The sequence below is a fragment of the Helcococcus massiliensis genome (assembly GCF_900258485.1).
Classification (GTDB): domain Bacteria; phylum Bacillota; class Clostridia; order Tissierellales; family Peptoniphilaceae; genus Helcococcus; species Helcococcus massiliensis.
Genome location: NZ_OGVE01000003.1, coordinates 1 through 57671, shown reverse-complemented (window position 1 = coordinate 57671; position 57671 = coordinate 1). Strand labels below are relative to the sequence as shown.

Here is a 57671-nt window from a genome sequence, read left to right as displayed (position 1 = left end):
ATGGAACTAGCTAGAGATCTGGCTATAAGGTTTAATAGTAGGTATTCAGAAACATTCACAGTACCTGAATCGATAATTAATGAATCCACAAGGAAAATAATGTCCTTGAGGAATCCTGAAAAGAAAATGTCTAAGTCAGATGAAGATAAAAATGCTTCTATCTTTTTACTTGATCCACTAAATGTAATTAGAAAGAAGATAAAGTCTGCGGTTACCGATTCGTTAAATAATTTTGATTATAACGATGAACAAATTGCCTTGAAAAACTTAATCGACATATATTTGGCTTTCACTGGTGAAGACCTAGACCAAGTTTTAGCTAAATATAAGGGCAAAGGTTATGGAGAATTTAAAGCAGATCTTGCCGATATAGTAGCTAATGATTTAGAGAACTTCCAAAATAAATATAATGAGATAATATCTGATAAAGAAAGGTTAGATCAGATATTGAAAGATGGTGCTGAAAAATCTCAAAGAAAAACTAGAAACTTACTTGACAAAGTTTATAGGAAAGTTGGTTTTTTACAATTATAAATAATATTTTTAAACATATTACAAAAAGGTTAAAATGTATGTCCATTTTAACCTTTTTGTAATTTTTTAATTGCTTTTTAAAGGTCTAGGATGTAAGATTTAAACAATACACAGATTTTTAAGGAGAAGACATGGATTTTAATAAGAAAGTTAAACTGGCAAGTGCTATAGCCTTGGCTACAAGTTTAACCTTTGTAATAGCTGAAGACGCAAATGCAGCATCAACTTATAAATTAAATAACAATGTAAAAGCGTATGTAAATGCTAATGATGCTAAAAATCAAAAAAATTCAAAAACTAGTTATACTAGTGGGCAATATTATATTTATAAAACTTATAATGGGATGATAAATATATCTAAGACACCAAATAAAGCCGGTGCTTGGATAAATCCAAAAGAAAACAACACTCCTGTTGATAAGATAACAGAACAAGTTGTTGTAAACCCAATAGATTATAACAAGCTTAATGAAGGTGATTCATACACTTTAAATAACCAGGTTAAAGTTTATAGAAATGCTAATGATGCTAAAAATGATAAATCATCTGTAGCAAGCTATAAACAAGGCCAATATTATGTTTATAAAAAATATGGCCAAATGCTAAATATAACAAAAACAAAAGGTAAAGCAGGTGCTTGGATAAATCCAGAAGATAATAAAGCAATTATAATAGAAAAAACTGTAGAAAAACCTAAAAACAAAGAAGAAGACAAAAAAGTAAATGTTGAAGTCAAAGAAGGAACAAATACTAAAGTAGCTGTAGACCTATCAAAATTAGCAAGCGAAAATATTATAAGTCTAAATGAAAGTCAAAAAGTATATATAAATACTAGTGATGCAAGTAAAAAAATGAATTCTAGGGGAGAATACTTACCAGGAACTTATTATGTATACAAGGAATACGATGGATTCTATAATATATCAAGAGCCAAGGGTGTACCAGGGGCTTGGTTAGCAAAAGTAGAAAGCGTTGAAACAAATAATGAAAAACCAAGTAAACCTCTTTCAAAACAACAAGCATTCATAAATGATATTGCTGGCCATGCACAAAAATTGGCAGCAGAAAATGATTTATATGCTTCAGTAATGATAGCCCAAGCTATATTAGAATCAGGATATGGAACTTCAAGACTTGGTTCAGCTCCTAATTTCAACTTATTTGGGGTTAAAGGATCATATAATGGACAATCTTCTCTGATATATACTAGAGAGTATAGATCAGATGGGTCAAATTATATGACTACAGCTAAATTTAGAAAGTATCCTAGCTATTATGAGTCATTGTGTGATTATGTGGATGTACTCACAGCAAATAATAATAAATCAAGTTGGAGATACAAATTCTATCTAGGAGCAAGATTCTCAACAACAAATTCATATAAAGATGCAACTGCTCATTTAACAGGTAGATATGCAACAAATCCTCGCTATGGTGCAAGCTTAAATGAATTAATTGAAATGTACAATCTAACAAGATTTGATATGGCAAAATAATATATTAAAAATGTTATCTTTTTTATTAATTGGGTAGAAATACTTTGTAAATATATTAAAATGTATTCAAAGGGAGGAAGACATTTATGACATTTGAATTACCAAAATTACCATATAGTAACGATGCTTTAGAGCCACATTTTGATGCAAAAACCATGGAAATTCACCATGATAGACACCACGCAGCATATGTAAATGGCTTAAATGAAGCTTTAAGTAAACATGAAGACTTACAAGATGAAAGCTTAGAATACCTACTAACAAACTTAGATAAGTTACCAGAAGATATCCAAAAAGCAGTAAGAAACAATGGTGGTGGACACTACAACCACTCTCTATTTTGGGAACTCTTATGCAATGATGGATGTCAAGCCCAAGGTAATCTGAAAGAAGCTATAGAAAAAGAATTTGGATCAGTAGAAGATTTCAAGAAAGAATTTAAAGCAGCTGCAACTGGAAGATTTGGTTCTGGTTGGGCATGGTTGGTAGTAGATGGAGATAAGTTAGAAATTATTTCAACAGCAAACCAAGACACACCTTTAGAATTAGGTAAAGAACCAGTATTCGGAGTTGATGTTTGGGAACATGCTTATTATCTAAAATATCAAAATAAAAGAGCTGACTATGTAGATGCATTTTTCGAAGTTTTAAATTGGGAAAAAGCTGAAGAAAGATACAATGAATTAGTTAAATAGAACATTTTATAAAACTGGTTAGATAGCTTTGACTATTTAATCAGTTTTTGTTATATAATTAAAAAAAATATAAAAATAGGAGTATATATTGGAAGATATAATAGGTATTCTTGAAGATAGGTTTCATGAAAACATGGACCGTCATAAAGAGTTGAAATGGGAAGAAGTATTAAAGTTATTAGATGAGAGTGCTATTAAGAAAATAAAATATATGGAAGAAACTGGTGGTGAACCTGATGTAGTTAGCTACAAATCCAATATATATATTTGGGATTGTTCACTTGCTAGTCCACAAAGAAGGAGTTTATGCTACGATAAGGAAGCTCGCATAAATAGAAAAAAGAATGCTCCACAGTCTAGTGCTTTAGAAGAGGCTGAAAAGCATGGCTTAGATTTATTAACTGAAGACCAGTATCTATATTTGCAATCATTAAGTCTAATTGATGAAAAAACGAGTTCATGGATATTAACAGAAGATTCTGTAAGAGAACAAGGTGGAGCCATATTTGGAAACTCCCATTATGGAAGGGTATTTATTTACCATAATAGTGCGGATTCTTATTATTCGAATAGGGGATTTAGAGCAGGATTCAAATTATTATAGAAGTATCATATAATATATATAGTGTAGATTAAAACAAGGAGGAAAAATGAAAAAACCTAAAGTTTTAAAAAAAGGCGATAAGATAGCAATAGTTTCTTTATCATTAGGAATATTAGGTGAAGACTTTACAAAACACCAAGTTGAAATTGCAGAAAAAAGATTAAAGGAAGACTACGGCTTAGAAGTAGTTTATATGCCAAATTCTAAAAAGGGCATCCAATATTTAGGTGATCATCCAGAAGCAAGGGCAGAAGATCTAAAAGCAGCTTTTAAAGATGATTCAATAGATGCAATCATGACAGCAATAGGTGGAAATGATACCTATAAAACCTACCAGTACCTTTTTGAAGATGAAGAATTTAAACAACTAGTAAAAGAAAATCCAAAGCTATTCACAGGATTTTCCGATACTTCCATGAACCATTTGATGTTTCAAAAACTAGGATTAAATACAGTTTATGGACCTGCATTTTTAGTTGATATTGCGGAGTTAGAAGATGAAATGCTTCCATATACTAAAGAATATTTTGACCTATATTTTGAAAAAAATGATGGTTTTGAAATAAAATCTGCTGATGCTTGGTATCTGGATAGGGATTCCTTTGGTGCAGACCAAGTAGGTGTAAAAAGACCTCGCATGGAAGAAAAACATGGATTTGAAGTCCTTAATAATGGTAAGGGGAAAGTCCAAGGTAAACTATATGGTGGATGCTTAGACACGATTGGTGATGCCTTACTAGACTATGTAGGTAGAGGAGTTGATGCTATAGCAGATAAATATGATCTATTTCCAAGTTTAGAAGAATGGAAAGAAAAAATATTATTTATCGAAACTTCTGGCGAAAAAATGCAACCAGCAAGGTTAAAAGAAATATTAAGTGAAATGAAAAATCGTGGCTGGTTAGAGGCAGCTAAGGCTGTGATTGTTGGCAAACCAGTTGATGAAACATACTACGATGAATATAAAGAAGTTTATAATGAAGTCTTTGAAGATTTAGATACACCTATTTTATATAATGTAAACTTTGGACACTCATATCCAAGGACCATTATACCTTATGGATGTTTGGCGGAAGTAGACTTTGACGAAAAGAGATTATTTATTAAAGAATCAATTTTCCAAGATTAAGAAAAGCAGACTGTATTCCTAAATCACTAAAGTTTATTTAGAAGGTAAAATAATGAAAATTAAATATAAATATATTATGTCTGTGGTTATTGAATCCATATTATTAGCATTTTATATATTATTCCCTGAATTATTTATTAATATATTAGGTTACCAAAATAATGTTATAAATTTATTAGGGATAGTACTTATATGTTATTTACACTTTAATTTAGAGAAAAGTAGAGATATTTATGTGAAAGAAGATTTACGAAATTATAAAAAACTTAATATCATTATTAGCATAATTAGATTTATAATTGGAATCTATGCAGTTTATGTTTTGCAAATAACTTTGTTGAATTCTATCTAAATTAATTTAATACTATTTTATTTATTTTGTGATATTAACACAAAAGGATACTCCAAATTTAATAATGTGGAGTATCCTTTATTTATGTTTATTTTATTTATTTTCTTCTTCTCTAAGTCTTTTCAATTCTTCATCAATCATATTTAGAATAATTGGTCTTTGTTCTGGATCTTCAATTGACCATTCATCTATTGATATGGCAATTTTTGGTCCATAGTTATATTCTTCAAACCAGTCATCATATCTGCTGTGAAGGAGTCTAAAGTAATCCACTTGTTCAGGTGTTTGTTCATAATCACGGCCTCTTTTTTGTATGTGTTCCATGATTTTTTCAAAGCTACCTTGTAAGTAAACTAAAAGATCTGGTGCCTTCTTTGGTAAACCTTCTAATTCTTCCATCATATTATCTAATAGGCTAAGGTAAATATTCATTTCTTCATCTTTGATATTACCTTGTTCATTGTTGATTTTGGTAAACAAGGCATCTTCATATATAGACCTGTCAAGTACATTATTTTGGTGTCTAAAGGCATCTTTAATAGATCTAAATCTAGTATTTAAGAAATGAATTTGTAGGGCAAAACCCCATTTTTCTTTATCTTCATAGAATCTTTCTAAAACAGGATTATCATCAACACTTTCAAAAAATGCTTCACTACCATAAAATTCTGAAATATATCTTGTATATGTTGTTTTTCCTGCACCAATCATTCCTGCTAATACGATCACCTTGTTTTCTCCTTCCATCATAACCTCAATTCATAATTTTATTCACTGTTTTAAATTATACAAGCATATAGAAAAAAGTCAATAGATATCTACAATATATTGTGGGTAAGATTTTATGCTTGTAAATTATATACTAAATGTAGCTACAATAATATTTGTTTTACTATTAATATATGATTAAAGCTGTGATATAATCTTATAAGATACGATTAAATATAAAGATAGAGGAAGTATGAAAAGTTTTTTAGAAATAGTTGATTTATTGAAGTCAAAAGATGTATTGGTAGAATATACTGATCAAGATTTAGAAATAAAAGATATTACTTATGATTCAAGACAAGTAGAGCAAAATACTCTATTTTTTGCCAAGGGCTTACACTTTAAAGAAGAATATTTACAGTCTGCAAAAGATTTAGGTGCCTGTGCCTATATATCAGAAAAAAAATATAAAATAGATTTACCTTATATCATAGTAAAAGATATAAGAAAGGCTATGTATATTGTTGCAGATTATTTCTTTGATTCCCCTGATAAGAAGTTAAAAATGATTGGGGTTACTGGTACTAAGGGGAAGTCAACTACTGTAACTATGGTGAAGGCTATATTAGATAAGTATTTGATTGAAAATAATCAGAAAAAGGCAGGTATCATTTCAACAATACTTACTTATGATGGTGTAGTAGAAAAAGAATCTACAATAACAACGCCAGAATCCATTGAGCTTTATAGGCACTTGTCTAATGCGATAAATTCTGGTATTGAATATATGGTTGTAGAAGTGTCTTCTCAAGCCTTAAAATATGACAGACTAGGTTATATAAAATTTGATATTGGAGCTATATTAAATATAGATAATGACCATATCGGTGAATTAGAACATCCTACTTTAGAAGATTATGTAAATTCAAAACTTAAAATGATTGATATAAGCGAAAAATTAGTTTACTTTAAATCAGGAAATAATGTTGAAAAAATTGAAGCGAAAACGGATGATATAGAGAAAATTTCTTATGATATAAACAATCCAAATGCTGATTTTAACATTACTGATATAAACTATGAAAATTTAATTAATCATTTCAAAATAAATGGAAAAGAATTTTCTATAAATTTATTTGGTGATTTTAATGTAGCAAATGCAACTTGCGCCTATATAATTGCTAAGAATTTTGGATTGAATGATGAAGTTATCAAAGAGACCCTAGAAAAACTAAAAATAGAATCTAGATCAACTTTATTTGTAACTGAAGATAAGAAATTGGTAGTAACTTTAGACTATGCTCATAATAGGATAAGTTTTGAAGAAAACTTCAAATTTTTTAAGAAAAATTATCCAGACTATAAGATTTTTTCTATATTTGGAGCAAGTGGAGGAAAGGGCTTAAATAGAAGAAAAGACTTAGGAGAAGTTGCTTCTAGATATTCTGAAAAAATATATTTAGTTCCGGATGATCCGAATTATGAAAATCCAATTGATATTTCCGAAGATATAGCTAGTTATTTTGAAAAAAAATTAGACTATGAAATATTTGAGAAAAGGGAAGATGGAATTAAAAAGGCTTTTATAGATGCAGTTGATTATACAATACTATTTATAGCTGGTAAAGGATCAGAGCATTATCAATTGAAAAATGGTGGCTATGAAAAAATTAAGTCTGACTATGAAGTTGCCTTAGACGAAATAGATAAGTACAATAATAAATAAAAAATCTGCCTTTTTGGCAGATTTTTATATGTAAAAATATTTTAATTGTGCTTTTCAGCTTGTTCAATTTCCCAATGTAGGACAAAGGTGATACCAACTCTTAAAATCATTATTATTGCTAAGGTTAATAATTCATTCATATTAGTTATTGTAAGAGTTTTAAGGATCTCACCACCTAATAAAAAGTTCAATCCTAGAGAAAATGCATGACCTAACATGATTGCTGTCTTTTGGTTGGCAAAGTTAAGTCTTGTCCTAAAGAAGTTTATTAAACCTCTTAATGATCCTAGTAATATAACTACAAGACCTATAATTTCTAATGCTAAAGCAGCTGTATGGGAAAACTCATGTATAATTACTTCCAAAAATTCTGTCATTTTTACCTCCATATAAACTATATTATAGCATATATGGTCTATATTTTAACAATATTATTATACAACGTTATACTTATTAGAAATTAAGCATTTTCAATAATTTTTGCTATCTCTTTTATAGCTTCTTCAGTATTTCTAACAACCACACCGCCAGCATAATAGATACCACCTAAAACATAGTGGTTCATACCAACAGTAGGTATATCGTACTTGTTAGCTGTAGCTAGCCTTATATCAGAATGGATAGCTACAATCTTTTTGTTTAGCTCTACTGCAAGTCCTAATTCCATAAAAACTCCACCATCCAAAGGATTAGAAACATCTGCAAAGAAGATATCACATTCTTTAACTGCATTCATGTCACCTACAAAAATATCTTCCGGTGTAGGAAGAGATGATTTGTTTTCGTTGAATGGCTGGTCTATAGGGTTGAAAATTTCAAGATTTGGGAAATTTTCTCTTAGTAATTTTCCTTCTAGTTTTCTTTGAGCAACTTCTGCCTCGTTAAATAATGATCCTGCTAAATATAATTTCATATCCACCTCCATATATTTATTTATATACTATCATATTTTAGCTAAAATTATTCTATAAAATCTCTTAAGTCTTTTTTTATTATGGCTAGATTTTTGCTATAATTAGTATATATGTGATTATGAAGATGTTATATACTTAATGAAGAAATTAGAAGGAATTGAAATGAAAAAAGAACTTATAGATTTAGAAGATGTTGAACGATTAGCAAAGAAATTAGCACCACTCTTAAAAGAAGGAGATGTTATATCCTTAAGTGGAGATCTTGGAGCTGGTAAAACAACTTTAGTCCAGTATTTAACTAAAGAATTGGGAGTAGATGATTATGTTACTTCTCCAACCTTTGCCTTGGTAAATATTTATTTTGGAGATTTCACTATAAACCATATGGACCTTTATAGACTTGAACATCCTGATGAACTTTTACAATTAGATTACGAATCATATTTTTACCCAGATGGTATCACTTTTATAGAATGGGCCGAAATGGGCCAAGGATATCTTCCAGAAAATATAGTGGAAATAAATATAGAGAAGGCAGGAGATTCAAGAGTATTTGAATTAATCGAAAACAATGATAGATCTAAAGAAATAGGAGAGGGCTTAAGTGAAAGTTTTAGCGATTGATACATCAACTATGATGTCATCCATAGCAATATTAGATGGAGATACAATTATTGGAGCTTCATCTATAAATTTAAAAGAAAGTCATTCTGAAAAACTAGTATTGCTTATAAAAAGACTTTTGGATGATTTAAAATTAGATATTAAAGACATAGATTTGCTAGCTGTTTCTAAGGGTCCAGGATCTTTTACAGGATTAAGGATTGGGATGACCAGTGTAAAGGCTATAGCCCAAGCTCTTGATAAACCTATAGTGGGAATATCAACCCTAGAAGCGATGGCTTTTTCTATTTTAAATAATGGTCATGTACTAGCCTTGATAGATGCAAGAGGAACTAGATATTTTGCAGGCTTATTTCATTGGGAAGATGGGGATTTAGTAGAAGATATTCAAGAAATAATTGAAGAAGTTGACCTATATGAAAAAATAAAAAATATAGAAAATTTAGTAATAGTTGGTGATGGGACAAAAAAATTAGGTGAAGATATATTAAATCTACCAAAGGTCAAATTAGCCCATCCTGCTCTAAATAATGCTATAGGGAAAAATGTGGCAGTTTTAGCAAAAAGACAATTTGATCTTGGTCATGTTGACAATAGCTTTGATTTAGAGCCTGAATATTTAAGAAGATCACAGGCGGAGATAGATTTTGAAAAGAAAAATTTATAGGGAAATTGAAGAAAAAGATATAGAAAGACTTTTAGAGTTAGAAAAAAACTTTCCTAATCCATGGCCAGAAAGGGCCTTTTTTATAGAACTAGAAGGAGAATTTAATAAAAGTATAGGCCTAGAAGTTGATGATGTTTTAGTAGGCTATATTTTTTATAGCTCTTATCCTGACGAAATAAATATCAATCATTTCGTTGTAGATCCTCAATATAGGAGGATGGGTTATGCAAGTGATATATTGGAATATCTATTTAGTAAATTATTAAAAAAACAATTAGTATATCTTGAAGTTAATACAGAAAATACTCCAGCAATAAATTTATATAAAAAATTCGGATTAGAAATTATATCTACAAGAAAAAATTATTATGGGCAAGGAATAGATGCCTTTATTATGAAAAAAGATAGGAGAGAGGCCTTATGATTACTCTAGGGATCGAGTCTTCATGCGATGAAACAGCTGTTTCAGTAATTGAAGATGGAAGAAAAATATTATCAAATACAGTATTCAGCCAGATAAAGACCCATGCTAAGTATGGTGGTGTTGTACCTGAGATTGCATCAAGAGAGCACTTACAAGCCATAAATTATGTTGTAAGAGAATCTCTGGCAGAGGCTAACATTGATTTTGATGACATAGACCTTATAGCGGTAACAATGGGGCCAGGCCTAGTAGGAGCCCTATTAGTTGGTATGTCCTATGCAAAAGGTTTGGCTTTAGCCTTAGATAAGCCATTAATAGGAGTGAACCACATGGAAGGCCATGTTGCAGCTAATTATTTAGCTCATCCAGATTTAGAACCACCTTTTGCATCTTTAATAGTATCTGGTGGACATACCTACTTAGTTGATGTAACTTCTTATACAGATTACAAGGTTATAGGACAAACTAGAGACGATGCTGCTGGAGAAGCCTTTGACAAGGTTTCTAGAGTATTAGGATTAGGATACCCAGGAGGTCCTGCCATTCAAAAGGCTGCAGAAAAAGGAAACCCACAAGCCATAGATTTTCCTAGAGTTATGTTGGAAAAAGATTCCTATGATTTTTCCTTTTCCGGCTTAAAAACAGCAGTTACCAATTACCTCCACAATCAAAAACAAAAAGATGTGGAAATCGATATTTATGACACTGCAGCTTCATTCCAGGAAGCCGTTTTAGATGTGTTAGTAGAAAAATCAGTAAGACTAGTAAAAGAATTGGGTAGAGATAAATTTGTCTTATCAGGTGGGGTTGCGGCTAATAAACCACTAAGGGAAAGACTGGAAAAAGAAATGTCAGAACTCGGTGTAAAGACCTATTTTCCACCTTTATCCTTGTCTACTGACAATGCAGCCATGATTGCTTGTGCAGGTTACTACAACTATAAAGAATTTGGACCTGGTGATTTAGATATAAATGTATATCCGAATCTAGGTCTAAGGAAAGGATAATATGTCAGACTTATTAAAAGGATTAAATAAAGAACAAAAGGAAGCTGTTTTACATACAGACGGTCCTCTGCTTATTTTAGCAGGAGCAGGATCAGGTAAAACATCTGTCTTAACAAGAAAAATAGCCTATCTTTTAGAAAAGGGAAAAGCTGATGAATTTGATATACTAGCCTTTACCTTTACAAACAAGGCAGCAAATGAAATGAAAGAAAGAGTTGCTGACCTTTTAAATAAAGAAGTAGACCATATGTGGATAGGGACCTTTCATTCCATATGTTCTAGGATTTTAAGGAGAAATATAGAAAAACTAGGCTATAAAAATACTTTCTCGATTTACGATACTACGGATAGTAGGTCTTTAGTGAAAGATATCATGAAAGATTTGAGAATTGATGAAAAATATACACCAATTCGAGAAGTTATAGCAGTTATTTCTGATAATAAAAATAAATTTATTTCTCCTGAAGAAAGTGCTGAAAATGCATTTTATAAAAGACAAAGAAATATAGCAGAAATTTATAAGATTTATGAAAAAAGAAAAAAGATAAATAATGCCCTGGACTTTGATGATTTGATATTGAAGACCATAGAATTATTGGAAAAATATCAGGAAATTAGGGATTTCTATGCCAGAAAATTTAAATATATTTTTGTGGATGAATACCAAGATACCAACCAAGCCCAATATAGGTTGATTAGATTATTTACAAAACAATATAAAAATATTTGTGTTGTTGGGGATAGTGACCAATCCATTTATTCTTGGAGGGGTGCAGATATCAGCAATATCTTAAACTTTGAAGAAGACTATAAGGATGCGAGAGTAATTCTTTTAGAGCAAAATTATAGGTCTACAAATAAGATTCTAGATGCAGCTAATGACTTAATAGCCAACAACCTAGAAAGAAAAGATAAAAACTTATGGACTGCCAATAAAAAAGAATTTCCAATAGTATATAGAAATTCTGCAACTGAATATGATGAGGCAGAGGATTTAGTATTAAAAATTCAGCAAATGGCTAATGCCGGTTATGATTTAAATGACATGGCTATACTTTATAGGACCAATGCCCAGTCTAGAGTTTTAGAAGAAAAACTTATGCAAAACCATATAAACCATAAGATTATTGGCGGCTTAAAATTCTATGATAGGAAGGAAGTTAAAGATATAATTGCCTACCTAGCCTTAATAGCTAATCCAGACGATAATGTAGCCTTAAAAAGAGTTATAAATACTCCTAAAAGAGGCATAGGTGATACCACCTTATCTAAATTGGAATTTTACGCCAACAACAATGGAGAATCAATGTTTGATTCCATATATAGTGATGGGTTAGTAGATAGCCTATCTAAAGCCACTATTGGTAAACTTAGAAGTTTTGCTGATACTATAATGGAATTCATTCAAAACGTTGATAATTACTTGATTACAGACTTGCTTTTAGATGTTTATGAAAAATCTGGCTATAAAAAAATGCTAGAAGATTCAAAAAGAATAGAGGATAAGTCAAAAATAGAAAACTTATCAGCCTTAACTGATGCTGTTCAAGAATTTGAAAGAAGAAATGAAGAAGCAACACTATTTGATTATCTTCAAAATGTAAACTTATTATCTGATGTTGATAAAACAGAAGAAAATGATAGGGCAATTAGTCTTATGACTATCCATTCAGCCAAAGGACTTGAGTATGATGTAGTCTTTTTAACAGGTATGGAAGAAGGTCTTTTCCCATCTCTAAGAACCATGGAAGAAGGTGGGTTAGAAGAGGAAAGAAGATTGGCCTATGTAGCTGTTACTAGGGCTAAGGAAAGACTTTTTGTATCATCTGCTGCAAGTAGGACAGTATTTGGTAAAAGAGCTTATACAAAAAGATCAAGGTTTATAGATGAAATATATGGTCATCTTGATGAAGAAAAAGCCCAATTAAATGATAGTTTTTCATCAGCTAATTCTTACTTTGATCAATTTGATAGTTTTGAAGCAAAAAGAGAAAGAATCAGACAAGAAATTCAAGAGAAAAAGAAAAGATTTGAAGACAACTTACAAATGGATTTCAATATTGGTGACAAGGTTGACCACAAGAAATTTGGCCAAGGTATGGTTATTTCCGTTGAAAGAAAAGATAATGGGGATGAACTTTTAGTTAACTTTGATAAGTCTGGATTGAAAAGATTAAATGCCAAATTAGCCAAATTAAAAAAGTTATAGGTGGAAATTATGGAGAGAATGACAGAATTAATCAATAAAATTAAAGAATTAAACTATCATTACTACACTCTTGATAAGCCTTTAGTTAGTGATAAAGAATATGACGCCTTATACCAAGAGCTTAGAGACTTGGAAAAAGAAACTAATATTATCTTAGATGGTTCTCCAACCCAGGAAGTAGGTGGTCAGATACTCGAAAAGTTCACCAAACACGAACACCTAGGAAGATTATATTCTTTAGACAAGGCCCAATCATATGAAGCCTTATCAGAATGGATGGATAGGGCAGAAAGACTAAGACTAGCCTACAACCAAAGTCATGATGAAAATTTACCTAAACTTGAATATATTGTTGAACTAAAATTTGATGGATTAACTATCAATTTAACTTACAACAATGGAGAGTTGATAAATGCTGCAACCAGGGGTACAGGTACTATTGGCGAAGAAATTTTAGAGCAAGTAAAAACTATAAAAACCATTCCTAGAAAAATTGCTTACCAGGGACTGATAGAAGTATCTGGCGAGGGAATTATGCCGCTTTCAGCCTTGGAAAAATATAACAAGGAAAATATAGACCAGCTTAAAAATGCTAGAAATGCTGCAGCAGGAGCCTTAAGAAACTTAGACCCGGCCATCACTAAAAAGAGAAATCTCGATGCCTATATCTACAATATTGCTTATATGGAAGAAGATATTGTAGACAGCCAAGAAGGGGTTATAGAATTTCTAAAAGAAAATAAGTTCAACACCTATCCCTTTGCAAAAAAGGTAGACAATTATAAGGATTTAATAGGTGTCATAGAAGAGATAGCTGACCTAAGAAAGCATATAGATGTTTTAACTGATGGGGTAGTTATAAAAATCAATGATTTCGCAACTAGGGAAGCCCTAGGTTATACAAACAAGTTTCCAAGATGGGCTATAGCTTACAAGTATGAAGCAGACCAGTATTTGACTCAATTACTTGATGTTGAATGGAATGTTGGAAGGACAGGCAAGGTGACTCCGGTTGCTATCCTAGAACCAGTAGATATAGACGGGGTAACGGTTTCTAGAGCTACCTTAAATAACTATGATGACATAGAAAGAAAAAAGGTAAGGCTAGGTTCTATGGTACTCATAAGAAGATCTAATGATGTAATACCAGAAATACTTACAGCTGTAGAAGATGAGTCCATACAAACAAAAGAGATTGAAAAACCAAAAGTATGTCCATATTGCCATAGTGAATTATTTTATGATACTGTCCACATATATTGCCCAAACTCGCTAAATTGTAAGCCTCAATTAAATGCAAGACTTACACATTTTGCTTCGAGAGAAGCCATGGATATAGAAGGTCTATCTGATAAAACTGTTGACCAGCTAATAAATGTTTTAGATATAAAAGAATTAGATGACCTATATGAATTAAAGGAAGAAGACCTAGCAAAATTGGAAGGTTTCAAAGATAAAAAAATCAGCAACCTTCTAAGAGCTATTGAAAATTCTAAACATGTAAAACTTGAATCTTTTATATATGCTTTGGGGATACCAAATGTAGGTATAAAAACTTCCCAAGACTTGGTTGAGCATTTTGGAAGTCTGGATAAAATAAGAAATGCCAAGGCTGAAGACTTGTTAGAAGTTGAAGATGTTGGGCATATTACTGCTAGGGGCATCATTGATTTCTTTAATGAGTCTCATATAGAAGATGCCTTAGAAAAACTATTATCCAATGGTATAGTATTTGAAGATTCTAATGTAGACAAGTCTGATGAATTAGATGGACTAACAATTGTTGTTACAGGTTCCATAGAGGGTTATAATAGAAAAGAGATAGAAGCCAAGCTCAAAAATATGGGAGCCAAGGTTACATCTGCTGTATCAAAAAACACAGATATATTATTAGCCGGTGAAAAGGCAGGTTCTAAATTAACCAAGGCCCAAGAGCTAGATATAAAAATTTACCAAGACCAAGAACTAATGAAATTTTTAGAAGGATTAGAATAATGGATGCAAAAAGATATTATGAAAGGGCGTTTTTAAATTTGCCCCAAGATGAAAATGAAAAACAAATTCAAATTAAAAAGTTTGAAAGTGTTGTAAATTCAGTGAATAACTTATTAGACCTGCAAGTAGAAGGTGAAGATTATTTTGAAATAACTTCAGAAGTATCATCTCCACTACGTCCTGATGAAGTTAAAGAATCAACAGACAGGGAAGAAATATTTTCAAATACAGATCATAGAGAATATGGCTATTTCAAACTAGATAATATAATGGAAGACTAGGTGACTTATGAATATTAAAGAATTACACAAAAAATATTTAAATAAAGAATTGACTGTAGAAGCTTATATAAAGTCTGTCTTTGAAAATATAAAGACAAATAATTACCATGCTTATATAAGCTTAAATGAAGAAGCAGCTTTAGATAAAGCGAAGAAACTAGATGAAAAACTTAAGGATGTCAAAGAACTAAGTCCTTTATTTGGTGTGCCTGTAGCAATCAAAGACAACATATTAACCAAAGGACTAAAGACAACAGCAGGATCTAAGTCTTTATCGAATTATGTGCCAATATATAATGCTGATTTAATTGAAAAATTAAATCTTAGCGATTATATTTTGATAGGTAAGACAAATATGGATGAGTTTGCAATGGGATCATCTTCTGAGACTTCTTATTACGAAACAACCATAAACCCATATGATCCAAGTTTAACACCAGGAGGTTCTTCTGGTGGATCTGCAGCAGCCGTAGCAGCTGATGAAGCTATAGTCTCTTTAGGTACAGATACAGGTGGATCATCAAGAAACCCAGCTGATTTTTGTCATATAGTTGGCTTTGCCCCTTCCTATGGTGCAATTTCAAGATATGGAGTTATATCTATGTCAAATTCCTTAGATAGGGTAGGAATAATGGCCAAAAAAGTTTCCGATGTTAAAATTCTATTCGACCAAATAAGAGGTAAATCAGAAAATGATTTTACAAGTCTAGACCTAGAAAACACAAGCGAAAATAAAGATAATAAAAAAATAAGACTAGCTAAGTTCAATTTAAGAGATGAATATAAGGTAGATCCGGACATATTGAAGTCTTTTAATGAAAGTATTGAAAAACTTGAAGCAGAATTTGGTCAAATGGAAACAGTAGATGTTGACTATTTAGAATATATCAACTCTGCTTATACAGTCATAATGTCTATAGAAGTTGAAGCTAATATGGCTAGGATAGATGGTCTAAGATATGGAGAATCTGTTTCTGAATATGAAAATACCGATGATTTCTATATCCAAAATAGGACTGAAAACTTTGGTGAAGAAGTAAAGAGAAGATTAGCACTAGGTAACTTCTTTGCTTCAAAAGATAATGACCAAATATATTATAAAAAAGCTATGCAAGTTAGAAATTTAGTTAAGAAACAAATAGATGAATTATTAAATGAATATGATTTAATTCTATCCCCAACTACTACTTTAAAAGCTAAAAAGGTAGGGGAAACTAGTCAAGATGCAAATGCATCCTTTGATTCAGGCTTGTTCAATACAATTACAAACTTATCAAACTTGCCTGCAATTTCTATTCCAATGAAAGATGATCAAATAGGATCCTTACAAATAATTGGAAAAAGAAATGACGATTTAAGATTACTAGATATAGCTGAAGAAATAGAAGGATTATTATAATGAAAACAATAATAGGATTAGAAATTCATGCGGAACTAGCTACAGCTAGCAAAATGTTCTGCTCATGTAAAAATGAATTCGGTGCTGCACCAAACACACTAGTTTGTCCAACATGCTTGGGACATCCTGGTACGCTTCCAAGAATCAATGAAAATGCTATTAAATTAGCTGTAAAAGCTGGTCTAGCCTTTGATTGTGAAATTAGACAAACAATGAAATTTGATAGAAAAAAATATTTTTATCCTGACCTAACTAAGGGCTATCAAATTACCCAACAAGATGAACCTTTTGCAGAACATGGATACCTAGAAATAGAAGCAAATGGTGAACCTAAAAAGGTAAGAATCCAAAGAATCCATGTGGAAGAAGATACCGGTAAATCTACCCATACAGAAGGTGGAAATAGCTTACTTGACTATAATAGGGCTGGTGTGCCACTTATTGAAATTGTTACAGAACCTGACCTATCATCAGCTGAAGAAGCAAAAACTTTCTTAGAAGGCCTAAGAGAAAGATTAAAATATATTGGTTCTTCAGATGTTAAGATGGAAGAGGGTTCTTTAAGATGTGACGTTAACGTCAACGTGGTAGACAACCAAGGCAACAAACATGCTATAGTTGAAGTTAAAAACTTAAACTCATTTAGGGCTGTTGAAAGAGCAATCTTGTATGAAGAAGAAAGACAAAAGAAAGCCTTAGAAAATGGCGAGACTTCAAGCAAAGAAACAAGAAGATGGGATGAAACTTCAGAATCAACAATTTTAATGAGAAAGAAAGACGAAGAAAATGACTATAGGTTTACAGTAGATGCAGACCTACCAAGGTTGAATTTATCTGACGAATTTATAGCTGAAATAAAAGATTCTATTCCAGAATTACCTGGAGACAAGAAGAAGAGATACATGAAAGAATATGGTCTAAATGATTATGATGCAAATGTCTTATCTAAAGATAAGGAAGTGTCACATTATTATGAAGACTTATTAAGCCTCTTCAATGAACCAGAATTAATAGCAAACTGGATTTTAACTGAAACCTTAAGAAGAACTAAGGAACACGAAATAAGTGTTAGTGAAATTAAGCTATCAAATGAGAACTTTATTAAATTATTGAAACTTGTTAAAGATGAAAGAACATCAAATAACTCTGCTAAAAAGATTTTTAGACAAATATTTGAAACAAATGAAGATCCAGAACAAGTGATGAAAGACAAGGGCTTAGAACAAATAAATGACCCTGATTTCTTGATAAAACTTGTAAATGAAGTACTTGATGAAAACCCACAATCAATAGCTGACTTCAAGGATGGTAAGGGTAGAGCCTTAGGATTTTTAGTAGGACAGGTAATGAAAAAATCACAGGGTAAGGCCAAACCACAAGAGGCTAATAAACTTATAGCAGAGGAACTAGAAAAGAGATAATAATGGAAATAATACTTTCAACCTCCAATAAAGATAAAATATATGAAATACAAAATATCCTTGGTGACCAATATTGCTTATTAAGTAAAAAAGACCTGGACATTGAAGATTTTGATGTAGAGGAGACAGGTAGCAGCCTAAAAGAAAACGCCTATATCAAGGCTAAAAGCTTATATGATCGATTTAAAAAGCCTGTCCTAGCAGATGATACAGGGTTATTTGTAGATGCCTTAAATGGCAAACCAGGCATTTATTCTGCAAGATATGCAGGTGAAAATGCAAGCTACGAAGATAATAATGATAAATTATTAAAAGACTTAAGTGATATAAAGGACTTAGATAAAAGGACAGCAAGATTTATTACAGTCCTATGCTTTATTGATGAGAATGGAAAAGACCATTATCTTGAAGGTGAACTTGAAGGCTATATAAGTTTTGAGAGACTTGGTCATGAAAATAAGTTTGGATATAATCCTATATTCATAATAAAGTCATTAGATAAGACCCTAGCCCAAGCTAGTGACCAAGAAAGGTTATCTGTAAACCATAGGAGAAGAGCCTTAGATAAACTAAAAGTTTTATTGGAGGAAATCAAATGAAAATAGCTATTGTTTCTGATACCCATGGAAGATGCGACCAAGTAATAAGCGATTTATTGCTAAGGGATGATATAGAATTACTTATTCATCTAGGTGATATGGTCAGTGATGCTAAATTAATTCATGAAAAAACTGGCCTTCCTATGCATGTAGTTAGGGGGAATAATGATTATTATGATGAAAATACCCCATGGAAAATGCTCATAAGACTTGAAAGTCATAAAATACTATTGACTCATGGTCATCTTGAAAGAGTTGGATGGTCAAATACTAGCTTGATTTATGCCGCCAAAGAAGCAGAGGCTGATATGGTTTTCTATGGACATACCCATGTTTATGACTATAGGGAAGAGGAAGGTATAAAAATCTTAAATCCTGGATCCGCCGGCTATGACCGTGGTGGAGAATATGAATCCTATGTTATCATGGATATCTCAAAAGATAATATAGAGGTTGAAAGAATAAGATTGTGAATGGGAGTAAAAACATCGTAGGCGATGTTTTTACGTTAGCCCCCATATATCAAGCACGAAGTGCGAAGATAGATGGGTTGCTGCCCTTCTGCAGTGGAACAAAAAAGATGTGACCGAATAGGGAGCATTTTTTGTGGAATCGCTAATGAAATGTAGAATAAGAAAGACCTTAGATTAAATTAAATCTAAGGTCTTTTTGCTTTTATTTATTGTGTTTATTTAATCTAGCACCGTTTTTGGTATACCTATATAATTTATCTTTTATATAGTCTGAAGGTATTTCTGTAGCTCTCCACTTCCAGTTTGTGCCTAGAGTGTTTGGCACATTCATCCTTGCATGGTTGTCAAGGTCTAGGATATCTTGTAATTGGAATATAGCCCAGTTTGCTACTGAGTTCATACAAGTTCTAATTATACCCCAGTTATAACCTTCGTAACCTTGTAAGCCACAGTATTCAACTGCTCTTTGTAGGGTAGCAGGGTCTACTGACTTAAACCAACCGGTAATTGTTTCGTTATCATGAGTACCTGGATAAACAACATAATTTGTATCATGGTTGTGAGGTATGTGTTCACTATTCATTTCTTCATTGAAAGCAAACTCTAAAATCTTCATGCCTGGGAATCCGGTTTTTTCTCTAAGATCATAAACTCCCTTAGTCATGAATCCAAGGTCTTCTGCGATGATTGGCATATCACCTAACTCTTCTTTTACAACTCTAAATAAGTCATACTTAGGACCTTCAACCCACCTACCAGGAGCTGCATTTTCGCTACCTGCAGGTATTGACCAATATGAATCAAAACCTCTAAAGTGGTCTATTCTAATCATGTCAAATAACTTGAATGATGCTCTAATTCTTTCTACCCACCATTTATAATTTTCTTTTTTATTTGCTTTCCAATCATAAACTGGATTACCCCATAATTGTCCATCATCTGAAAAATCGTCTGGTGGAACTCCACCAACTTCTTTTGGTGATAGGTCAGGGTTTAGTACAAATAGGTCTGGATTTGCCCAAACATCTGCTGAATCTTCAGCTACATAGATAGGTATATCTCCAATCATTTCAATATTTTTACCATGAGTGTAGTCTTTAAGTGCTTCCCATTGTCTGAAAAATAGGTATTGTAAGAATGCGTGGAATTCTATTTCTTCCTTATGGTCTTTAACGAACTTTTTCATAGCCTTAGGATCTCTAAGTTTGTATTTATCATCCCATTGGATCCAAGATATACCATCATGGTAGTCTTTCAACGCCATAAATTGGGTATAGTCATCTAACCAAAAAGCTTCTTGAGTTTTGAAATGTCCATAATCTTTTGATTCTAAATCAAATTTTTCAAAAGCCTTTCTTAGAACTGGGTATCTTTCATGGTAGATTCTACCGTAATCAACTGAAGAGATGTCTACATTTTCATTCATATGTTTTACATCTTCATATGTCAATAGACCATCATTGATTAGGTAATCTAAATCTATGAAATATGGGTTTCCAGCAAAGGTTGAAAAAGATTGATATGGACTGTCACCATAGCTGGTTGGACCAACAGGTAAAAGTTGCCAATAGCTTTGTCCAGAATCAACAAGAAAATCTACAAATCTTCTAGCGTTTTCGCCTAAACTACCGATTCCATAAGGACCAGGTAGGGAAGATATGTGCATTAGAACACCAGAATACCTATTCTCATTAATTTTCTGGTAATTATATTCTTCTGTCATATTTACTCCTATATAATTTTAGTATTTACAATTACTTGTTTTTCAATTGGTGCAGTATCCAATAATAATTCTACGGATTTTTTTCCGATTTCGGCAGGGTTGATATCTACAATTATTAATGGTAGCTCACTTAGTTCTGCCAAAAGTGTGTTGTTAAATGTAAGTATATCATAAATCTTATTAACTTCCTTAGCTCTTTTTGAAATACCAAAGGCTATGAGGTCATCGGTAGTTGCAATAGCATCATAGTCCTTTTTGAATATTTCATCAGCTATATTATAAGCGTCATCTATATCAAAGTTTACTGAATAGATGTCGTCTTTAGAAAAAGTTAAGTTATTCCTTAACAGTGATTTTTTATATCCTTCCATTCTGTCGATGGTTACAGTCAAATCTTTATTTCCTGTAACTAAAGCTATTTTTTTATTGCCCTTATTTATTAGCTCATCCACAGCCATTTCCATGGCTTCAACATTGTTGTTGTTGACACTTAAAATGTTTTTATTATCATGTCTACCGATGATTACAGTAGGTGTTGAAGTTTCGACTAGATATTGGAGAGTCTGATCTTCCTGGTGTACAGAAAGTTTTATTACTCCATCTATTTTATTAGTTTGTATCAGTTGTTTCACCTTATTGTCTTCTTTTTTTATATTATTTGAAGAGAATACCAAGAGCATATCTTTACCATGTAGGTTTAATTCATAACTAATGGCTTCTAAGGCTTCGATATAGAAAGAGTTTGTAAAGGACTGTTTAGGAGTCCTATCTAGTACCACAGCAATGGTATTGGTGTTTTTAGTAGCCAAGGCCCTTGCTGTGTAGTTAGGTTCATATCCAGTCTTTTTAATAACATCCTGGACTTTTTTTCTCGTGATCTCATTTACATTTTTCTTGCCAGAAACAACTCTAGATACAGTTGATATACTAACACCTGATAAGTAAGCTATATCCTTGATTGTAACTTTGCTATTCATGAGACACCTAATTTATTCTCTTTGTTGTTTCACCATCAAAGAAATGTAGGGCATCTAAATCGAATTCAAAATCATGGATTTCATCAATTTCATATTTATAGTGACCTGGTTGAGAAATGATAACTTCCTTATCATCATCAAGTTTAACATAAAGTACTTGTTCTTTACCAAGCATTTCTATAACGTCAATTCTACCTTTGAAACTATTTTCTTTACTTCCTGCTAATAATCTTTCTGGTCTAATACCTAGATAAACTTTTTTACCTTCATGGGCATTTAATAACTCTTTATCAGCATCCTTTGGTTCGATATCAATTGCTCCATTGTCTGAAACGAATCTTCCATTTTGGTAAACACCATCAAATATATTCATTGTAGGTGAACCAATAAATCTAGCAACAAATAGGTTTGCAGGAGTATTATAAAATTCATTAGGTGTACCAAATTGTTGGATTTCACCACCATCTAAAAGTAAAATTTTATCAGCCATGGTCATAGCTTCAGTTTGGTCGTGAGTAACATATATTGAAGTTGTACCTAATTGTTTGTGAAGTCTAACTAGCTCAACTCTCATGTGTTCTCTAAGTTTAGCATCAAGGTTTGATAGAGGTTCGTCCATCAAGAAAACTCCAGGTTTTCTAACCATAGCACGTCCAAGGGCAACTCTTTGTCTTTGACCACCAGATATATCTGAAGGTTTAGAATATAGGTAGTCTTCTAATTGAAGTACTTCAGCTGCTTCCATAACCTTTTGGTGAATAACTTCCTTTCTTTCCTTTTGCATTTTTAGTGAAAAGGCCATGTTATCATATACAGTTAAGTGAGGATATAAAGCATATGATTGGAATACCATAGCTATATCTCTATCTTTTGGCTGTACCTTGTTCATTAGCTTACCACCAAAGTATAGTTCACCTTCTGTGATTGAGTTAAGACCAGCTATCATACGTAATAGGGTGGACTTACCACAACCTGATGGTCCTAATATAACTAAAAATTCTTGGTCTTCTATTTCTAAATTAATATTTCTAAGTGTGAAATTTTCTCTTCCCTCGTATTTTTTACCGAGGTTTTCCATTGTAACTTTCATCTTTCCTCCTAACCCTTAACTGAACCAGAACTTAAACCAGATACTAATTCTTTTTGTAAGCTTGTAAATAGTATTACAATTGGTAAAGCTGTCAATAAACCACCAGCAGCAAATACTGGTTGGTGCATATTTCTAACATCACTTATCAATGTTTGTAATCCAGTGGCTAAAGTATAATCTTCATTACTTGTTAGCAAGATTGCTGGTAGCATATAGTCCATGAATGGGCCGATGAAGGACCATAAGGCTATAATTGCTAGCATAGGTCTTGCTATAGGCATAATTATCAATTTATAAACTTGGAAGTTTGAACATCCATCTATCTTTGCAGCTTCATCTAGTTCTTTTGAGATTGAGTCAATATATCCCTTTAGAATAAATGTATTACCAGCAATACCACCACCAGCATAAATCATTATCAACATGGCAGTCCTTGAAAAACTTGGAACTATACCAGAGATGATTGTGTGTAGGGCGTAGTAGGCTGTAATACCTGCAAAAGTAGGTATGATTTGAATAAGCATTATTCCCATTAAACTCATCTTTTTACCCTTGAATCTATATCTAGAATAAGCATATCCTGTAAAGGAAACTATTGTAAGAGTCAATAGGGTAGAAATTATAGCTATTATAATGGTATTTTTTGTCCATAATAGGAAGTTTGTTTCTTTAAACAAATATTCAAAGTGTTTTAAGGAAAAGGCAAATTCACTTGAAAGTGATATATATGCACTTTGGTTACCATTAAAACTTGATAAAACCATTATTCCTAGTGGGAATATGATAACTACAGCCCAAACTAAAAGTATTATATAGGATATAGCCAACATAATTTTTCCGGCTGTGTTTAGAGGTTGCTTATCAGATAAATATAAGTCTTTATTTTTATTTTTCTTCTTAAACATCTTAATCCTCCTTAAATGCTTTCATGTCTCTCATACCTAAGAAGGTAACAAACATTAATGTTAAGGATACAATCATAGTTACAGCAGCACCTAAAGCTTGGTAGTTATTTCCTATGGTTAACTTGTAAATATAGGAAATTAAAATATCTGTAGATCCTGCAACGTTACCGTAAGTACTTGGTAAGAATGGTCCACCACCGTTGAATAGGTGAATAATTGAGAAGTTGTTAAAGTTAAATGTATACTGTCCAATTAATAGGGGACCTGTTTGATACAATACAAGAGGTATAGTAATCTTTAGTGTTTGTTGGAAGCCTGTTGCTCCATCAATTTCTGCAGCTTCATATAGGTCTTTAGGTATAGATTGTAAGATACCTGTAGTTAGTAAGAATATATAAGCTGATCCTAACCAACCTTGTAATAGCATCAAGATTGCTCTTGTTTGTATAGTATTATTTTTAATATCTACTGGCATACCAAATATTGTATCTCCAAATACTGATTTTATAAGGCCTGTTAAAGGTCCATTACTTGCGAACATTTGTGAGAAAAACATTATTGTAATAAAGGCAGGTACTGCCCATGGTAGTAGGTAGATAGTTCTAAAGAATCCTTTGAATCTAATTCTTTCTTGGTTAGCAATCAAGGATAAGATAAATCCTATTGCTATAGCTAAAGTTGTTGCGCCAAATGTCCATATTAGTGTCCATAAAACTATTGGCCAGAAAGCCATACCGGCAACACCTTCACCTCTAAATAGGGTAGCGTAGTTGCCTAATCCTATCCATTGGAATTTAGATTGGTGGTTAGGATCATAGTTTGTAAATGACAAGAATACAGTTGTAATAATTGGTACTAAAACTATAAACATAGTTACGATAGCAGCTGGTGAGATTACTAAGTATGGGAAACCATCTGTTGATATACTTTGTTTGGTTTCAAACCATTCTTTTCTTCTTATACCTTTAATAAGCCCTTTTTCAACTGTATTTACATCTTTAAAGGAAATATAAAATATAACAAGAGCGATTACAAGTAACATAATAGCTATGATACCTTCAATTAAGAAGATAACTGACCTATCTAATCTACCGCCACCTTGGGCTAGACTTATAAGTCCTTGTATACCTTCACCTTGGTAGTTTCCATATCCTAGTGCATAAGGAATGGATACTAAATATATAAATAAAGTTCCTATAAAGAAGAAAATAGCTTTCATATATTGCTTATTTAATAATTGTCCTAAACCTGGAATCAATGCAGTTGCATATGAGATAAGTGGCTTAGTTTTATCTACTTCAATAGGAGTTTTTCTTCTTATATCAGATTTGTCAGATTCTAAAACATTTATTCCTGATTTAAAATCCATCTTAATTCTATGTTTGATATTTTTAATATCTTCTTCATAAGCTGTCTTTTTATTGAGGTATGAATATGATTTTATATCATCATCAGCAGCTCTCTTTTTAGCCTTTTTCTCAGTTTTTAATGCAGTTTTAGATATAATTTTTTTCCTAAATTTACTATCTAATTCTTTCAATTCTGCATCAAGTTGTTCTTTTCTAATATTTGTTTTTGCTGCAATTTCTTTATTAGCTTGGTCAATTTCACTTTGGCTAATGTTAGCTAATTGAGCAGATCTTTCTTTTAGTTGCTCATGTAAATCTTTATCGTGAGAAATAATGCCTGGGATATGCATAACTTCTCTTTCGGCTATAAGATGTTCTAATTCTGCATCGTAAGTTAAATCAATATAATCTTTATAGAAACTTTCTTTCTGTACAGCCTTGTAATATGTTTCTTCAAGATCTCTAATTTTTTTATTTTCTATATTAGAAAATTTTTCTTTTGCCTCTTTTTCTATTCTTTCTAAAAAATCTTTTTCTTTATTTTTGAAATCTTCCAATTTTTTTATGTATGGATGAGATTTTTTATCAATATTTTTCTTTTCAGAAGGGGAGGCTTTTAATAAATCTACAATATATTGATTTTTTCTAGGATATGATCTTCCAACGCTATCATATACTAATTTAGAGTAACCCATATTAAACCTTCCTTTTGTTTACTGGTGCTTTTATGACACATATAATTAATAGGATATACAAGATGATTAAAATATAATAAAATACAGAATTTAACCTAAAACTTATTATTGTATTGAACAATCTTAATCCTAAGATTGCAGTAAAAATAAATTTGTAGATTTTTTTAATTCCTAACTTTTTATAAGTAGCAAATGTATATATGCTAATAACAACTGGTTCAAAGATAGATGCTAAAAATGACATTATAATAGTATTTAAATAATCACCTTGGCTTGAACCTGGATTATTTTTTAAAAAAGCATTAAGAAACTCAGTACTTTTAGCAAGCATTAGAGATTCCATCGATGATACTAAAACAATTAGAAATGTGATAATTAGTATTCTTAATAAATATTTTTCTTGTAATTTTTTAATTTCTTGAGTCATAATTTACCTTTACTAATAAATGAAAAGCCAAAACATAAGTTTTGGCTATTCATAAATATATTTACTTATACTATTATTTGATTGATTGCATCATACTTGTAAATGAAGCATTTAATTCTTTGTATGCGGCTTCTGCATCAGCTGGATTTACAGTGTTCCATGATAGTACACCATTTTTCCATGTATCCCATACCTTACCAAATTCTTTGAATAGTGGTCTTGGTTCTGATACCTTGTATGATTCAAATACGTTTGATATTACATCTTTATCAAATTGTGATAAATCTGAATCTGTATAAACTTTTACGTCAATGTTTTCTAAGATCTTACCTGTTGCCTTGTATAGGTCTACAGCGTGATTTGGATTTAGAATTTCTTCAATCATAGCTACAGCTAAAGCTAATTTGTTAGTATCTTCTTCTATTCTTGAGTTAGCTACTAGTGCCCAACCACCTTGCCAGTGTTTTAATGGTTGTCCAGCTACAGTGATGTGATTGATTGGTTTAACTTCCATGTTTTCTGCACCAGCTAATCCTTGGAATTTGCCAGCATCCCATGGTCCAGCAATTAATGCAACACCGTTTCCACCAGTTGTAAACTCTTTATCTACATAACCCCAAGCTGCTTCATCGTCAAATAATGCTGAGTTAGCTTCTCTATGTTTCTTCCAGTAGTTGTAAATTTCACCAAATACTGCTTTTTGTGTATCATTTAAGTCAGCATATGCGCCTGTATATGTTGATTCAAAAGCTGAATCTTTTTTAGCTAATAATTCTAAACCACCAGCTAGGTTAGGTGCTACACCATACCAGGCATCAAATAATGGTAATAAAATTTCTGCTTCATGTTTAGCATTTGCTACTTCTAAAGGTTTTTCTACATCTACGCCAGCTGTTTGAGCGTTAGCCTTGTTTACAAATGTAACTAGAGTTTCAATATTATATGGGAATGCTAAGTAGTCATCTCCATCTTTGAAAAATCCACCTAAACTCTTATCAAAGTCTGAGTATCCACCTAATTTTTCAGCAATTTCTTTTGCTGGTAGGGCAGCTAGGTATTCATTTGTTTTGTAATCTTCAAATCTGTCTGCTGGTAATGCGTATAAATCAGCAACGTCTTTGTTTGTTGTATCTGTGTTTTGGATTACTTCTAAGTGGTCAAAAGCACCTTTGATTGATAGGTTTACTTTTGTACCTGGGTGAGCTTTTTCTACTCTTTCAGCTGCTGCTTGGTAGTAATCTTTCCATCCTTCTTCAGCTTGTACAGTAATTTCTGTACCTTCAGCTATGGAAGCGGTTTCTCCATTTGTTTCTTTGGCTTTTCCGCCATTGTCCTTACCATTTGAACAAGCTACTAGTGATAATACTAAAACTAAAGCTAGTAATAATGATAAAATTCTATTTTTTTTCATGATTCCTCCTATTATTTTTGCAACCCATGAAAACGGTTGCGTTTGAATATAGTATATCCCGGTTCTTGTTTTCTGTCAATAACTTATATTATAAAATTCTTTGTTTCTATAACCTTATAGATACAATTTTTGCTCAAATTATATTTCATATATTTTTAAAATAGCCTATTGTATTGATATTTCAGGAAAACACTGGTCACAATTCGTTAAAAAATATACTAAGAATTTTAATTCAAGCAAGCCTTTCGAAGTATTAAATAAAATTAACAATTGTCCTATAAGCTTTCTATCGAGTTTTTTATGCTTGGTAAATTAGCGTTTATATTGTATTATAGTAATTGAACTTAAATAGTAGGAGTAATGATGGTACTAAAAAGAAAAGACGGTTATAGGATAAAAGTGGATGCATTTTCTAGATTTATACCTTTAATAATGAAGGAAAGAAATGATGCGCTTGTTTACTTAAACCAAGAGATTAGTTTAACTAGTTTAGATGAATACGTAAAAAGGATATATGAAGAGACAGGCATTAGAGTGTCATACATGCATATTATTTATAGTGCTATTGTTAGGACCTATAAAGATATGCCTCATATAAATAGGTTTATTATGTCTGGTAAGCACTATATGAGAAATAATATTGAGATATCAATGGCTGTTAAAAAAAGTTTGAGTGTAGATGCTGAAGAAACATCACTAAAGTTTAAATTTGAAGGGAATGAATCACCTTTAGAAATCAAACAAATGCTTGATGAGCAAATTAACTTAGAAAAAAATCAAGATTCAAATAAGAAAAATTTAACTGACTTATTTGTTAAAACCCTAGAAAATATACCAACATTTTTACTTAAGTTTATAGTTGGGGTTTTGAAAACCATGGACAAGATAAATATAATGCCTAAGAGTGTCATAGATGCTAGTCCATTCCATGCCTCTGCCTTTATAACTAATTTGGGTTCTATAGGTTTAGATGCAGCCCTTCATCATATTTATAATTTTGGTACAGTTGGTGCATTTTTATCAATAGGTAAAAAAGGGAAAAAACTAGTTATGAAAGATGGGGAAGTAGTAGAAGAAAAGATTATGAATATAGGCTTTGTTATAGATGAAAGAATCTGTGATGGATACTACTATGCAAAGGCCATGAGACAATTTTATAAGTATTTACAGAATCCAAATGCCCTTGATAAAGAGGATTAATATGAATTATTTAGAATTGGACCAAGCTATGCTTTATAGTATGGTGAATATGAAGTTAAGAGATTTTTATAGGGACTTGGAGGACTTTTGTTTGAGTGAAAATATTGAAATCTCAGACTTGGAAGAGAGGTTAAATGAATTAGAACTTAGCTATAACAAAGACACTAATCAATTAGAATTCAAATAAAAATATCCCGGTAAAAGGCTATCCATAGTCTCTTACCGGGATATTTATTTAATATTTTATTTAGCTCTTTCTATGATAGGCTCTTTTTCGCCAGCTTTTACCATTTCTTCTTTTAAAATTTGACAAAGTTCATCTCTTATTTCTATATAGTCTTCATCACTTACAATATTATTTAGCTCAAAAGGATCCTTCCTTAAATCGTACATATAGTCATCCTCATAATAGTCACTAGAGGCATGTTCAAAACCATTCTTACCTGGTGCGTGTACTGCATATAAAAAGTCTTTTGTGCGAATAGCCCTTCCAACCCTGCTTTCACTTATTTGTATAAAGGCTAGATTTCTTCTATCTATTTTTGTATCAGATATAAGTTTTGTAAGGTCTTCACCAATCATCTTATCACCTATATCTTTACCGGCTATAGAAAGTATGGTTTTAGCTAAGGATCCAGTGGAAACTACATCATCTATCCTTTTAGCCTTGTTAAAACCTGGTCCATATATAACTAATGGGACATGTGATGCTGAAGAATGGGCTGTTCTCTTATAGTCATCTAATCCATTTAAGTTTTTATCATTGTTTCTTGTTTTAAAATGAGATCCGTGGTCTGAAATAAAGATAATAACAGTAGAATCAAAAAGATCCTCTTCTTTCAATCTCTCAATTATTCTTGCTAAATTATCATCAATACTTCTGATTTGTCCAAGATAATCAGGATATTCTTTGTGGGCATCTGCTTGAGGATATATTTCTGATAATACTTCCAAGTCCTTTGGTAGGACATAGTCCTTAAATCTTTCCTTGGATCCTATAGGCCCCTCATAAGTTTTCCTATCATTTTGATGGTGGGGTTCAATATGAGATATAGTTAAGAAAAATGGTTTTTCTTTATCATATTGGTCAAAAAATTCTAGGGCAAAATCAGTTATCTTATCAACCCTATATCCTTTGAATTCTCTTTTTTGATTATTTTCATCAAATACATAACCATCGTAACCATGAGATGTTGCTTCCAAGACATCTGCAACCCTCCAAAAGCCCTTATAGCCACCTCTAAACTCTAAAGGTACAGCTGTAATTTCATGGTCGTATTCTTGATTACCTTCAAGGTCGCCAGTCGATGCTAGGTGCCATTTGCCTACATAGGCGTTTTCATAGCCCTGGTCTTCCATATAATTAGCCAAGGTTTTTATATCATGAGGAAGCATAATATTATTTCTATAAGTACCTATTGTTGTAGGGTATTGGCCGGATTGAAATATTGACCTTAGAGGACCACAAACTGGTTGGGGAGAATAGGCGTTTTCGAATAAAACACCTTCTTTAGACAGTTTATCTAGGGTAGGTGTCACATTTATTGGGTAGCCATATGCTCCAATAGTATCCCATCTTTGTTGGTCGGTAAAATATAATAAAATATTTTTCTTCATAGTAGACTCCTAAAAGTTTTTTATAAAATTGGGGTTAAGATTAAACCTAGTATAGCTCCTATAACTATTAATTTAATGATGCCTAATTTAGTTTTCTTTAGAACTAATCCAATTAAAAAAGTGACAAGGGCTACATAAGATATAGAATCTAAGCTAAAGGTTCCACCATTGAAAACTGATCCCTTAATCATATCTAAGGTTGCAATGGTGATAAGACCAGCAACTGCAGGTCTTAGGGCTCTTATGATTTTATCCATAAAAGATATTTCTTTATCAGAAAAGTATAATTTTGCTAGAAGCACCATTACTATTAATTGAGGAATAACTACTGCCAAACTAGCAACTATAGATCCTAGGATACCGGCTAATTTAGTACCAACAAAAGTCGCTGCATTTAAGGCTATAGGTCCTGGAGTCATTTGTGACAAGGTAACAACATCAGTCATTTCTCTCATACTTAACCAAGCATGTTGGTTAACCACAATCTCTTGTATAAAAGGTAAAATAGCATAACCACCACCAAAGGCTAAAAAACCAATCTGAAGAAAGCTAATAAAAAGTTTTAAATAAATCATTTTTTACCTCCTTCATATTTTTCTATAAGGCTATAAGTAACAAATCCAAAGATACCTGTTACTAGCATTATTATTCCAGTATTTATATTTATTATGTAAGATGCTACAAAGGCGGAAACCATGATTATAGCTGATATATATACATTATTTTTTAAGGCTTGCCTTATCATATCTATAGAAGTCCAGACTAAAATAGCAGCTATGATCCCACTCATACCTGTCAAGGCCGCTTGGACGTAGTAATTTTCTGAAAAAGCCCTATAAAAATATGAGATTATAGTGATTATGACAAGGGAAGGGATGGCTGAAGATAAAGTTGCTAATATAGATCCAATTATTCCATGCATCCTATATCCTGCTAAAATGGCACAATTTATAGCCATAGATCCAGGCCCGGAATTTGCTATGGCAACCAAATCAATCATTTCATCTTCTGAAATTAAATTTCTTTTTATGGAAAATTCATCCTTCATTACAGGGACAATTGTATATCCACCTCCAAAGGTGAAAGACGATATTTTTAAAAATATTAAAAACATTTGTCCTAAACTAATAGTATCTTTTTTTTCTTTATTCATAAATCCTCACTTACATACTCTAAAACCACAATTACTTGTTGTAGATGAAGCCGTGTTTCCATTTCTAGCGCCCAGTCTATACCTGTTGCAGTAAGAATCATGGCATAAAAATGATCCACCTTTCATAGCAAATTCAGTATTATTATCAATATTATCTAAATTTACTGGTGGAATAAGCTTGTAAGTAAATTTTTTAAAACTATCTAAATCCATATATCTAGGGTTTGAGCACCATTCCCATACATTACCAATCACATTATAAAGACCAAAGTCATTTGCTTCATATGACTTAGCAGGAGCTGTTCCTAGATAGCCATCTTTCATAGTATTTGTATTAGGGAAGTCACCCTGCCAAATATTGGCTAAATATTTACCATCTTTTATAAAGTCTGGACCCCATGGCCACTTATATTGAGACCCAGCCCTTGCAGCATATTCCCATTCTGCTTCAGAGGGAAGTCTAGTTTGACTCCATTCACAAAAGGCCATGGCATCAAACCAGGATACATGGACAACTGGGTGGTCCATTATTTCTTCAATAGTTGAATTAGGTCCAAAAGGATGTTTCCAGCAAGCTCCGTCAACATAATACCACCAATACATATTGTTGACTTGTTTTGATTTATCCTTAGTTTCTTGGTCCAGTAAAAGATGAAAAACATAAGACCCCTTATTTTTCTCTGCAGTTGTAAGGTAATCAGTAGCATCTATAAATTCTTTGAATTGAGTGTTTGTTATAGTGGTTTCACTAATCTTAAATTTTTCTACAAAAAGATCAACCTGAGGAGTCTCTTTATCTAGAGGATGACCGTCATTTGTCGATGCTCCCATCAAAAAAGTACCCTCAGGTATATCTATAAAATTAATATCTAGCATATTATTTTGCTGCCTCTTCATCCATTATTATAGTTACATTAGGATGTAATTTAATAAGAGAAGCAGGAATATTTGTGCTGATTTTATCGTTATTAAAATATTTCATGATTTCATTCTTGCTTGGACCAGAAGCTAATAAAATTATATGTTTAGCCTTTAATATTGATCCAATACCCATTGAGATAGCTTCTTTAGGAACTTCATCTTTTGAATCGAAGTATCTAGAATTAGCTTCAATAGTTGCTTCTACCAAAGGTTCCACATGTGTAGGAAGAATTAATTCTTCTGCAGGTTCGTTAAATCCTATATGACCATTTGTACCAATACCTAAAATTTGGATATCAGCATATGATAAATCTTTTAAGATTTTCTCATAATTTTCACATTCAGCTTCAAGGTCTTCAGCTTTACCATTAGGAACATAGGTATTGTTTTTGTCTATATCTACATGGTCAAATAGTTGCTTATTCATAAAGTGTCTATAGCTTTGTTCATGGTTTCCATCTAGGCCGATATATTCATCAAGATTATAAGTTCTTACATCTTTGAATGAGATTTTACCAGCTTCATAAGCTTTAACAAGTTCAGCATACATTCCTTCAGGAGTACCACCGGTAGCTAAGCCTAAAACTGAATCTGGTTTTTCTTTGATTAAATCAATGACAAAGCTTGCAGCTTTTTTACTTAATTCATCATAGTTTTTGCTAACAATAATTTCCATAATTCCTCCACAATTGTTATAATATTATATGTTAATATTACTATATAGAGAGATAATTAACAAATTGAGATTATATAAAAATTGGAGTTAATTTATGGAAATCATGAAGAAAATATTATTTTCACTGATTAGTTTAGCAACTGGTCTTGCTTTAATTTTTTCAGTTTGGTTCAATAAATCTGAAAAAAATAAAGAAAGTGAAATAGAAAATTCAAATATAGCAAATGCAATAGAGGAGACTATAGAAGAAGCTAACCAAGAAACCATGGAAGAACAAGGACCTATTGTAAACTTTAAAAATCCTTTTGCTAATGCTAAATTTACAAAAGAAGAGGAAGAGAGACTTTTTGCTAATCTTCCAGAAGAGCTAAAAAAACAAATAGACAAGTATCCAGAATCAAAGACTACTATTTTACAATATGAAAAATATAAAGATGATACAAGTAAGATTGACATTAGTAAAGAGATAAAAGATATGGAGAAACAGGACAGGGGTAGAAATAAAATTCCTTATTTCAATCAATGGGATGTAAGATGGGCTTTTAAGAAAATTGAAAATGGTAATTTTGCTCTTTCTGGATGCGGACCTACAGCCTTATCAATGGCTTATGTAGGCTTGACTGGAGATGATAAATTGAATCCTTATGCTATGGGACAATTAGCAAATGAAGGTGGACATTATAAGCATAATCTTGGATCTTATCACACCTTATTTACTGAATTTACAAATAAAATAGGTTTAAAAGGTATATATATAAGTCCAACCTTTGAATCGTTGAAGGCAGCAATTGACAGAGGATCACTGGTAATGCTTCATGTAAAACATAATGGAATAGGGGATTTCACTACTGGTGGTCACTATATGTTAGTTACAGATTATGATGAAGATGGCAAGATAACAATATTAGATCCAAATTCATATATAAATACAAATAAAAAATGGGATTTTGAAAGAGTTTCAGCACAGACTGTAAATATGTTTGAAATTTCTAAACAATAGTAAATAAAAAATCAGACTATTGATAGTCTGATTTTTTGCTTTATAAAATTAGAAATTAATCTAACTTTTCATTTATTTTATCCATAGTCATTTGGTAAGCTTTTTTACCTCTTTCATGGTCTTGGTAATCTTCAGCTAAAACAACTTGATGTAAATATAAATTGTTTTTCAAGGCAGTTCTCTTCATCCATGTAGGATATACCTTATGTTCTTCTAAACTAACCTTATTATCTTTGAAGTTTTTACTGAATTTCAATTCTACAATAGCACCATGTTCAGTTCTTATATTGTTAAGCGTCTCAAGGGTTTGGTTTGATATGAAGTTACCCATGGCATGTATTATAAATCCTTCTCTACCATCAGGACTTTTGTGAGTTTCGGCCTGTAAGACAACATGGGGATGGTTACCCAAAACTGCATCAGCACCCCAGTCAATCATATCTCTAGCAAGTTTTATATATTCCTCTGAATTTTTTTGAACATATTCATTACCCCAATGTGGATAAATAAGTATTATATCTACATTTTCTTTTCTTAAATGTTCTATATCTTTTTTTATAGTTTCAGGATCTAGCTTATTTATCAAATTCTTTTTTTCTGGCGTATTAAGTAAAGCTTCATAACCATTTAAGTTATCTGTATATCCTAAAATACCTATACTTATATCATTTACCTTTGTAATTAGATATTTATCTTTAATATCTTTTTGAGTTCCAAAATGTTGGATTCCGGATTTATCTATCTCTTCCATGGTAGTATAAACACCTTCTATCCCTGTATCTAAGGCATGATTGTTTGCTGTAGCTAAGACGTCAATACCTGCATCTTTTAAATATTTCAACAAATCAACAGGAGGATTAAAGTTTGGATAAGACGATACTGGCCTGTTGGGATTTATAGGACTTTCCAAATTAGCTATAGTAAGGTCGGCATCCTGAAGAAAGTCTTTTATAAGAGCATAATGGTCAGTAAAATCGTAGGAACCATCTTTGCCTTTGTATTTGCCATATTGGTTTAGAGATCCGTGGTATAAAATATCTCCAAGAGCCTTTATTCTAACTTCTTTAATAGGGTAAACTTTTTCTTTGGTCTCTTCTTGCTTGCTTTCTTCTATTGTTTGCTTAACTATAGAATCTTCTTTATTTATTTTTTTAACATATATTATTAAACCTGTTAAAATAGCAGTTAAAACAAATAAAATAATAGATAGTCTTTTAATATATTTATCTTTCATAATTACTCCTATTATAATCTTTAAAATGATATTATCATTTTTTTTTATATAAGTCTAAAATATGATAAACTATTATATTGAAAGGTGGTAGTTTGTGGATTTTTTAAATGAAATAAGAATGGCTTTCTTAGCCTTAAAAATTACAGATATCATAGATATACTAGTGATGACTTATATCATATATAAGTTGATCATGTCGGTAAAAGAGACCAGAGCTGAACAATTGTTAAAAGGTTTGGTTGTTATTTTAGTGTTTTCAAGGATTGCGCAAGCACTAAACCTTTATACTGTAAATTGGTTGATATCAAATATTTTTACTGTAGGTTTGATGATTGTAATCGTTGTATTTCAACCAGAATTACGTAAGGCTTTTGAAAAAATTGGTAGAGGTAATAGTTTCTTTAACTTTGCTAAGATTAGAAATAAAGATTATGAGATGAAAACAGACGAGATTGCTAATGCCGTTTCTTCAATGGCAAGACAAAAAATAGGTGCTTTGATAGTTCTTGAAAATGAATCATCATTAAAAGATATATCAGAAACAGGAACTTATCTAAATTCAGAGATTTCTAGTGAACTATTGATAAATATCTTCTTTCCAAATTCACCTCTTCATGATGGTGCTGTTATCATAAAAGAAGAAAAAATAGTTGCAGCAGGAGCTATTTTACCTTTATCAGACAATTTCAACATTTCTAAAGAGCTAGGTACCAGGCATAGGGCTGCGTTAGGCATGAGTGAAAAGTCTGATGCTTTTATAATTGTTGTATCTGAAGAAACAGGTGTTATTACAACAGTTTATAAGGGAGAATTATCTAGAAATATAGACATTGAAACCCTAAAGCAAAGTTTAAATAATTTATTTGTAAAGCAAGATGATTCAATATTTAAAAAAGCGGATGGCGAGGTGAAAGATGGACGTGCTTAAAAAAAATTGGAAGATAAAACTCCTATCTTTAGCTATAGCTATCTTTTTATGGTCTTATATTATGTCCACAACTAATCCCACGGTAAATGTAAGACTCACAAACATACCTATTATTTATGAAAATACAGAGTATTTAGCAGACAACGACCTAATGGTATCTCCAAAAACTAAAAAAACAGTTGATATAACTGTTAGCGGACAAAGATCAAGAATTGTGAATGTAACACCTCAACACGTAAGGGTAACTGCAGATTTTCAGTCTTTAGATGAGGGAATCCACACAGTAAACTTAAAATATTCCTTACCAGAGGGCGTTGTTTTAGAAGATTTTGAAAAAGATATGACTGTAACTATTGATAAGGTTATAAATAAGGAAATGCAGGTAGAAGTTTATAGTATAGGTGAACTTGAAGAGGGCATTGTAATCCAATCCACTTCGATTAATCCAGAAAAAGTTTCTGTTAAAGGTTCAAGATCTTTAATTGATCAAGTAGACAAATTGTTAGTTGATCTTGACCTAAATAGCTTAACTAATAGTATATCAGTCAATAGAAAGATAAGGGCGGTAGATTCTAAAGGACAAGATCTGCCAGGACTTACCTTTGGACAAGAATTTGTTAACTTAAGTGTTCAAGTTGAGATGCAAAAGGAAGTTGAAATAGAGCCTAAAATTATAGGACAGGTAGATAATGACTATAGGTTATCTGATGCAAATCTAAATAGAAATACTGTATTCGTACAAGGTCCAGCCGATGTAATTAAAGGATTAACCAAGATACAGACGCATGAGATTAATATTTCATCCCTAACTACAAGTCAGACCCTTCCAGTAAAACTAGACCTTCTACCTAATGTAAGGCTGGTAAACCCTGATTTTAAATATACTATAGATTTAGTATTGCAAGAAAAAGCAGATAAAAGATTTGACATTCCAGTATCAAAACTGAAGATAGAAAACCCTACATCTAAAGAATTTGAAATTGAAGAGAAAGCTATAAATGTAGTATTAAAAGATTTTTCAGACGAATTAGAGCAAATTGAGGAAGGACAAATAGAATTAAGAATTGATATAAGCGAATTGAATTCAGGTGAACATGTGATTAAGCCTGTAGTTTTAATAGATGGAATTGTAGCTGAAGGTAACCTATTGAAAGAGGTTTCTGATATAAAAATTGTGATTAAATAATGGAGGATAAAATGAGTGATGTAAGAGTAAGATTTGCGCCAAGTCCAACAGGATATGTGCATATAGGTGGTTTAAGAACAGCCTTATATAATTATTTATATGCTAGAAACAAGGGTGGGAAGTTTATTTTGAGAATTGAAGACACCGACAGGACTAGATATGTTGAGGGTGCCATTGAAAACATGATTGAAGTATTACAATGGGCAGGCCTTGATTATGATGAAGGTGTTTATGTTGGAGAAGACGGACAAATTATTGAAAAAGGACCTCATGGACCATATATCCAATCAGAAAGAGTAAAACAAGGTATTTATGACAAATACATCAAAAAACTTTTAGATGAAGACAAGGCTTACTATTGCTTCTGTACTCAAGAAAGACTTGATAATTTAAGAGAACAACAAAAAGCTGATGGCATGATGCCAAGATATGATGGTCTATGCCGTGGTATATCAAGAGAAGAAGCTGAAGAAAGAGTAGCTAATGGTGAAAAACACGTAATTAGAATAAAATTACCTGCCAATAAAGATATTCATTTCAACGATGCTATCAAGGGCCATATTTCTATAAACACAAATGATATGGATGACCAAGTACTTATAAAATCAGACGGATTCCCAACCTATCATTTTGCTGTAGTTGTAGATGACCATGATATGGAAATCACACATGTTATAAGAGGGGATGAATGGGTTTCATCAACACCAAAACACGTATACCTATATGAAGCCTTTGGATGGGAAGCACCAACCTTCATCCACTTACCAACTGTTTTAGGTCAAGATAAGAAAAAACTATCAAAAAGAAATGCTGACGTTTCTGTAGAAGACTTCAAACACAAGGGTTACTTGAGAGATGCTCTAATCAACTATATAGCCCTAGTTGGATGGTCACCAGAAACCAACCAAGAAATACTTTCACATGATGAATTGATTGACCAATTCTCCTTTGATAGGGTATCAAAATCAGGTGGTGTCTTTGATGTTGACAAATTAGACTGGGTAAGTAGCCAATATATTAAAAACTTATCAGACCAAGAGCTAGCAGATGCAATTAAACCTTACCTTGAAGAAGTGGGTTATATCGATGATTCCTTTGACCAAGATGAATTGTTAGAAATTGCTGCTACCTTTAAGACAGGTATTAACAAGCTATCTGACATAGCTGGACAAACAGACTTTATTTTTGCTGATTACAAAGATGGAGATTTCTATTCAGAAGTAAAAGAATTATTTGAATCTGAAGATGCTAAAAAGGTTCTTAATAGAGTTGTAGAAATATTAAAAGACGAAGAAATGAATGAAGACTTGGCTAAGTCTATCATGAAGAGAGTTAAAGAAGATACTGGCGTTAAAGGTAAATCCTTATTTATGCCAGTAAGAGCAGCTTTGACAGGTGCAGAACATGGACCAGAAATGCTTCATATATTCGTGATCCTAGGAAATGAGGAAATGATAAATAGACTAAACTATGTTTTAGAGAATTTTTAATATGAAAATTTATAATACATTAACTAGAAAAAAAGAAGATTTTAAAACAATAGAAAAAAACAAGGTAAAAATGTATGTATGTGGACCTACAGTTTATAACTATATCCACATAGGAAATGCCAGACCCTTGGTGTTTTTTGACACAGTTAGAAGATACCTAGATTACAAAAGCTATCAAGTTGAATTTGTTATGAATCTTACAGATATAGACGACAAAATAATTGATAGGGCCTTCGAAGAAGATATAGATTTTAGAGTAATCACAGAAAAATATATAGGTGAATTTCTAAAAAATGCTAGAGATCTAAATGTAGAAACAGACAAGATGACATTTCCACATGCTACCGATTATATTGAAAACATGGTGGACTTTATAAGTGGTCTAGAAAAGATGGATGCTGCTTATGATACTGAAAGTACAGTTTATTTCAATATTGATAAGGCTAAAGATTATGGTAAGCTATCTAAAAAACACCTTGAAGACCTAAATCATGGTTCTAGAGTGGATGTTTCTGAGGAAAAAAGAAATCCTATGGATTTTGCCTTATGGAAAAAACAAAAAGACCCAAAAGAACCAGCATGGGATAGCCCATGGGGTAAGGGAAGACCAGGTTGGCATATTGAATGTTCAACCATGGCCAAGGAACTTTTAGGTGAAAATATAGATATCCATGGCGGAGGAGAAGACTTACAATTTCCTCACCATGAAAATGAAATAGCCCAATCAGAAAGCTTGCATGGTCATGCCTTTGCAAACTACTGGATGCACAATAGTATGATAACAGTAGACAAGGAAAAAATGTCTAAGTCACTTGGTAATTTCTTTACCTTGCATGATATCGAAAAAGAATATGACCTTGAAATTATAAGGCTTTGGTTGATATCAAGCCACTATAGGACACCTTTAGATTTCTCAAGAGAATCCTTAGATGCTATCACTAATGCCTACAAAAGGTTGCAAAATACAAGACAAAACATAGATAGACTTATGGACCTTGTAGATGATAAGAATGATATCTTATCAGAAAATATTAAAGAAGGTGTAGACAAGATTGTGGCTGACTTTGAAAAATCAATGGACGATGACTTCAATACAGCCAATGCTATAGCATCCTTATTTGAATTAAATAAATATATAAATAGCAACTTTGATGAAAGTTCTCAAAAAGTTGACTTAGAATATGCCAAAGAAAAATATGATGACTTATTAAATGTTTTAGGTATAAGATTTAAAACTGAAATATTAGATAAGGAAATAGAAGACCTAATTGAAGAAAGAACGCTGGCAAGACAAAATAAGGACTTTGTCAGGGCTGATGAAATTAGAGATTTTTTACAAGAAAAAGGTATTAAATTAAAAGATACTCCTAGCGGAGTAGTATGGTCCAGGGAGTAGAATATGTCTGAAATAATTTATGGAAAAAATTCCGTATATGAGTATTTAAAAAGCCAAGACGCTGGAAAAAAGATTATTTTACAAAACAATCATAAGAAAGATAAGTTTAAAGACATCCTATCCTTGGCAAAGAAAAAAAATATAAATGTAGAAAACCTAGACAAGAAAGACTTGGATAAGCTAACAGATTTTGGTAACCACCAAGGTATAGTTCTTGAAATAGAAGACTACCAATACGCTGATTTAGAAGAGATTTTAGAACTAGCTAGTCAAAAAGATGATTCTATGCTTATAATTTTGGATGAAATTACTGATCCTCACAATTTAGGAGCCATCATCAGGACTGCTGAAGCTGGTGGTTTAGATGCGGTAATCATACCTAAACATAGGTCGGCAGAGGTAAATGCTACAGTCCACAAGACTTCAGCAGGAGCAACAAGCTTTATGAAAGTTGCGAGAGTTACCAATATTAATCAAACTATTGAAAAATTAAAAGAAGCTGGTTATTGGGTATATGGGGCAGATGGACACACTGACAAGTCCTATGACCAGATAGATTATTCAGGTAAGACCTGCCTAGTTATAGGAAATGAAGGCAGAGGCATATCTAAAAAAACTAAAGAAAAATGCGATGAGCTTATTAAAATACCTATGATAGGCCAGACAGAATCCTTAAATGCTTCTATATCAGCAGCTGTCTTGATATATGGAGCCCTACTACAAAAGAAACACAAGTTTTAATAAGTACTATTAGAAAAGAAACTCAAAATTTTGAGTTTCTTTTTATGGTAGAGAGGTATATGTATTAGATATAAAAATAAAAAAAAATGAGTCCAAATTAAGCCCGGGCAAAATAAAAAGACGTGTAAAATACACGTCTTTAAATATTGTTTGGAGGCGACGACCGGATTTGAACCGGTGATCGCGGTGTTGCAGACCGATGCCTTACCACTTGGCTACGCCGCCAAAACAATTACTTAATTATTATAACAGATAAGAATATTTTTTCAAGCTTAGACTGTTAGTGTATAATTAGAATGTTAGATTATGATAGGAGGAAAAATGTTAACATTATTAAAAAGAATGGGGAAAAAAGGTTTCCTATATCTTTGTCTTATAATTGCTTTAATTGCGGGACAAACATATTTTGACCTATTGATTCCTGATTATATGGCAGAAGTTACTGCCTTGGTACAAACACCAGGAACCAATATTAATAATATACTTATAAATGGTGGATATATGTTGCTAGCAGCTCTAGCATCACTGGTACTGGCAGTTATAACAGGATATTTTATAGCAAATTATTCTTCTATAATAGCCTACAATATAAGATCGGATTTATTTAAAAAAATACTAAATTTATCACAAGGGGACATAGATGAATTTACCCCTTCAAGTTTAATTACTAGAACTACAAATGACGTGAGTCAAGTAGAAATGTTTGTTGGTTTTGGTACCATGATTATTATAAAATCACCAGTTATGGCTATTTGGGCTATAAGTAAAATTATAGGAAAAGGCTTTGAATGGACTATGGCTATGGCTGTATCAATAGCAGTTATGATTGTTATAATGATTATTTTGATTAAAAAAGTTGTACCAAAATTCACCATTATTCAAGAATCAATAGATGAATTAAATATGGTTTCAAGAGAAAACTTAACAGGTATAAGGGTTGTAAGAGCCTTCAATGCTGAAGAATATCAAGAAGAGAAAATTTCTAAAGGTAACGAAAAACTTACACAAGTATCTAAGCAAACGCAAAAGATCTATGCAATTATCATGCCTATGATATTTTTCAACATGCACCTATTAACCCTAGCTATTTATGTAATTGGTGCTGGTATGATTACATCTTCATCCCTTCCAGTAAAGATAGAAACCTTTGGTAATATGATAGTTTTCTCATCATATGCTATGCAAGTTATCATATCATTCTTAATGCTTGGTTTCTTAGTTGTTATGTACTCTAGATCGCAAATTTCTTCAAAACGTATAAATGAAGTTTTTGATGCTGAAATAACTATTAAGGATGGTAATATCGATGTTCCATCAGATTCACAAGTATTAGAATTTAGAAATGTATCATTTAAATATCCAGATGCCCAAGAAAACATTTTGAATAATATTTGTTTTACTGCCAAAAAAGGTGAAACTGTAGCCTTTATAGGTCAAACAGGATCTGGTAAGTCAACAGTGGTTAACCTTATACCTAGGATGTATGAAGCGACTCAAGGTGAAATTTTAATTGATGGTGTAAATATCAATGACATGACAATGGAAAGCTTAAATAACAAAATTGGTTATGTACCACAAGAAGCTGTTATGTTTAGCATGTCAGTGGCGGACAATACAAGATTTGGTAGGTCTGCTAAAAATATTGAAATAGATGATATTAAAGAGGCTATAGAAGTGGCCCAAGGTAAAGACTTTGTAGAAAAACTTGATGACCAGTATGATTACATGGTAGCAAGGGGTGGTACCAACTTATCTGGTGGACAAAAGCAAAGATTGTCTATAGCCAGAGCTATTGCTAGAAAACCATCAATTTATATATTTGACGATACATTCTCAGCCTTGGACTTCAAAACAGAGGCAACTTTAAGGAAAGAATTATCTGACTTTACAAAAAATGCTATAAGTTTATTGGTTTCATCAAGAGTAGGGTCTGTAATGAGTGCAGACAAGATAATACTCTTAGAAAATGGTAAAATGGTTGGCCAAGGTAGCCACAAGGAACTATGGGAATCCAATGACCTATATAGGGAAATAGCATTATCACAACTATCAGAGGAGGAAATATATGAATCAATCAAATAAGACTCCAAAGACTAGTTTTATAAAATCACTAGGAAGAAATTTACGAGAGATGAAAGCTTTTAGAAAGAGCTTATACCTAGCTTTTCTATTTACAGTAATAGCAGCTATTTTATCTTCAGTTGCTCCATCTAAATTATCAGATCTTGCAGATGAAATATCCAAATCCTTAACTGTAGACTTTGAAGAAATGGGTAAACTAAGCCAAGAAATTGGTCTAAATTTACAAAGTGAAAATCCGCAAGATCTCCAATACGATGGTAAAGTAATAAGCCTTGACGATCAAAAATCTTATATGAATATTTTAAGTGAATTAAAAGAAAATAATATAAGTCTTGTTGAAAGGGATGAATTAAGTGAAGACCAACAAGCTATGTTGCTTGATTCTTACAAAAAGTTTCCACAATCAATTATAAATATTGTTGAACCCAGTTTAGATATGGATGCTGTATGGTCAATAGTGAAGCTGCTTATAGTTATTTATATAGGATCATTTGCCTTTTCCTATATACACGGATTGATAATGGCAGAAGTCACAAATGACTATGCCAAACAGCTTAGATCTGATGTATCAGATAAGATAAATAAATTACCATTAAATTATTTTGATACCAATCAAATCGGTGATATTTTATCACGTATGATAAACGACGTTGACCAAGTATCCTTCAACTTGGGAGATTCGCTGGGGACTATAGTAAGTTCAACTGCTCTTCTAATGGGTTCAGTAGTTATGATGTTTTCAACTAATTGGATGTTAGCCCTTATCGCAATATTGTCTTCCTTATTTGGTTTCCTATTTACAGGAATAATCATTGGAAAGTCTCAAAAATATTTTAGAACAAGACAAAAAGTATTAGGAGAAATAAACGGTCATACTGAAGAAATTATTTCAGGAATAGAAGTTGTTAAAATTTACAATGCCAAGGAAGAAACAGAAGAAAAGTTTGATGAATTAAATAATAATCTATTTTCTTCTTCTGTAAAATCCAAGTTCTTATCAAACATGTTGCAACCATTGATGAACTTTATAGGTAATTTTGGCTACCTAGCTGTTTCTATAGCAGGTGCTATATTTGTATCTAAGGGATATATTAGTTTTGGTGTTATAGTAGCCTTTATGACTTATGTAAGACTATTTACAAATCCATTATCTAGAATTGCTCAAGCCCTAAGTGCCTTACAAGCTTCAGCTGCAGCTTCAGATAGGGTATTTGAATTTATGGATGAAGTTGAATTATCAGATGAATCTCACCTAACTAATTACCTGGATCCTCATGATGTAGAAGGGGAGATAGAATTCAAAGATGTAGTATTCCAATATCCTTCAAATGACCAACCTACTATAAAGGGATTCTCAGCTAAGGCCTTACCAGGGCAAAAGATTGCAATAGTTGGACCTACCGGAGCTGGTAAGTCAACCATGGTAAACCTTCTTATGAAGTTTTACGAAATTTCCCAAGGTGATATATTAATTGATGGAAATTCAATTCATACTATAAGCAGAGAAAATATTCACGACCTATTTACTATGATTTTACAAGATACCTGGCTATTCCACGGAAGTGTTAGGGAAAATATAGTTTACAATATGAAAGATGTAAGTGATGATGAGTTAATGACTCTACTTGATTTTATAGGTTTAACACACTTTGTAAAAACTCTTCCAGAAGGCTTAGATACAATAATCAAATCCAACGATTCAGTATCAGCAGGACAAAGACAGCTTTTAACTATTGCTAGAGGTATGCTAAAAGATGCACCATTCTTGATACTTGACGAGGCTACATCAAATGTTGATACAAGGACAGAAGAGGTAATCCAAGAAGCTATGGACAAATTAATGTATGGTAAGACATCATTTATTATAGCTCATAGACTATCTACCATAGTAAATGCAGACCTCATCCTAGTTATGAAGGATGGAAATATAATTGAGCAGGGAACTCATAAGGAACTATTAGCTCAAAAAGGTTTTTATGCCGACTTGTACAATTCTCAATTTTCATTAAATTAAGTAGCTATAGAGAAGTAGTTATAAAAAACTTGCTATATAATCCTACTTAACTTATAATGAATGAAGAACAAATTTACCAGAAAAAAAGCTTGACAAGATTTTTTATAGGTTATATAATTATCTAGTCAGCTTGATTAGCTCAGCTGGTAGAGCAGCGGACTCTTAATCCGTGGGCCAAGGGTTCGAATCCCTTATCGAGCACCAAAAAATAAATTAAATGGCGAAAATTTTATTTTCGCCACCACATGCGGATGTGGCTCAGTGGTAGAGCATCGCCTTGCCAAGGCGAGGGTCGGGAGTTCGAATCTCCTCATCCGCTCCACTAAAAAACTTACGGACTTATCTGTTCGTAAGTTTTTGTTTTATATAAAATTAAAAAAAAGTTCTCTTCTATAAAAGAGAACTTTTTTCATGATTGAATATGATATACATATCTTTTATAAATTTTTACATATCTATTTTTGTAAATTTGGCATTGTAAAAATCATTTAGCTTACTTATACTACTGGTGTTTTCTTTATTAAGCTCATTATCTTTTGGTAATTCATATTTCATAAACCAATTACCCATTTTTACACCTATATTATTTTCATAAGGCTCTTTTGGAGATACCCCAACATATCTAATAACTTTGTAACCTAATCCCCAATATGTCACTTTACGACCATTATCATTAACTACCTTGATACAATACTTTGGCTCATGTCCTGTAGTAACTCTACCACTATCTATATAGTTTGTTATAATTCCTGCAACTATAAGTATTATTAAAAATATTCCTATACCAATATATAGCTTCTTTTTCATAAGATTTCTCCTTCATTTACCATAGCAATAAATTAATATTCTTTTTTTTTATTATATATTTAAATTTGAAAATAATCAATACTATCATTGAATTGGAGTAAAATTGTGACGGGTCACAATTTTACGTCATGACACGACAAGCACAAACGAAGTGCAGTGCGAGTCGATGTCTGGCCCTTCAACATCGAATGAAGAAAAATGTGACCGAGTAGGGAGCATTTTTAGAATGAGGTGTGAGATATAATAATATATAAAATTTTTAGAAATAGAACAGCTTTATGACTTGTGTGTGACTCGATCAAAAATAATAAAGATGGATTAAGTTCGAGAAAAAACTAAATAGAGATAGTTAGTTTTTTTGTGAGTTTATATGACATAGGTCTTAGATGATTCATGTGTATTTTGAGATTTTGGTGAATAGACATGAAAAGTTTGCTACAGAATTCATGACAGAGCGAGACTGTTCAGCATCTACATGAAGTGTTTGTTATAGGATTCATCACAGGAGCAAGAAAGGCTCAAATAGTCATGAAAAGTTGGGGATGGAATTCATGATAGGAGCAGAAAAGGCTCAAATAGTCATGAAAAGATGGGATTTGAAATCATGACAGGGAGAGACAGTTGAGGAATCCACATGACATTCATCCTAATAATGTCATGATTATTCTAAATATTACTGATCCTCACATCATTTTAAAACCCGCTAAACATTTTTCCTAAACTTCCTAATAATTTTCACTAAATTTTTGAAAAATTTTCGTATTTTCATGTTATACTTATATATGTGGTTTGTTTGACAATAATCTGCACTAGCAAAACGACCCTTATATGGCTTAAAAGCCAACAACTTAATATTAGTCTAAGTGGTGGAACTGGCAGACACGCTATCTTGAGGGGGTAGTGGGCGAAAGCCCGTGAGAGTTCGAGTCTCTTCTTAGGCACCATAAGCAAAGTTTCTATTTAATTTTAAATAGGGACTTTTTTTATAAGTTTTTATGGACAAGTGAATTCTTTAGGACTATAATCTAGTTAGATAGAAAGAACTATAAAATTAGGTTAACCTAAGGAGGCTTATATGACATATAAATTAGTTATGGTTCGTCATGGCGAAAGTGAATGGAACAAGGAAAACCTATTTACCGGATGGACCGATGTAGAATTATCAGAAACAGGGATTAATGAAGCAATCAATGGTGGAAAGCTATTGAAAGAAGAAGGATTCAAATTTGATATTTGCTTTACTTCATACCTAAAAAGAGCTATCCATACTGCAAACTATGTATTAAATGAATTAGACCAAGAATGGATACCAGTAATTAAAAACTGGAAACTAAATGAAAGACATTATGGAGCCTTACAAGGTTTGAATAAGAAAGAAACCGTTAAAAAATATGGTGACGAGCAAGTTCACCTATGGAGAAGATCTTATTCAGTACAACCACCAGCCTTGGAAGAAGATGACAAGAGAAATCCTGCCTTGCAAGACCAATATAGGAATGTCGACAAAAAAGATTTACCTTTGACTGAATGCTTAGAAGATACAGTTGCCAGAGTTATACCATATTTTGAAGAATGCATCAAACCAGAAATATTAGCTAACAAGCAAGTTTTAATAGCTGCCCATGGTAACTCATTAAGAGCGCTAGTAAAATACCTAGACCATATTTCAGATGATGACATTGCAGATTTGAATATACCAACAGGAATACCTTTTGTATATGAATTAGATGAAAATATGAATGTAATAAGTCGTAGGTACCTTGGTGACCAAGAAGCTGTAAAAGCAAAAATGGAAGCTGTCAAGGCACAAAGTAAGGTGAAATAAACTACACTTAATAAAATATAGAATAATTTAATGTAAAATAAACGGAATGCTACTTAAAATATTAGTAGATTCCGTTTATTTTTATATCTAAGTAAAATTTTGACATAAGCAAGATATTATTATATTATTATAGAAATATTTATTTAATTATAAAAAAAACAAATAATAGACATGGCGATAGTAGATAGTGAAAATGAATAATAATACTCTAACCGCTCGCTATAATGTATAAACTTGTAAGTTATTAGACTTACAAATCTACAATTTAAAATAGGAGGATGATCAAGATCTGTATATTCAGTATTTGATTAAAGACTTATGTTAAAATTTGAGTTAAAAAAAATATTTAAGAAAAACTACTTTATATTCATTACAATATTCGCCTTGTTGACATCTGCCTTTGCCTTGATAAACAATCAAAGTAATGGAAACCCAACTTTTCCTTCAGCTATTGAAATAAATGAAAATGGTGTATATGAAATCAGCACTTTTAGCAATTATATAGACTTACATTCAAAGGATAATGACCACTTAAGTGAAGATGACAAAGCTAAAATAGCTGGTAGAATTGATGAAATAGATACTTATATTTGGTCGGCCTATATATTAGATGGACCTAGAAATGAAGATAAGGTTGATAAGGCAAAATACAAGGCTGCATATATTAGACAAGTTGAGAGTTTTGATAAGCTATTAAATGAGTACAATATAAAGGTTAAAAACTATAAAAAATCTCAGTGGGAATGGGTAAAATTTGCAAGCAACAATATGAAAACTACCAGTGCAAGTCCCATGTCCTACGAAGAAGGTGGCAAATACTTTCCAAACCTGACAAAAAATTTAGTCCATAACCAAAAAATATTATTTGCTTTTCCTCTAATATTATTTGTTATTATTTTATTTCACAACATTATTTCTGAAGAGCGAGAAAAAGGTACTTATAATCTACTGAAAACTAATGGATTAAATGATTTTGCAATATTTAAGAATAAATTTTTCTTATTTATATTAACTTTGATAATATACTTCTCCCTAGTTTCAGTTTTTATGTTAATTGGATCTATAATTGTAGGTCAAGGGGGAGGACTAGGTTTTTCAGATATTTATAAAGTATTTGATAGCAAGGACCTATCTTACATCAAAGGCTACCGATTACTAATAAGTCTATTTTTATCCTACCTAGCATTATTTACACTTATATCTTCTTTTGTCTTATTTATAAGCTCAAAAGTTAATAATTCTAGAAAGGCCTTTGGGATTTTACTTAGCATATTTTGCCTTCTAGTATTTGTGAATATGTACAACACCTATTCATTTTCATCTTATAATCCTATAAATTTATTTGATTATAAAATGACCTTAACAGGCGGCATTGTAGAGGTGTTAGCAGAGGATGGAAATACACTTATACAAAAAATAAGTCTAGCTAAAGGAATATTGCCTTATATTATTTGTTTCGCTATTTCTGTATTATTTTTCATCTTGGCCTTAGTTAAAGTTGATATATTTGGTAAGGAAAAAACAAAGATTCAAAAACATCCTAAAAAATTAAGCCTATTAGATTTTGAAAATCTAAAAATATATAAGTCGCCTGATTTTTACCTATATATTTGCTTAGCTTTTGTAGTACTAGCAGCTTTATTTTTCAGACTTAAATTTGAAGATGATAAGCTTAGGGACGAATACTTGTCTGAGGCAAATAATTCTTCTATAGAAGATTTTATAGAAAAAGAAGAAAAAGCCATGCAAGACTTTATAAAAAATAAGGATCTTATCATAAGTGGTGGTGTCAACCTAATAGATAAGCCTATGGAATTATCATTTGAAGAGTATTACGAAATAAGACTTGAGGCATATAAGGATGAAATAAAAAAATTAAAAGACGAAAAAGAAGACTCTATAAAACTAAAAGAATATTATACTAGTCAAAATGGAAGAGAATATTATAAGTTAAAAGAAAAGATTTACCAAAATGACTTTGGAATACATTCGCCTATTGGTAGGGCCGATTTAGCCTATTCAAAGGCATCGTATTTTGAAGGTTTAGCAAGATTAGAAAAATTAGCAGAAATTAACCATAAACCACTTTTAAAAAATTGGATAATATACCAATCCAAACTAGAAGAAGGTCCTCTTAATATTAAGGCATTGACTTATGATGACTTACATTATGAAAGCAGCCATTCTTCCATATATTCACTTTATAGGATGTTTAACATCTACAAGCTAGATATAATTATGATTATTTTCTTGGTCCTTGTATGTGCAGGTGGATTTACCAATGATAAAGAAAGTGGAAATCAAATTAAGCTATTATTTACCCAGCCTATCAAAAGGAAAGAGATTATAAAAAACAAGCTAATAGCTTCTTTAGTGACATCCTTATCTATACTAGGCGTGATAGTAGTTTTGATAATTTTACTTGGCTTTATAACAGAGGGCTTTGGAAATATAAATTATCCTGTAGTTTACTATAAGAACACGGTGAAAAATATTGAATTGATAAATGAAGATAAATTGAATTACTTTACTTTGATTCCAATCTACCTATATCTAATTAGACTATTTGTGGCTATAATTTTTCAAATAATATTTTTAATTTCACTAGCAATTTTTATATCAATCTTTGTTAGAAGAAAAATAGATGTATTCGTTATATTGACTAGTATTTTAACCCTAGGGATCTACTTAAGTAAATATTTGCCATATCAGCTAAATTATATCAATCCTTTTTCACATTTAATTGCGAGAAATATTGCTGATGGGTCAATTATCTTTAAAGCATCTTTTGAATTTTATAATATATTTATCAGCATATTTGTCTTATTGATATGGTCCTTTATTTTGACCTATATTAGTGTAAAATTATCTAAAAGTAAAGAAATAAAATGAGGTGGGAGATGAGCATAGTAAAAATTGAAAATCTATCCAAAAGCTATGGTGATAAGTTTGTACTAAAAGACTTGAATTTAGAAATTTCTAAGCCTGGTATATATGCCTTAATTGGGCCCAATGGATCTGGAAAGACGACTTTATTTAATATACTAGCAAATTTGATCAAGGCTGATTCAGGTGAAGTTTATTTATTAGATGAAAAAAATGATGCATCTCCTATATTTTCTAAAGCATCTTTTTTAATAGATACCAACATATTATATGGCTACTTATCAGGATTTGACCACTTACTTTTTATTGAATCGGCTCAAAAACTAGATAAAGAAAGAAAAAACATTATTATAGATAAGCTTCATTTATCATCATTTATTCATAAAAAGGTTTCCCGACATTCTTTAGGAATGAAACAAAAACTATTAATAGCAATGACACTTATGAATAATCCCAAATTAATAATTTTAGATGAGCCCTTCAATGGCCTTGATCCTACATCGCTTATACAGATTAGATCTTTGCTAGTAGATATAGCTAAAGAAGGGGCTACAATAATAATCTCTTCACATGGTTTAACCGATATAAGCCTTTTGACAGACAATATTATGTTCCTAAAAGATGGTAAATTGATAGAAGAAGAAATTAAAATGGAAAACAAATACCAATTACTAGAAATAGAAGAAAAGTATTTAGAAGTTTTTCCTGAACAAAAAAATAAAATATAATTTAACATTAAACACAAAATATAGTATCATACAAGAGTAGCGATATTCTATATTAGTAAGTTTACAGAAATCAAAAAGGTTAGTAATTTTACTAGCCTTTTAGTTTATTATTTTCTAAAAAACATATATAATAGAAGAATAATATTAATCTAAAGGAGAATTATATGGATAATATACCAGAAGACAACAGGTCAAATGAAAATAGACCAGATACTAATAGACCAAATGAAAACAGATCTAGATATGAAGATCAAGAAACAAGAAGACAAAGAAGACCTAGACCAGATAGGGAAGGTGGCTATAATAGAAGACCAAGAAATGATGAATCAGATAATAAATTAATTAAAATTATCATGATTGTTTTAGCTCTTCTACTTGTTGGAACAATAAGTGTTTACGCAATTAAATTGCTATTTACAGAAAAGCCAAACTCAACTGTAGTTGATAGTCAAAAAGAAACTACTTTAGAAACTAAAGATGAAAGCAGTAAAGAAACTAAGGAAGAAACAAGAAAAGAAACAGAAAAAGAAACAGTTAAGGAAACAGAAAAAGAAACTGTTAAAGAAACAGAAAAAGAAACAGTTAAGGAAACAGAAAAAGAAACTGTTAAAGAAACAGAAAAAGAAACTGAAAGACCAAGCGATAGTGGAAACCAAAATAACCAATCAAATCAAGTTGACCAAAACAAATTGAAAAACTTTACACCAGTTAAGGTTGGTTCATACAAGAGTACAGCTAAAGTTACTGTTTCACAAATACAAAATGCTAATATTGATCAAGTAATAGACATGATAATCCAAGGTAAGCTTGGCTACGGTTGGGAGAGAGTTGACCTATTACAAAAGGCAGGTCTAAACCCAGAATATGTATCAAGCCTAGTAAATAACAAATTAAAACAACTTGGATATTAGGATTAAATTATAAGGTGGAGATTTATGAGTATAGTTAAACCTTCTATTCTTCCAGGTTTTATGGAACTATTGCCTGAAGAACAGAAACTTTTCGATAATATGAAAAATACTATCGAAGAAAATTTTATCAAATATGGATTTGTAAATATTGATACGCCCTTGATAGAAAAAGAAGAGATTCTACTTTCTAAGGGTGGAGGAGAAACTTCCAAGCAAATTTATAGGATAGACAAGGAGTCAACAGCCCAAGCCTTGAGGTTTGATTTGACTGTTTCCCTTGCTAGATATGTGGCTATGCATCAAGAAAATCTCCATTTTCCTTTTAGAAGATACCAAATAGGTAAGGTTTACAGGGGAGAAAGAAATCAAAAGGGTAGGTATAGGGAATTTTACCAATGTGATATAGATATCATTGGTAATGAAAACTTAGACCTAGCCAATGATGCAGAACTACCTAGCCTAATATTTAATATATTTAAGGACTTAGGTTTTTCTGAATTAGTCTTTAAGATAAACAACCGTAAGCTATTACAAGGATTTTTAGAATCACTATCCATAAATAAGTTCGAAGAAGTTTTAAGGACTATTGATAAACTAGCTAAAATTGGTGAAGAGAAAACTAAAGACCTTTTAAGAGAATTTGAAATTTCAGATGAAAACATTGAAAAAATCTTCGACTTTATTGAGTCTGAAGATAGCAGTGAAAAGTCCTTAGAAAAACTGGATAACTACCAAATTGAAAATGAAAAATTCAAAGAAGGTGTAAAAGAATTAAAAGAAGTTTACCGATACATGCAAGACTTCAACTTACCTAGTGAAAATGTAAAGATAGATTTTACAATTACTAGGGGCTTGGATTATTACACAGGTACAGTTTATGAAACCTACCTAAAAGACTATGAAGAAATTGGAGCTGTTTGCTCTGGTGGTAGGTATGATGACCTTGCAAATAACTTTACCAAGAAGAAGTTCCCAGGTGTTGGACTTTCTTTAGGTTTGACTAGGTTATTCTACCAATTAAATGAAGCGGGGCTTTTGACCAAGCAAGAAGAGACAATTGATAAACCTATTTTGGTAATACCAATGGATGAAGAGTCTAAAAGATATGCTATAGAATTGGTAAATATTTTGAGAGAAAATAATTTTGCTTCCCAAGTTTATCTAGAAAATGGCAAGGCCAAAAAGAAATTTACCTATGCTGATAGACTTGATGTTGAAAAAGTCCTTATAGTAGGTACAAATGAAATGGAAGCAAATGAAGTAACCGTTAGAAATTATATAAATGGTGATCAAAAAACAATTAATAAAGAAGAGTTAATAGAGTTTTTAGGAGTAGTAAATGAAGATTAGTTTTCCAGATGGAAATGTTAAGGAATTTGAAGAAGGCATACAATTATTAGATGTTGCTAAATCTATATCAGAAGGATTTGCAAGATCTATAGTAGGGGCCGAATACAATGGCCAGTTGATGGGCTTACAAGAAAAAGTATATGAAGATGGACAAGTAAATTTCTTCAAATATGATAGTGATCAAGCCAAACAACTATTTTGGCATACCACATCACACTTGATGGCAGCAGCCATACAGAAACTTTTCCCAGATGTACTTTTTGCAATAGGACCAGCAATTGAAAATGGTTTTTACTATGATATAGATAGTGACCACCAATTTGTTCCTGAAGATTTAGAAAAAATAGAAAAAGAAATGTTAAACATAGCTAGAGAAAAACATGACCTAGTTAGAAAAGATATTTCTAGACAAGAAGCCTTAGACTACTTCCAAAAAAGAGGTGACAAGTACAAAGTAGAATTGATAAATGATTTGCCAGAAGATGCAAATATTTCTATTTATGAATTAGGTGACTTTACAGACCTTTGCAAGGGACCTCATTTATTAAATACAAAAGATATAAAGGCAGTTAAATTACTTTCAATAGCAGGCGCTTATTGGAAGGGAGATAACAACAACAAGATGTTGCAAAGAATCTATGGTATTTCGTTTAACAAACAGGCTGAGCTTGATGAATACCTAAATATGCTTGAAGAAGCTAAGAAGAGAGACCACAGACTTTTAGGTAAGCAAATGGACTTATTCATGTTTGCTGAACAGGGTCCAGGATTCCCATTCTACCTACCAAAGGGTATGATTCTAAAAAATCAATTACAAGATTACTTATTAGAATTACTAGATAAGACTGGCTATGGTCAAATTTCTACACCAATGATCTTAAATGAAGAACTATGGCATACATCAGGTCACTGGGACCACTATGCTGAAAATATGTACTTCACAGAAATCGATGAAGAACCATATGCTATTAAACCAATGAACTGTCCAGGTTCAATCCTAGTTTACAAATCAAGACCACATTCATATAGGGACCTTCCTATAAGACTTGGTGAATTAGGATTAGTTCACAGACATGAGTTATCAGGTGCTCTACATGGATTATTTAGAGTAAGAGCCTTCACCCAAGATGATGCGCATATATTCTGTCTACCATCACAAGTAAAAGATGAAATCAAGTCAATCATGAGCCTTGCAGGTGAAATATATTCTAAATTTGGATTCAAATACAAGGTATATATTTCAACAAGACCTGAAGACTACATGGGTACAGTAGAACAATGGGACAAGGCTGAAAAAGCTCTTATTGAAACTGTAGAAGAATTAAATCTAGACTATGAAATAAATGAAGCAGATGGAGCCTTCTACGGACCAAAGATTGATATTCAATTATTTGACTCACTAAATAGGCCATGGCAATGTGGTACAGTACAATTAGACTTCCAAATGCCACAAAGATTTGATATTGAATACACCGATGAACACAATGAAAAATCAAGACCAGTTATGATCCACAGAGCTATCTATGGTTCATTAGAAAGATTTATTGGTATCTTGATTGAGCACTATGCTGGTAACTTCCCATTATGGTTGGCACCAGTCCAAGCAAGCTTCATACCTGTAAGCGTGGATGTTCATGGAGAAAAAGTAGAAGAAATTTACAAGAAATTTAAAGATGCCGGATTAAGGGTAGAATTTGATGGAAGAAATGAATCAATGGGTAAGAAGATCAGAGATTCACAAACTTCCAAGATTCCTTACCAATTTGTATTCGGTGACAAGGAGCTTGAAGAAAACACCGTTTCAGTAAGAAAATATGGTGAAAAGAAAACTGAAAGCTATGATTTAGATGAGTTTTTACAAGAAATGGTAAAAACTGTAAGAGAAAGACAATAATATTTGACATAAGTTATTTATTGTTGTATAGTATACAAGTACGAAGAAGAGCTACCTACTCTCACCTAATCGGTTGACCGCATTGGGTTACACTTAATATTGATTTTATTAGGATAGTAGTGTAGGTTTTTGCCTGCGCTACTATTTTTATTTGTAACTATTTAGATAGGTAAGCTGGTATAAAATATTTTTACTATACTTTAGGAGGTATGTTATTAAAGAACTTCAAATAAACGAGCAAATTCGTGTACCAGAAGTAAGACTTATTGCTGAAGACGGCGAACAAGTTGGTATTGTATCACTGGATGAAGCTATGGACAGAGCTGCTCAAGCAAATTTAGACTTAGCACTTATGTCACCAAATGCTAAACCACCAGTTGCAAGGATCATGGACTATAGCAAATATAGATATGATCAAATGAAAAAACAAAAAGAAGCAAGAAAAAATGCTAAAACAGTGAGTGTGCAAGAGATTAGATTATCTCCAAACATTCAACAACATGATATTGAAATTAAGGCTCGAAACGCAAGAAGAATTATTAACAAAGAAGATAAAGTAAAGGTAAGCGTTAGATTTAGAGGAAGAGAAATGGCTCACAAAGATCTAGGTAGAGAAGTGCTAGATAAATTCTTTGAAGAGTTAAGCGATGTGGCTCAAATCAGTTCAAAACCAAAAATGGACGGTCGAAACATGCACATGATGATCGAACCTAAGAGCGAATAGGAGGAAATTATGCCAAAAATGAAGACACATAGAGGTTCAGCAAAGAGATTTAAAAGAACCGGTACAGGTAAATTAAAGAGATTTAAAGCTTATAAATCACATATCACAGGTAAAAAATCACCAAAGAGAATTAGAAATTTAAGAAAATCAACCCTAGTAAGCAAGGGAGACATGAAAAGAATCGACAAGATGATTCCTTAGGAGGTAATTGATGGCTAGAGTAAAAGGTGCAGTTAATGCAAAGAAAAATCATAAAAAATATCTAAAATTAGCTAAAGGATATAGAGGCGGTAAGTCAAGATTATTCAGAACAGCAAAACAAGCTGTAATGAAATCATTACAATATTCATATATTGGTAGAAAACAAAGAAAAAGAGATTTCAGACAATTATGGATTGCTAGAATCAACGCTGCTGCAAGAGCAAACGGCTTAAACTATTCAAGATTTATGAATGGATTGAAAAAAGCTAATATCGATATCAACAGAAAGATGCTTTCTGAAATTGCTATCAATGATTCTCAAGCATTCACACAATTAGTTGAAACAGCTAAGGAAGCTTTATAAGATAGAAAATATTTAGATGGTGTTGCGGATTTGGAAAATACAATCTGTGCACCATCTTTTTTTTTAATTTGATAATTACATTTTATCAAGAGAGACGAGGGCTTTTAAAAGTTCTCGTTTTTTTGTGGTTAAAAACTTATCCAAAATCCCTTTTTCGTGGGTTTTAGGATTTGAAAAGACAAAAATTTCTGTAAGTCGTCCATAGTAAGAATATAAGTTTTAAAATCACTTTTTGAATTTTATACTTACGAAAATCAGAAAACCATAAGTTTAAAAATTGATTTCCGAATTTAAAACTTATCTAGGAACTAGAGAATAAGTTTTAAAATCACTTTTTGAATTTTATACTTACTAAAACTCCAAAACTATAAGTTTTAAAATTAAAGTGAGGTGTCCCCCAAAAAGTAGAGTTTAAAATATGATAAATTATTTCTTGATTTTGAGCTCATAAATTCAAGAATTGGAGCCTTTGGAATATTTTTACCTTAGGCTCCTCAACAACTATGCCT

53 protein-coding genes and 4 tRNA genes (1 of these 57 running past the window's edge) are annotated in these 57671 nt (G+C 31.8%); 39 read left to right on the top strand and 18 right to left on the bottom strand.

Features of this window, described 5'->3' with window-relative positions; all coding sequences use genetic code 11:
- The 5 genes from trpS to C4Q29_RS03515 all read left to right on the top strand — a co-directional run.
- On the top strand, positions 1-534 hold the 3' portion of the coding sequence (trpS, locus tag C4Q29_RS03535) for a tryptophan--tRNA ligase (protein ID WP_103981450.1). The gene continues 465 nt to the left of window position 1, outside the view; only the last 534 of its 999 coding nucleotides appear in the window; the start codon falls outside the window, past its left edge; the stop codon is at positions 532-534.
- 131 nt (positions 535-665) lie between these two features.
- Complete coding sequence (locus C4Q29_RS06425; protein ID WP_234994039.1) at positions 666-2030, top strand: glucosaminidase domain-containing protein; 1365 nt, start codon at positions 666-668, stop codon at positions 2028-2030.
- Between the two features lie 86 nt (positions 2031-2116).
- Positions 2117-2725 carry a superoxide dismutase gene (locus C4Q29_RS03525; protein ID WP_103981449.1) on the top strand — a complete coding sequence of 203 codons (609 nt, stop codon included), beginning with the start codon at positions 2117-2119 and terminating at the stop codon, positions 2723-2725.
- Positions 2726-2813: 88 nt separating this feature from the next.
- Positions 2814-3329, top strand: coding sequence for a DUF4256 domain-containing protein (locus tag C4Q29_RS03520; RefSeq protein ID WP_200813117.1), 516 nt, complete (start codon positions 2814-2816; stop codon positions 3327-3329).
- A gap of 46 nt (positions 3330-3375) precedes the next feature.
- Entirely contained in the window at positions 3376-4458 is a 1083-nt protein-coding gene (locus C4Q29_RS03515; RefSeq protein ID WP_103981448.1) for a S66 family peptidase, read from the top strand.
- A gap of 445 nt (positions 4459-4903) precedes the next feature.
- Here C4Q29_RS03515 and C4Q29_RS03505 read toward each other — a convergent pair whose 3' ends face one another.
- A complete protein-coding gene (locus C4Q29_RS03505; protein ID WP_103981446.1) occupies positions 4904-5557 on the bottom strand; it encodes a deoxynucleoside kinase in 654 nt (217 codons plus the stop codon).
- 214 nt (positions 5558-5771) lie between these two features.
- On the opposite strand from C4Q29_RS03505, the gene C4Q29_RS03500 reads away from it, so the two are divergent.
- Entirely contained in the window at positions 5772-7244 is a 1473-nt protein-coding gene (locus C4Q29_RS03500) for a Mur ligase family protein (RefSeq protein WP_103981445.1), read from the top strand.
- A 41-nt stretch (positions 7245-7285) separates the two neighbouring features.
- Here the strand turns inward: C4Q29_RS03500 and C4Q29_RS03495 are convergent, their stop codons facing one another.
- Together C4Q29_RS03495 and C4Q29_RS03490 are read right to left on the bottom strand one after the other, a co-directional pair.
- Positions 7286-7621, bottom strand: a complete 336-nt coding sequence (locus C4Q29_RS03495; RefSeq protein ID WP_159459203.1) for a DUF1622 domain-containing protein — start codon at positions 7619-7621, stop codon at positions 7286-7288.
- 83 nt (positions 7622-7704) lie between these two features.
- On the bottom strand, positions 7705-8157 hold the full coding sequence (locus C4Q29_RS03490) for a nucleoside 2-deoxyribosyltransferase (protein ID WP_103981443.1): 453 nt from the start codon (positions 8155-8157) through the stop codon (positions 7705-7707).
- Positions 8158-8296: 139 nt separating this feature from the next.
- Between C4Q29_RS03490 and tsaE the strand changes: the two genes are divergently transcribed.
- From tsaE to C4Q29_RS03435, 11 genes are read left to right on the top strand one after another with little or no spacing between them, the layout of a single operon-like run.
- On the top strand, positions 8297-8782 hold the full coding sequence (gene tsaE, locus C4Q29_RS03485) for a tRNA (adenosine(37)-N6)-threonylcarbamoyltransferase complex ATPase subunit type 1 TsaE (protein ID WP_234994037.1): 486 nt from the start codon (positions 8297-8299) through the stop codon (positions 8780-8782).
- Positions 8763-9449: a tRNA (adenosine(37)-N6)-threonylcarbamoyltransferase complex dimerization subunit type 1 TsaB gene (tsaB, locus tag C4Q29_RS03480; protein ID WP_103981441.1), complete on the top strand. Its 687-nt coding sequence runs from the start codon at positions 8763-8765 to the stop codon at positions 9447-9449. The genes tsaE and tsaB overlap by 20 nt, the downstream gene beginning before the upstream one ends.
- On the top strand, positions 9430-9873 hold the full coding sequence (locus tag C4Q29_RS03475) for a GNAT family N-acetyltransferase (protein ID WP_159459202.1): 444 nt from the start codon (positions 9430-9432) through the stop codon (positions 9871-9873). The genes tsaB and C4Q29_RS03475 overlap by 20 nt, the downstream gene beginning before the upstream one ends.
- Positions 9870-10880: a tRNA (adenosine(37)-N6)-threonylcarbamoyltransferase complex transferase subunit TsaD gene (gene tsaD / locus C4Q29_RS03470; protein WP_103981439.1), complete on the top strand. Its 1011-nt coding sequence runs from the start codon at positions 9870-9872 to the stop codon at positions 10878-10880. Before C4Q29_RS03475 ends, tsaD begins: the two co-directional genes overlap by 4 nt.
- A gap of 1 nt (position 10881) precedes the next feature.
- Positions 10882-13089 (top strand): ATP-dependent helicase, encoded by a 2208-nt coding sequence (locus tag C4Q29_RS03465; protein WP_103981438.1) that lies wholly within the window; start codon positions 10882-10884, stop codon positions 13087-13089.
- A 9-nt stretch (positions 13090-13098) separates the two neighbouring features.
- On the top strand, positions 13099-15084 hold the full coding sequence (ligA, locus tag C4Q29_RS03460) for an NAD-dependent DNA ligase LigA (RefSeq protein ID WP_103981437.1): 1986 nt from the start codon (positions 13099-13101) through the stop codon (positions 15082-15084).
- Positions 15084-15365, top strand: coding sequence for an Asp-tRNA(Asn)/Glu-tRNA(Gln) amidotransferase subunit GatC (locus C4Q29_RS03455; RefSeq protein WP_103981436.1), 282 nt, complete (start codon positions 15084-15086; stop codon positions 15363-15365). Before ligA ends, C4Q29_RS03455 begins: the two co-directional genes overlap by 1 nt.
- Positions 15366-15372: 7 nt before the next feature.
- Entirely contained in the window at positions 15373-16764 is a 1392-nt protein-coding gene (gatA, locus tag C4Q29_RS03450) for an Asp-tRNA(Asn)/Glu-tRNA(Gln) amidotransferase subunit GatA (RefSeq protein WP_103981435.1), read from the top strand.
- Positions 16758-18185, top strand: a complete 1428-nt coding sequence (gene gatB / locus C4Q29_RS03445; RefSeq protein WP_103981434.1) for an Asp-tRNA(Asn)/Glu-tRNA(Gln) amidotransferase subunit GatB — start codon at positions 16758-16760, stop codon at positions 18183-18185. The genes gatA and gatB overlap by 7 nt, the downstream gene beginning before the upstream one ends.
- 2 nt (positions 18186-18187) lie before the next feature.
- The gene (rdgB, locus tag C4Q29_RS03440) at positions 18188-18784 is read left to right on the top strand and encodes an RdgB/HAM1 family non-canonical purine NTP pyrophosphatase (protein ID WP_103981433.1); all 597 of its coding nucleotides are present in this window, start codon (positions 18188-18190) and stop codon (positions 18782-18784) included.
- Positions 18781-19257, top strand: coding sequence for a metallophosphoesterase family protein (locus C4Q29_RS03435; RefSeq protein WP_103981432.1), 477 nt, complete (start codon positions 18781-18783; stop codon positions 19255-19257). Before rdgB ends, C4Q29_RS03435 begins: the two co-directional genes overlap by 4 nt.
- A gap of 202 nt (positions 19258-19459) precedes the next feature.
- On the opposite strand, the gene malQ is transcribed toward C4Q29_RS03435, so the two are convergent.
- From malQ to C4Q29_RS03400, 7 genes are all read right to left on the bottom strand, one after another.
- On the bottom strand, positions 19460-20980 hold the full coding sequence (gene malQ, locus C4Q29_RS03430) for a 4-alpha-glucanotransferase (RefSeq protein ID WP_103981431.1): 1521 nt from the start codon (positions 20978-20980) through the stop codon (positions 19460-19462).
- Between the two features lie 8 nt (positions 20981-20988).
- Positions 20989-21957 (bottom strand): LacI family DNA-binding transcriptional regulator, encoded by a 969-nt coding sequence (locus tag C4Q29_RS03425; protein ID WP_103981430.1) that lies wholly within the window; start codon positions 21955-21957, stop codon positions 20989-20991.
- 7 nt (positions 21958-21964) lie between these two features.
- Positions 21965-23047, bottom strand: a complete 1083-nt coding sequence (locus C4Q29_RS03420) for an ABC transporter ATP-binding protein (RefSeq protein WP_103981429.1) — start codon at positions 23045-23047, stop codon at positions 21965-21967.
- A gap of 8 nt (positions 23048-23055) precedes the next feature.
- The gene (locus tag C4Q29_RS03415; RefSeq protein WP_103981428.1) at positions 23056-23952 is read right to left on the bottom strand and encodes a sugar ABC transporter permease; all 897 of its coding nucleotides are present in this window, start codon (positions 23950-23952) and stop codon (positions 23056-23058) included.
- Between the two features lies 1 nt (position 23953).
- Positions 23954-25996 carry an ABC transporter permease subunit gene (locus C4Q29_RS03410; protein WP_103981427.1) on the bottom strand — a complete coding sequence of 681 codons (2043 nt, stop codon included), beginning with the start codon at positions 25994-25996 and terminating at the stop codon, positions 23954-23956.
- A 1-nt stretch (position 25997) separates the two neighbouring features.
- Positions 25998-26423 carry a hypothetical protein gene (locus tag C4Q29_RS03405; RefSeq protein WP_103981426.1) on the bottom strand — a complete coding sequence of 142 codons (426 nt, stop codon included), beginning with the start codon at positions 26421-26423 and terminating at the stop codon, positions 25998-26000.
- 73 nt (positions 26424-26496) lie between these two features.
- Positions 26497-27834 (bottom strand): sugar ABC transporter substrate-binding protein, encoded by a 1338-nt coding sequence (locus C4Q29_RS03400; protein ID WP_103981425.1) that lies wholly within the window; start codon positions 27832-27834, stop codon positions 26497-26499.
- Positions 27835-28197: 363 nt separating this feature from the next.
- On the opposite strand from C4Q29_RS03400, the gene C4Q29_RS03395 reads away from it, so the two are divergent.
- Both C4Q29_RS03395 and C4Q29_RS03390 read left to right on the top strand, forming a co-directional pair.
- The gene (locus C4Q29_RS03395) at positions 28198-29034 is read left to right on the top strand and encodes a 2-oxo acid dehydrogenase subunit E2 (RefSeq protein ID WP_159459201.1); all 837 of its coding nucleotides are present in this window, start codon (positions 28198-28200) and stop codon (positions 29032-29034) included.
- Between the two features lies 1 nt (position 29035).
- Positions 29036-29221, top strand: coding sequence for a DUF4250 family protein (locus C4Q29_RS03390; protein WP_200813116.1), 186 nt, complete (start codon positions 29036-29038; stop codon positions 29219-29221).
- Positions 29222-29277: 56 nt separating this feature from the next.
- Here the strand turns inward: C4Q29_RS03390 and C4Q29_RS03385 are convergent, their stop codons facing one another.
- The 5 genes from C4Q29_RS03385 to nagB are packed head-to-tail and all read right to left on the bottom strand — an operon-like array spanning position 29278 to position 33401.
- Complete coding sequence (locus C4Q29_RS03385; RefSeq protein ID WP_103981423.1) at positions 29278-30651, bottom strand: sulfatase-like hydrolase/transferase; 1374 nt, start codon at positions 30649-30651, stop codon at positions 29278-29280.
- Positions 30652-30671: 20 nt separating this feature from the next.
- Positions 30672-31226, bottom strand: a complete 555-nt coding sequence (locus C4Q29_RS03380; protein WP_103981422.1) for a chromate transporter — start codon at positions 31224-31226, stop codon at positions 30672-30674.
- The gene (locus C4Q29_RS03375; RefSeq protein WP_103981421.1) at positions 31223-31804 is read right to left on the bottom strand and encodes a chromate transporter; all 582 of its coding nucleotides are present in this window, start codon (positions 31802-31804) and stop codon (positions 31223-31225) included. The genes C4Q29_RS03380 and C4Q29_RS03375 overlap by 4 nt, the downstream gene beginning before the upstream one ends.
- A gap of 6 nt (positions 31805-31810) precedes the next feature.
- Positions 31811-32680, bottom strand: a complete 870-nt coding sequence (locus C4Q29_RS03370) for a formylglycine-generating enzyme family protein (protein ID WP_103981420.1) — start codon at positions 32678-32680, stop codon at positions 31811-31813.
- 1 nt (position 32681) lies between these two features.
- Positions 32682-33401: a glucosamine-6-phosphate deaminase gene (nagB, locus tag C4Q29_RS03365; protein WP_103981419.1), complete on the bottom strand. Its 720-nt coding sequence runs from the start codon at positions 33399-33401 to the stop codon at positions 32682-32684.
- Between the two features lie 94 nt (positions 33402-33495).
- Here nagB and C4Q29_RS03360 point away from each other — a divergent pair, with 94 nt between their 5' ends.
- Positions 33496-34401 carry a C39 family peptidase gene (locus C4Q29_RS03360; protein ID WP_103981418.1) on the top strand — a complete coding sequence of 302 codons (906 nt, stop codon included), beginning with the start codon at positions 33496-33498 and terminating at the stop codon, positions 34399-34401.
- Between the two features lie 55 nt (positions 34402-34456).
- On the opposite strand, the gene C4Q29_RS03355 is transcribed toward C4Q29_RS03360, so the two are convergent.
- Entirely contained in the window at positions 34457-35635 is a 1179-nt protein-coding gene (locus tag C4Q29_RS03355; protein WP_103981417.1) for a CapA family protein, read from the bottom strand.
- A gap of 94 nt (positions 35636-35729) precedes the next feature.
- Between C4Q29_RS03355 and cdaA the strand changes: the two genes are divergently transcribed.
- The 5 genes from cdaA to rlmB all read left to right on the top strand — a co-directional run bounded on the left by cdaA (position 35730) and on the right by rlmB (position 41376).
- Positions 35730-36563 (top strand): diadenylate cyclase CdaA, encoded by an 834-nt coding sequence (gene cdaA / locus C4Q29_RS03350; RefSeq protein WP_234994029.1) that lies wholly within the window; start codon positions 35730-35732, stop codon positions 36561-36563.
- A gap of 61 nt (positions 36564-36624) precedes the next feature.
- Positions 36625-37749 (top strand): CdaR family protein, encoded by a 1125-nt coding sequence (locus C4Q29_RS03345; protein ID WP_159459200.1) that lies wholly within the window; start codon positions 36625-36627, stop codon positions 37747-37749.
- Positions 37750-37760: 11 nt separating this feature from the next.
- Complete coding sequence (gene gltX, locus C4Q29_RS03340) at positions 37761-39239, top strand: glutamate--tRNA ligase (RefSeq protein WP_103981415.1); 1479 nt, start codon at positions 37761-37763, stop codon at positions 39237-39239.
- A 1-nt stretch (position 39240) separates the two neighbouring features.
- Positions 39241-40635 carry a cysteine--tRNA ligase gene (gene cysS, locus C4Q29_RS03335; protein ID WP_103981414.1) on the top strand — a complete coding sequence of 465 codons (1395 nt, stop codon included), beginning with the start codon at positions 39241-39243 and terminating at the stop codon, positions 40633-40635.
- A gap of 3 nt (positions 40636-40638) precedes the next feature.
- Positions 40639-41376, top strand: a complete 738-nt coding sequence (gene rlmB, locus C4Q29_RS03330; RefSeq protein WP_103981413.1) for a 23S rRNA (guanosine(2251)-2'-O)-methyltransferase RlmB — start codon at positions 40639-40641, stop codon at positions 41374-41376.
- 151 nt (positions 41377-41527) lie between these two features.
- On the opposite strand, the gene C4Q29_RS03325 is transcribed toward rlmB, so the two are convergent.
- Positions 41528-41601 (bottom strand) — tRNA-Cys (locus C4Q29_RS03325).
- 96 nt (positions 41602-41697) lie between these two features.
- Here C4Q29_RS03325 and C4Q29_RS03320 point away from each other — a divergent pair.
- The 4 genes from C4Q29_RS03320 (at position 41698) to C4Q29_RS03305 (ending at position 45794) form a co-directional block, all read left to right on the top strand.
- Positions 41698-43458 carry an ABC transporter ATP-binding protein gene (locus C4Q29_RS03320; RefSeq protein WP_103981412.1) on the top strand — a complete coding sequence of 587 codons (1761 nt, stop codon included), beginning with the start codon at positions 41698-41700 and terminating at the stop codon, positions 43456-43458.
- Positions 43442-45472: an ABC transporter ATP-binding protein gene (locus C4Q29_RS03315; RefSeq protein WP_103981411.1), complete on the top strand. Its 2031-nt coding sequence runs from the start codon at positions 43442-43444 to the stop codon at positions 45470-45472. Before C4Q29_RS03320 ends, C4Q29_RS03315 begins: the two co-directional genes overlap by 17 nt.
- 128 nt (positions 45473-45600) lie before the next feature.
- Positions 45601-45676 (top strand) — tRNA-Lys (locus C4Q29_RS03310).
- 43 nt (positions 45677-45719) lie between these two features.
- Positions 45720-45794 (top strand) — tRNA-Gly (locus C4Q29_RS03305).
- A 125-nt stretch (positions 45795-45919) separates the two neighbouring features.
- Here the strand turns inward: C4Q29_RS03305 and C4Q29_RS03300 are convergent.
- Complete coding sequence (locus C4Q29_RS03300; protein ID WP_103981410.1) at positions 45920-46279, bottom strand: hypothetical protein; 360 nt, start codon at positions 46277-46279, stop codon at positions 45920-45922.
- An 857-nt stretch (positions 46280-47136) separates the two neighbouring features.
- On the opposite strand from C4Q29_RS03300, the gene C4Q29_RS03295 reads away from it, so the two are divergent.
- The 10 genes from C4Q29_RS03295 to rplT all read left to right on the top strand — a co-directional run bounded on the left by C4Q29_RS03295 (position 47137) and on the right by rplT (position 57162).
- Positions 47137-47223 (top strand) — tRNA-Leu (locus tag C4Q29_RS03295).
- A 131-nt stretch (positions 47224-47354) separates the two neighbouring features.
- Positions 47355-48104, top strand: coding sequence for a 2,3-diphosphoglycerate-dependent phosphoglycerate mutase (gpmA, locus tag C4Q29_RS03290; protein WP_103981409.1), 750 nt, complete (start codon positions 47355-47357; stop codon positions 48102-48104).
- A 318-nt stretch (positions 48105-48422) separates the two neighbouring features.
- Positions 48423-50996 (top strand): ABC transporter permease, encoded by a 2574-nt coding sequence (locus C4Q29_RS03285; RefSeq protein WP_103981408.1) that lies wholly within the window; start codon positions 48423-48425, stop codon positions 50994-50996.
- Between the two features lie 8 nt (positions 50997-51004).
- Entirely contained in the window at positions 51005-51718 is a 714-nt protein-coding gene (locus C4Q29_RS03280; RefSeq protein ID WP_103981407.1) for an ABC transporter ATP-binding protein, read from the top strand.
- A 164-nt stretch (positions 51719-51882) separates the two neighbouring features.
- Complete coding sequence (locus tag C4Q29_RS06325; RefSeq protein WP_159459199.1) at positions 51883-52629, top strand: hypothetical protein; 747 nt, start codon at positions 51883-51885, stop codon at positions 52627-52629.
- 24 nt (positions 52630-52653) lie between these two features.
- Complete coding sequence (hisS, locus tag C4Q29_RS03265; protein WP_103981404.1) at positions 52654-53979, top strand: histidine--tRNA ligase; 1326 nt, start codon at positions 52654-52656, stop codon at positions 53977-53979.
- Positions 53969-55873, top strand: coding sequence for a threonine--tRNA ligase (gene thrS / locus C4Q29_RS03260; protein WP_103981403.1), 1905 nt, complete (start codon positions 53969-53971; stop codon positions 55871-55873). The genes hisS and thrS overlap by 11 nt, the downstream gene beginning before the upstream one ends.
- A 184-nt stretch (positions 55874-56057) precedes the next feature.
- Positions 56058-56597 (top strand): translation initiation factor IF-3, encoded by a 540-nt coding sequence (gene infC / locus C4Q29_RS03255; RefSeq protein ID WP_200813123.1) that lies wholly within the window; start codon positions 56058-56060, stop codon positions 56595-56597.
- A 9-nt stretch (positions 56598-56606) separates the two neighbouring features.
- Complete coding sequence (gene rpmI, locus C4Q29_RS03250; protein ID WP_103981401.1) at positions 56607-56798, top strand: 50S ribosomal protein L35; 192 nt, start codon at positions 56607-56609, stop codon at positions 56796-56798.
- 10 nt (positions 56799-56808) lie between these two features.
- A complete protein-coding gene (gene rplT / locus C4Q29_RS03245; RefSeq protein ID WP_103981400.1) occupies positions 56809-57162 on the top strand; it encodes a 50S ribosomal protein L20 in 354 nt (117 codons plus the stop codon).
- Positions 57163-57671: the final 509 nt, after the last annotated feature.

Coding starts and splice junctions, on each gene's coding strand:
- C4Q29_RS06425 (WP_234994039.1), top strand. CDS start 666: ATGGATTTTAATAAGAAAGTTAAACTGGCAAGTGCTATAGCCTTGGCT.
- C4Q29_RS03525 (WP_103981449.1), top strand. CDS start 2,117: ATGACATTTGAATTACCAAAATTACCATATAGTAACGATGCTTTAGAG.
- C4Q29_RS03515 (WP_103981448.1), top strand. CDS start 3,376: ATGAAAAAACCTAAAGTTTTAAAAAAAGGCGATAAGATAGCAATAGTT.
- C4Q29_RS03505 (WP_103981446.1), bottom strand. CDS start 5,557: ATGGAAGGAGAAAACAAGGTGATCGTATTAGCAGGAATGATTGGTGCA.
- C4Q29_RS03500 (WP_103981445.1), top strand. CDS start 5,772: ATGAAAAGTTTTTTAGAAATAGTTGATTTATTGAAGTCAAAAGATGTA.
- C4Q29_RS03495 (WP_159459203.1), bottom strand. CDS start 7,621: ATGACAGAATTTTTGGAAGTAATTATACATGAGTTTTCCCATACAGCT.
- C4Q29_RS03490 (WP_103981443.1), bottom strand. CDS start 8,157: ATGAAATTATATTTAGCAGGATCATTATTTAACGAGGCAGAAGTTGCT.
- tsaE (WP_234994037.1), top strand. CDS start 8,297: ATGAAGAAATTAGAAGGAATTGAAATGAAAAAAGAACTTATAGATTTA.
- tsaD (WP_103981439.1), top strand. CDS start 9,870: ATGATTACTCTAGGGATCGAGTCTTCATGCGATGAAACAGCTGTTTCA.
- C4Q29_RS03465 (WP_103981438.1), top strand. CDS start 10,882: ATGTCAGACTTATTAAAAGGATTAAATAAAGAACAAAAGGAAGCTGTT.
- ligA (WP_103981437.1), top strand. CDS start 13,099: ATGGAGAGAATGACAGAATTAATCAATAAAATTAAAGAATTAAACTAT.
- C4Q29_RS03455 (WP_103981436.1), top strand. CDS start 15,084: ATGGATGCAAAAAGATATTATGAAAGGGCGTTTTTAAATTTGCCCCAA.
- gatA (WP_103981435.1), top strand. CDS start 15,373: ATGAATATTAAAGAATTACACAAAAAATATTTAAATAAAGAATTGACT.
- rdgB (WP_103981433.1), top strand. CDS start 18,188: ATGGAAATAATACTTTCAACCTCCAATAAAGATAAAATATATGAAATA.
- C4Q29_RS03435 (WP_103981432.1), top strand. CDS start 18,781: ATGAAAATAGCTATTGTTTCTGATACCCATGGAAGATGCGACCAAGTA.
- malQ (WP_103981431.1), bottom strand. CDS start 20,980: ATGACAGAAGAATATAATTACCAGAAAATTAATGAGAATAGGTATTCT.
- C4Q29_RS03425 (WP_103981430.1), bottom strand. CDS start 21,957: ATGAATAGCAAAGTTACAATCAAGGATATAGCTTACTTATCAGGTGTT.
- C4Q29_RS03420 (WP_103981429.1), bottom strand. CDS start 23,047: ATGAAAGTTACAATGGAAAACCTCGGTAAAAAATACGAGGGAAGAGAA.
- C4Q29_RS03415 (WP_103981428.1), bottom strand. CDS start 23,952: ATGTTTAAGAAGAAAAATAAAAATAAAGACTTATATTTATCTGATAAG.
- C4Q29_RS03410 (WP_103981427.1), bottom strand. CDS start 25,996: ATGGGTTACTCTAAATTAGTATATGATAGCGTTGGAAGATCATATCCT.
- C4Q29_RS03405 (WP_103981426.1), bottom strand. CDS start 26,423: ATGACTCAAGAAATTAAAAAATTACAAGAAAAATATTTATTAAGAATA.
- C4Q29_RS03400 (WP_103981425.1), bottom strand. CDS start 27,834: ATGAAAAAAAATAGAATTTTATCATTATTACTAGCTTTAGTTTTAGTA.
- C4Q29_RS03395 (WP_159459201.1), top strand. CDS start 28,198: ATGGTACTAAAAAGAAAAGACGGTTATAGGATAAAAGTGGATGCATTT.
- C4Q29_RS03390 (WP_200813116.1), top strand. CDS start 29,036: ATGAATTATTTAGAATTGGACCAAGCTATGCTTTATAGTATGGTGAAT.
- C4Q29_RS03385 (WP_103981423.1), bottom strand. CDS start 30,651: ATGAAGAAAAATATTTTATTATATTTTACCGACCAACAAAGATGGGAT.
- C4Q29_RS03380 (WP_103981422.1), bottom strand. CDS start 31,226: ATGATTTATTTAAAACTTTTTATTAGCTTTCTTCAGATTGGTTTTTTA.
- C4Q29_RS03375 (WP_103981421.1), bottom strand. CDS start 31,804: ATGAATAAAGAAAAAAAAGATACTATTAGTTTAGGACAAATGTTTTTA.
- C4Q29_RS03370 (WP_103981420.1), bottom strand. CDS start 32,680: ATGCTAGATATTAATTTTATAGATATACCTGAGGGTACTTTTTTGATG.
- nagB (WP_103981419.1), bottom strand. CDS start 33,401: ATGGAAATTATTGTTAGCAAAAACTATGATGAATTAAGTAAAAAAGCT.
- C4Q29_RS03360 (WP_103981418.1), top strand. CDS start 33,496: ATGGAAATCATGAAGAAAATATTATTTTCACTGATTAGTTTAGCAACT.
- C4Q29_RS03355 (WP_103981417.1), bottom strand. CDS start 35,635: ATGAAAGATAAATATATTAAAAGACTATCTATTATTTTATTTGTTTTA.
- C4Q29_RS03345 (WP_159459200.1), top strand. CDS start 36,625: ATGTCCACAACTAATCCCACGGTAAATGTAAGACTCACAAACATACCT.
- gltX (WP_103981415.1), top strand. CDS start 37,761: ATGAGTGATGTAAGAGTAAGATTTGCGCCAAGTCCAACAGGATATGTG.
- cysS (WP_103981414.1), top strand. CDS start 39,241: ATGAAAATTTATAATACATTAACTAGAAAAAAAGAAGATTTTAAAACA.
- rlmB (WP_103981413.1), top strand. CDS start 40,639: ATGTCTGAAATAATTTATGGAAAAAATTCCGTATATGAGTATTTAAAA.
- C4Q29_RS03320 (WP_103981412.1), top strand. CDS start 41,698: ATGTTAACATTATTAAAAAGAATGGGGAAAAAAGGTTTCCTATATCTT.
- C4Q29_RS03315 (WP_103981411.1), top strand. CDS start 43,442: ATGAATCAATCAAATAAGACTCCAAAGACTAGTTTTATAAAATCACTA.
- C4Q29_RS03300 (WP_103981410.1), bottom strand. CDS start 46,279: ATGAAAAAGAAGCTATATATTGGTATAGGAATATTTTTAATAATACTT.
- gpmA (WP_103981409.1), top strand. CDS start 47,355: ATGACATATAAATTAGTTATGGTTCGTCATGGCGAAAGTGAATGGAAC.
- C4Q29_RS03285 (WP_103981408.1), top strand. CDS start 48,423: ATGTTAAAATTTGAGTTAAAAAAAATATTTAAGAAAAACTACTTTATA.
- C4Q29_RS03280 (WP_103981407.1), top strand. CDS start 51,005: ATGAGCATAGTAAAAATTGAAAATCTATCCAAAAGCTATGGTGATAAG.
- C4Q29_RS06325 (WP_159459199.1), top strand. CDS start 51,883: ATGGATAATATACCAGAAGACAACAGGTCAAATGAAAATAGACCAGAT.
- hisS (WP_103981404.1), top strand. CDS start 52,654: ATGAGTATAGTTAAACCTTCTATTCTTCCAGGTTTTATGGAACTATTG.
- thrS (WP_103981403.1), top strand. CDS start 53,969: ATGAAGATTAGTTTTCCAGATGGAAATGTTAAGGAATTTGAAGAAGGC.
- rpmI (WP_103981401.1), top strand. CDS start 56,607: ATGCCAAAAATGAAGACACATAGAGGTTCAGCAAAGAGATTTAAAAGA.
- rplT (WP_103981400.1), top strand. CDS start 56,809: ATGGCTAGAGTAAAAGGTGCAGTTAATGCAAAGAAAAATCATAAAAAA.